At 66.7% G+C, this 54,383-nt stretch carries 56 protein-coding genes (2 of these 56 running past the window's edge); 31 read left to right on the forward strand and 25 right to left on the reverse strand.

The genetic code is table 11. The features are described 5' to 3' along the window. The 3 genes in view from H7A85_RS08375 to H7A85_RS08385 are tightly spaced (at most 5 nt apart) and all read right to left on the reverse strand, a layout consistent with a single transcriptional unit that may run on beyond the window. On the reverse strand, positions 1 to 1,484 hold the 5' portion of the coding sequence (locus H7A85_RS08375; RefSeq protein ID WP_182085458.1) for a DUF4159 domain-containing protein. The gene continues 1,363 nt to the left of window position 1, outside the view; only the first 1,484 of its 2,847 coding nucleotides appear in the window; the start codon lies at positions 1,482 to 1,484; its stop codon lies beyond the left edge, outside the window. Beyond that, positions 1,484 to 2,398, reverse strand: coding sequence for a DUF58 domain-containing protein (locus H7A85_RS08380; RefSeq protein WP_182085459.1), 915 nt, complete (start codon positions 2,396 to 2,398; stop codon positions 1,484 to 1,486). Before H7A85_RS08380 ends, H7A85_RS08375 begins: the two co-directional genes overlap by 1 nt. A gap of 5 nt (positions 2,399 to 2,403) precedes the next feature. Beyond that, entirely contained in the window at positions 2,404 to 3,414 is a 1,011-nt protein-coding gene (locus tag H7A85_RS08385) for a MoxR family ATPase (protein WP_182085460.1), read from the reverse strand. Positions 3,415 to 3,598: 184 nt separating this feature from the next. On the opposite strand from H7A85_RS08385, the gene H7A85_RS08390 reads away from it, so the two are divergent. Genes H7A85_RS08390 through H7A85_RS08400 form a run of 3 tightly spaced genes read left to right on the forward strand, consistent with a single transcriptional unit; the run spans position 3,599 to position 6,001 of the window. Then, the gene (locus H7A85_RS08390) at positions 3,599 to 4,153 is read left to right on the forward strand and encodes a DUF1285 domain-containing protein (RefSeq protein ID WP_182085461.1); all 555 of its coding nucleotides are present in this window, start codon (positions 3,599 to 3,601) and stop codon (positions 4,151 to 4,153) included. Further along, positions 4,146 to 4,769, forward strand: coding sequence for a CoA pyrophosphatase (locus tag H7A85_RS08395; RefSeq protein ID WP_182085462.1), 624 nt, complete (start codon positions 4,146 to 4,148; stop codon positions 4,767 to 4,769). Before H7A85_RS08390 ends, H7A85_RS08395 begins: the two co-directional genes overlap by 8 nt. Then, positions 4,766 to 6,001, forward strand: a complete 1,236-nt coding sequence (locus H7A85_RS08400) for a CCA tRNA nucleotidyltransferase (RefSeq protein ID WP_182085463.1) — start codon at positions 4,766 to 4,768, stop codon at positions 5,999 to 6,001. Before H7A85_RS08395 ends, H7A85_RS08400 begins: the two co-directional genes overlap by 4 nt. Positions 6,002 to 6,070: 69 nt before the next feature. Here the strand turns inward: H7A85_RS08400 and H7A85_RS08405 are convergent, their stop codons facing one another. Both H7A85_RS08405 and hemF read right to left on the reverse strand, forming a co-directional pair. Then, a complete protein-coding gene (locus tag H7A85_RS08405) occupies positions 6,071 to 6,250 on the reverse strand; it encodes a DUF1059 domain-containing protein (RefSeq protein ID WP_182085464.1) in 180 nt (59 codons plus the stop codon). A 259-nt stretch (positions 6,251 to 6,509) separates the two neighbouring features. Next, positions 6,510 to 7,418, reverse strand: a complete 909-nt coding sequence (gene hemF / locus H7A85_RS08410; RefSeq protein ID WP_182085465.1) for an oxygen-dependent coproporphyrinogen oxidase — start codon at positions 7,416 to 7,418, stop codon at positions 6,510 to 6,512. Positions 7,419 to 7,610: 192 nt separating this feature from the next. Here hemF and H7A85_RS08415 point away from each other — a divergent pair, with 192 nt between their 5' ends. Beyond that, positions 7,611 to 7,856, forward strand: coding sequence for a hypothetical protein (locus H7A85_RS08415; RefSeq protein ID WP_182085466.1), 246 nt, complete (start codon positions 7,611 to 7,613; stop codon positions 7,854 to 7,856). Here the strand turns inward: H7A85_RS08415 and H7A85_RS08420 are convergent. After that, positions 7,825 to 8,253 carry an NUDIX domain-containing protein gene (locus H7A85_RS08420; RefSeq protein ID WP_182085467.1) on the reverse strand — a complete coding sequence of 143 codons (429 nt, stop codon included), beginning with the start codon at positions 8,251 to 8,253 and terminating at the stop codon, positions 7,825 to 7,827. The genes H7A85_RS08415 and H7A85_RS08420 overlap by 32 nt on opposite strands. Then, positions 8,253 to 8,729 (reverse strand): tRNA (cytidine(34)-2'-O)-methyltransferase, encoded by a 477-nt coding sequence (locus H7A85_RS08425; RefSeq protein ID WP_182085468.1) that lies wholly within the window; start codon positions 8,727 to 8,729, stop codon positions 8,253 to 8,255. The genes H7A85_RS08420 and H7A85_RS08425 overlap by 1 nt, the downstream gene beginning before the upstream one ends. Before the next feature lie 138 nt (positions 8,730 to 8,867). On the opposite strand from H7A85_RS08425, the gene H7A85_RS08430 reads away from it, so the two are divergent. The 6 genes from H7A85_RS08430 to H7A85_RS08455 all read left to right on the forward strand — a co-directional run bounded on the left by H7A85_RS08430 (position 8,868) and on the right by H7A85_RS08455 (position 17,665). Then, on the forward strand, positions 8,868 to 10,766 hold the full coding sequence (locus tag H7A85_RS08430) for an ABC transporter ATP-binding protein (RefSeq protein ID WP_182085469.1): 1,899 nt from the start codon (positions 8,868 to 8,870) through the stop codon (positions 10,764 to 10,766). Continuing rightward, positions 10,763 to 12,640: an ABC transporter ATP-binding protein gene (locus H7A85_RS08435; protein WP_182085470.1), complete on the forward strand. Its 1,878-nt coding sequence runs from the start codon at positions 10,763 to 10,765 to the stop codon at positions 12,638 to 12,640. The genes H7A85_RS08430 and H7A85_RS08435 overlap by 4 nt, the downstream gene beginning before the upstream one ends. 213 nt (positions 12,641 to 12,853) lie before the next feature. After that, positions 12,854 to 13,414, forward strand: coding sequence for a ubiquinol-cytochrome c reductase iron-sulfur subunit (gene petA, locus H7A85_RS08440; RefSeq protein WP_244631037.1), 561 nt, complete (start codon positions 12,854 to 12,856; stop codon positions 13,412 to 13,414). Between the two features lie 13 nt (positions 13,415 to 13,427). Further along, the gene (locus tag H7A85_RS08445; RefSeq protein ID WP_182085472.1) at positions 13,428 to 14,726 is read left to right on the forward strand and encodes a cytochrome b N-terminal domain-containing protein; all 1,299 of its coding nucleotides are present in this window, start codon (positions 13,428 to 13,430) and stop codon (positions 14,724 to 14,726) included. Positions 14,727 to 14,749: 23 nt separating this feature from the next. After that, positions 14,750 to 15,721: a cytochrome c1 gene (locus H7A85_RS08450; protein ID WP_182085473.1), complete on the forward strand. Its 972-nt coding sequence runs from the start codon at positions 14,750 to 14,752 to the stop codon at positions 15,719 to 15,721. A 141-nt stretch (positions 15,722 to 15,862) separates the two neighbouring features. Continuing rightward, positions 15,863 to 17,665 carry a GGDEF domain-containing protein gene (locus H7A85_RS08455; protein ID WP_182085474.1) on the forward strand — a complete coding sequence of 601 codons (1,803 nt, stop codon included), beginning with the start codon at positions 15,863 to 15,865 and terminating at the stop codon, positions 17,663 to 17,665. A gap of 15 nt (positions 17,666 to 17,680) precedes the next feature. Here the strand turns inward: H7A85_RS08455 and ychF are convergent, their stop codons facing one another. From ychF to lgt, 8 genes are all read right to left on the reverse strand, one after another. Continuing rightward, positions 17,681 to 18,784, reverse strand: coding sequence for a redox-regulated ATPase YchF (gene ychF, locus H7A85_RS08460; protein WP_182085475.1), 1,104 nt, complete (start codon positions 18,782 to 18,784; stop codon positions 17,681 to 17,683). 75 nt (positions 18,785 to 18,859) lie between these two features. Beyond that, positions 18,860 to 19,582: an aminoacyl-tRNA hydrolase gene (gene pth / locus H7A85_RS08465; protein WP_182085476.1), complete on the reverse strand. Its 723-nt coding sequence runs from the start codon at positions 19,580 to 19,582 to the stop codon at positions 18,860 to 18,862. 86 nt (positions 19,583 to 19,668) lie between these two features. After that, positions 19,669 to 20,331 (reverse strand): 50S ribosomal protein L25/general stress protein Ctc, encoded by a 663-nt coding sequence (locus H7A85_RS08470; RefSeq protein WP_182085477.1) that lies wholly within the window; start codon positions 20,329 to 20,331, stop codon positions 19,669 to 19,671. A gap of 170 nt (positions 20,332 to 20,501) precedes the next feature. Next, complete coding sequence (locus H7A85_RS08475; protein WP_182085478.1) at positions 20,502 to 21,434, reverse strand: ribose-phosphate pyrophosphokinase; 933 nt, start codon at positions 21,432 to 21,434, stop codon at positions 20,502 to 20,504. A gap of 145 nt (positions 21,435 to 21,579) precedes the next feature. Continuing rightward, positions 21,580 to 22,731, reverse strand: a complete 1,152-nt coding sequence (locus tag H7A85_RS08480) for a Xaa-Pro peptidase family protein (protein ID WP_182085479.1) — start codon at positions 22,729 to 22,731, stop codon at positions 21,580 to 21,582. 29 nt (positions 22,732 to 22,760) lie between these two features. Then, positions 22,761 to 23,567, reverse strand: coding sequence for a peptidoglycan editing factor PgeF (gene pgeF / locus H7A85_RS08485; protein ID WP_182085480.1), 807 nt, complete (start codon positions 23,565 to 23,567; stop codon positions 22,761 to 22,763). A 32-nt stretch (positions 23,568 to 23,599) separates the two neighbouring features. Next, positions 23,600 to 24,700 (reverse strand): SAM-dependent methyltransferase, encoded by a 1,101-nt coding sequence (locus tag H7A85_RS08490; protein WP_244631038.1) that lies wholly within the window; start codon positions 24,698 to 24,700, stop codon positions 23,600 to 23,602. Further along, positions 24,697 to 25,566, reverse strand: a complete 870-nt coding sequence (lgt, locus tag H7A85_RS08495; RefSeq protein WP_182085482.1) for a prolipoprotein diacylglyceryl transferase — start codon at positions 25,564 to 25,566, stop codon at positions 24,697 to 24,699. The genes H7A85_RS08490 and lgt overlap by 4 nt, the downstream gene beginning before the upstream one ends. A gap of 151 nt (positions 25,567 to 25,717) precedes the next feature. Between lgt and H7A85_RS08500 the strand changes: the two genes are divergently transcribed. The 4 genes from H7A85_RS08500 (at position 25,718) to H7A85_RS08510 (ending at position 27,989) form a co-directional block, all read left to right on the forward strand. Continuing rightward, positions 25,718 to 25,990, forward strand: a complete 273-nt coding sequence (locus H7A85_RS08500) for an accessory factor UbiK family protein (RefSeq protein WP_182085483.1) — start codon at positions 25,718 to 25,720, stop codon at positions 25,988 to 25,990. A gap of 319 nt (positions 25,991 to 26,309) precedes the next feature. Then, positions 26,310 to 26,810 (forward strand): YbjN domain-containing protein, encoded by a 501-nt coding sequence (locus tag H7A85_RS20720; protein ID WP_210270232.1) that lies wholly within the window; start codon positions 26,310 to 26,312, stop codon positions 26,808 to 26,810. A gap of 5 nt (positions 26,811 to 26,815) precedes the next feature. Continuing rightward, positions 26,816 to 27,625: a pyrroline-5-carboxylate reductase gene (gene proC / locus H7A85_RS08505; RefSeq protein WP_210270236.1), complete on the forward strand. Its 810-nt coding sequence runs from the start codon at positions 26,816 to 26,818 to the stop codon at positions 27,623 to 27,625. A 4-nt stretch (positions 27,626 to 27,629) separates the two neighbouring features. Further along, positions 27,630 to 27,989, forward strand: a complete 360-nt coding sequence (locus H7A85_RS08510) for a tRNA-binding protein (protein WP_182085485.1) — start codon at positions 27,630 to 27,632, stop codon at positions 27,987 to 27,989. A 10-nt stretch (positions 27,990 to 27,999) separates the two neighbouring features. On the opposite strand, the gene H7A85_RS08515 is transcribed toward H7A85_RS08510, so the two are convergent. From H7A85_RS08515 to H7A85_RS08525, 3 genes are all read right to left on the reverse strand, one after another. Further along, positions 28,000 to 29,340 (reverse strand): ATP-binding protein, encoded by a 1,341-nt coding sequence (locus H7A85_RS08515; protein ID WP_182085553.1) that lies wholly within the window; start codon positions 29,338 to 29,340, stop codon positions 28,000 to 28,002. A gap of 94 nt (positions 29,341 to 29,434) precedes the next feature. Further along, positions 29,435 to 30,148, reverse strand: coding sequence for a response regulator (locus H7A85_RS08520; protein ID WP_182085486.1), 714 nt, complete (start codon positions 30,146 to 30,148; stop codon positions 29,435 to 29,437). Continuing rightward, entirely contained in the window at positions 30,145 to 30,690 is a 546-nt protein-coding gene (locus H7A85_RS08525; RefSeq protein ID WP_182085487.1) for a MarR family transcriptional regulator, read from the reverse strand. Before H7A85_RS08525 ends, H7A85_RS08520 begins: the two co-directional genes overlap by 4 nt. Positions 30,691 to 30,969: 279 nt before the next feature. Here H7A85_RS08525 and H7A85_RS08530 point away from each other — a divergent pair, with 279 nt between their 5' ends. Continuing rightward, complete coding sequence (locus H7A85_RS08530) at positions 30,970 to 31,860, forward strand: branched-chain amino acid aminotransferase (protein ID WP_182085488.1); 891 nt, start codon at positions 30,970 to 30,972, stop codon at positions 31,858 to 31,860. Between the two features lie 115 nt (positions 31,861 to 31,975). Beyond that, on the forward strand, positions 31,976 to 32,617 hold the full coding sequence (locus H7A85_RS08535; RefSeq protein ID WP_182085489.1) for an MBL fold metallo-hydrolase: 642 nt from the start codon (positions 31,976 to 31,978) through the stop codon (positions 32,615 to 32,617). A gap of 28 nt (positions 32,618 to 32,645) precedes the next feature. On the opposite strand, the gene H7A85_RS08540 is transcribed toward H7A85_RS08535, so the two are convergent. After that, the gene (locus H7A85_RS08540; protein WP_182085490.1) at positions 32,646 to 33,473 is read right to left on the reverse strand and encodes a BA14K family protein; all 828 of its coding nucleotides are present in this window, start codon (positions 33,471 to 33,473) and stop codon (positions 32,646 to 32,648) included. 189 nt (positions 33,474 to 33,662) lie between these two features. Then, a complete protein-coding gene (locus H7A85_RS08545) occupies positions 33,663 to 33,878 on the reverse strand; it encodes a cold-shock protein (RefSeq protein WP_182085491.1) in 216 nt (71 codons plus the stop codon). Between the two features lie 487 nt (positions 33,879 to 34,365). Between H7A85_RS08545 and H7A85_RS08550 the strand changes: the two genes are divergently transcribed. The 8 genes from H7A85_RS08550 (at position 34,366) to H7A85_RS08585 (ending at position 39,689) form a co-directional block, all read left to right on the forward strand. Further along, complete coding sequence (locus H7A85_RS08550) at positions 34,366 to 34,719, forward strand: hypothetical protein (protein WP_182085492.1); 354 nt, start codon at positions 34,366 to 34,368, stop codon at positions 34,717 to 34,719. A 132-nt stretch (positions 34,720 to 34,851) separates the two neighbouring features. Further along, positions 34,852 to 35,193, forward strand: a complete 342-nt coding sequence (locus H7A85_RS08555; protein WP_182085493.1) for a hypothetical protein — start codon at positions 34,852 to 34,854, stop codon at positions 35,191 to 35,193. A gap of 165 nt (positions 35,194 to 35,358) precedes the next feature. Beyond that, positions 35,359 to 35,664, forward strand: a complete 306-nt coding sequence (locus tag H7A85_RS08560; RefSeq protein ID WP_182085494.1) for a hypothetical protein — start codon at positions 35,359 to 35,361, stop codon at positions 35,662 to 35,664. A gap of 685 nt (positions 35,665 to 36,349) precedes the next feature. Then, a complete protein-coding gene (locus H7A85_RS08565; protein ID WP_182085495.1) occupies positions 36,350 to 36,487 on the forward strand; it encodes a hypothetical protein in 138 nt (45 codons plus the stop codon). Positions 36,488 to 36,836: 349 nt separating this feature from the next. Beyond that, positions 36,837 to 37,139 carry a hypothetical protein gene (locus H7A85_RS08570; protein ID WP_182085496.1) on the forward strand — a complete coding sequence of 101 codons (303 nt, stop codon included), beginning with the start codon at positions 36,837 to 36,839 and terminating at the stop codon, positions 37,137 to 37,139. A gap of 205 nt (positions 37,140 to 37,344) precedes the next feature. Beyond that, on the forward strand, positions 37,345 to 37,653 hold the full coding sequence (locus H7A85_RS08575) for a hypothetical protein (RefSeq protein WP_182085497.1): 309 nt from the start codon (positions 37,345 to 37,347) through the stop codon (positions 37,651 to 37,653). Positions 37,654 to 37,852: 199 nt separating this feature from the next. After that, positions 37,853 to 38,191 (forward strand): hypothetical protein, encoded by a 339-nt coding sequence (locus H7A85_RS08580; protein ID WP_182085498.1) that lies wholly within the window; start codon positions 37,853 to 37,855, stop codon positions 38,189 to 38,191. Between the two features lie 118 nt (positions 38,192 to 38,309). Next, positions 38,310 to 39,689 (forward strand): ATP-binding protein, encoded by a 1,380-nt coding sequence (locus H7A85_RS08585; RefSeq protein WP_182085499.1) that lies wholly within the window; start codon positions 38,310 to 38,312, stop codon positions 39,687 to 39,689. A gap of 12 nt (positions 39,690 to 39,701) precedes the next feature. Here H7A85_RS08585 and uvrB read toward each other — a convergent pair whose 3' ends face one another. Further along, entirely contained in the window at positions 39,702 to 42,680 is a 2,979-nt protein-coding gene (gene uvrB, locus H7A85_RS08590; protein WP_182085500.1) for an excinuclease ABC subunit UvrB, read from the reverse strand. 163 nt (positions 42,681 to 42,843) lie between these two features. Between uvrB and H7A85_RS20815 the strand changes: the two genes are divergently transcribed. Further along, entirely contained in the window at positions 42,844 to 43,959 is a 1,116-nt protein-coding gene (locus H7A85_RS20815; RefSeq protein WP_244631039.1) for an extensin family protein, read from the forward strand. 108 nt (positions 43,960 to 44,067) lie between these two features. Next, on the forward strand, positions 44,068 to 44,649 hold the full coding sequence (locus H7A85_RS08600; RefSeq protein ID WP_182085501.1) for a hypothetical protein: 582 nt from the start codon (positions 44,068 to 44,070) through the stop codon (positions 44,647 to 44,649). A gap of 136 nt (positions 44,650 to 44,785) precedes the next feature. Here the strand turns inward: H7A85_RS08600 and H7A85_RS08605 are convergent, their stop codons facing one another. Next, positions 44,786 to 45,142 (reverse strand): acyl-CoA thioesterase, encoded by a 357-nt coding sequence (locus H7A85_RS08605; RefSeq protein ID WP_244631053.1) that lies wholly within the window; start codon positions 45,140 to 45,142, stop codon positions 44,786 to 44,788. 433 nt (positions 45,143 to 45,575) lie between these two features. On the opposite strand from H7A85_RS08605, the gene H7A85_RS08610 reads away from it, so the two are divergent. Beyond that, positions 45,576 to 46,061 (forward strand): PRC-barrel domain-containing protein, encoded by a 486-nt coding sequence (locus H7A85_RS08610; RefSeq protein WP_182085503.1) that lies wholly within the window; start codon positions 45,576 to 45,578, stop codon positions 46,059 to 46,061. 54 nt (positions 46,062 to 46,115) lie between these two features. On the opposite strand, the gene H7A85_RS08615 is transcribed toward H7A85_RS08610, so the two are convergent. Next, complete coding sequence (locus tag H7A85_RS08615) at positions 46,116 to 46,733, reverse strand: glutathione S-transferase family protein (RefSeq protein WP_182085504.1); 618 nt, start codon at positions 46,731 to 46,733, stop codon at positions 46,116 to 46,118. 233 nt (positions 46,734 to 46,966) lie between these two features. Here H7A85_RS08615 and H7A85_RS08620 point away from each other — a divergent pair, with 233 nt between their 5' ends. Next, positions 46,967 to 48,172 carry a pyridoxal phosphate-dependent aminotransferase gene (locus H7A85_RS08620; protein WP_182085505.1) on the forward strand — a complete coding sequence of 402 codons (1,206 nt, stop codon included), beginning with the start codon at positions 46,967 to 46,969 and terminating at the stop codon, positions 48,170 to 48,172. Positions 48,173 to 48,474: 302 nt separating this feature from the next. On the opposite strand, the gene H7A85_RS08625 is transcribed toward H7A85_RS08620, so the two are convergent. Both H7A85_RS08625 and trxB read right to left on the reverse strand, forming a co-directional pair. Next, entirely contained in the window at positions 48,475 to 49,371 is an 897-nt protein-coding gene (locus H7A85_RS08625; protein ID WP_182085506.1) for a LysR family transcriptional regulator, read from the reverse strand. 40 nt (positions 49,372 to 49,411) lie between these two features. Further along, positions 49,412 to 50,383, reverse strand: a complete 972-nt coding sequence (gene trxB, locus H7A85_RS08630) for a thioredoxin-disulfide reductase (protein WP_182085507.1) — start codon at positions 50,381 to 50,383, stop codon at positions 49,412 to 49,414. 391 nt (positions 50,384 to 50,774) lie between these two features. On the opposite strand from trxB, the gene H7A85_RS08635 reads away from it, so the two are divergent. The 3 genes from H7A85_RS08635 to H7A85_RS08645 form a co-directional block, all read left to right on the forward strand. After that, positions 50,775 to 52,559 carry an ABC transporter ATP-binding protein gene (locus H7A85_RS08635; RefSeq protein ID WP_182085508.1) on the forward strand — a complete coding sequence of 595 codons (1,785 nt, stop codon included), beginning with the start codon at positions 50,775 to 50,777 and terminating at the stop codon, positions 52,557 to 52,559. Positions 52,560 to 52,707: 148 nt separating this feature from the next. Further along, positions 52,708 to 54,105 (forward strand): TrkH family potassium uptake protein, encoded by a 1,398-nt coding sequence (locus tag H7A85_RS08640; RefSeq protein WP_182085555.1) that lies wholly within the window; start codon positions 52,708 to 52,710, stop codon positions 54,103 to 54,105. Continuing rightward, positions 54,105 to 54,383 carry the 5' portion of a glycosyltransferase family 25 protein gene (locus tag H7A85_RS08645; protein ID WP_182085509.1) on the forward strand. It continues 522 nt past the right edge of the window, so only the first 279 of its 801 coding nucleotides appear in the window; its start codon is at positions 54,105 to 54,107; its stop codon lies beyond the right edge, outside the window. Before H7A85_RS08640 ends, H7A85_RS08645 begins: the two co-directional genes overlap by 1 nt.

Raw genomic sequence — 54,383 nt, forward strand, 5'->3', positions numbered from 1 at the left:
ACGATCGTGCCGCCCCCGCGCGAGGCGGCGGTGACGATCGGTGTCCCGTCGGCAAGGCTCGCCCAGGTCTGGCTCGCCAGTTCGGCCGAGGGCTCGGCGAGGATCTGGCGCGACACGGTGACGTCCGGCGGCACGGTGATGCCGGCAAAGGGGCTGTCGTCGGCCATCGGCGCCAGCGCCTGAGGCTGCGACCAGGACAGGGCCCCGCCGAGCTGCCGCTCGCCGCCGCGAAGGCGCACCGGCACCAGCGTATCCTCCGCCGTGGAGGCGGCGAGGCGCGGGCCGGCGAAGCGCACCAGCGTTCCGCCGTTGCCGAGGAACGCGTTCAGCGCCTCCGTCGCCGCTTCCGGCAGGACGCCGATATCGGCCAGAACGATCACCGACGGCCGCTGCTCCACAAGCGCGGGAATGGCCGTGCCGAGATCGGCGCTGCCGGCGCGCACGAGATCGGCGAAGGGCTCCAGCGCGCGGGTGATGTAGTAGAGCGGCGACAGGAGCGGCTGCGCGAGATCGGCTGCCTCGCCCGACACGAGGGCCACCTTGCGGCGCTGGAAGCTGTCGTCCACCAGCCGGACCGAGGCCGCGTCGTTGAGGCCCTCGCGCTCGATGCGCGCCACGTCGTTGCGAAGCTCGACGGGGATGGCGAAGCGCGCTTCCCCCGTCGCCGAGCCCGCCGCGAAGGAAAAGGGCGCGCGGGAGATTTCGCGGTCCTGAGTGTCCAGCGCGCGCAGCTGATAGGTCGTGGGCCCCGTCTCGCTCGAAGGCCGGACGCCCTGGACGACCAGCGCGTCGGTCGTGTTCTGGGCGCCAGTCAACCCGGTCAGGGTGCCGATTGCGGGGACGTAGAAAAGCGTCTGGGCCGGCTGGAGGGTGCGCAGCGTCTGCGCCGCGCCCTCGATCCCGCCGCCGTCCAGTCCGTCCGATAAGAAGGCGAGCGTCGAGCCGGCCTGCCCGCCGAGAACGGCGGCAAGGCGCCTTGCGGCCGCATCCCGGTTGGGCGGCAGGGGGCGGGGCTCGGCGGCGGCGAGGCGCTCCAGCGCTGTCGCCGCTTCCACCGGCGCCGCGTCGTTGGCGGCGTCGTCGGCGGTCAGGACGAGAGAAACGGGGCGTCCGGCTTCGCCCGCTTCCCGAATCAGATCGGCGGCGGCTTCCTGCCGTTCCTCCCAGTCGCGCGCGCTGGCCCAGCCGTTGTCGAGCATGACCACCACCGGACCCTCGCCCGACAGCGCGCTTTCGCGCGGGTTCAGGATGGGGGTCGCGAGCGCCAGGATCACGAGTGCGGCCAGGAGCAGGCGCAGGAGGGTCAGCCACCACGGGCTGCGCGCCGGCGTTTCCTCGCGCTTGAGAACGCGCTCCAGAATGCGGAGTGGGGGAAAGGTCTCGGTCTGCGGGCGCGGCGGGGTCAGGCGCAGGAGCCACCAGATCGCCGGCAGAACGGCGAGCCCGACGAGAAGGAGCGGAGCGCCGAAGGACAGGGCGCCCATCAGCTGCGCCCTCCGCCGGCCTGCGGCTGGCCGCTGAGATAGCCGTGCGCGGTAACGAGCGGCTCGGAAGCGGGCCGGTCGGTGGCGTGGAACGTATGGCTCCAGCCGAGACGCCGACAGTGCTCGCTCAAGGTCAGGCGCCGCGCCTCGAAGGCTTGGGCGTAGACCTCGCGCAGGGCCTCGGCGCGGCCGGCCGTGAGCTTCGCCCCGGTTTCGGGATCGCGGAACTCGGTGCGGCCGTGATAGGGAAAGGCGACCTCGGCCGGGTCCGCGATCTGAATCAGGTGCCCGCGCACGCCGTGGCGCGCCACGGTGTCGATACGCTGGAGGAGCTCTTCGATCGGATCGAGGAAGTCGCCGACGACAACGATCTCGCTGAAGCGCTTCACACGGCCGGTGTCGGGGAAGCCGCCGGCCGGGCGGTTGGTGCGCAAGGCGGCGGCAACGCGCTCGGCCGCGTTGCGCGCGGAGATCGGCTCCAGAACGCCGGGATAGCCGATGCGCTCGCCCGAGCGCGCCAAGAGCTCGGCGAGCGCCAGAACCAACACCAGCGAACGGCTTTCCTTGGACGCAAGGCCGGTGCGCGATTGATACAGCATGGACGGCGACGGGTCGGCCCAAAGCCAGACCGTCTGCGCCGCCTCCCATTCGCGGTCGCGCAGGTAGACGTTGTCGTCGCGCGCGGAGCGGCGCCAGTCGATGCGGCTCACCGGCTCGCCGTCGACGAAGGGGCGGAACTGCCAGAAGTTCTCGCCGGTGCCACGTCGGCGCCGGCCGTGCCAGCCGGTGGCGACGCTGGCGACGACGCGCCGCGCTTCCACCAAAAGGTCGGGCAGGAGCGCGGCGCGCTGGCGCGCTCGGTGCAGCGCCTCGCCGCCGGCAACCGGTTCCGTGGTGCGGCCGACCGTGGCCATGCGGCTCAGCCGACCGCCTTGGCGAGGCGCCCGATCACGTCGCGAACGCCGATTCCCTCGGCGCGGGCCGCGAAATTCAACGCCATGCGATGCTGGAGGATGGGCTCGGCCAGAGCCCGCACGTCGTCGATGGAGGGGGCGAGGCGCCCTTCGTAGAGGGCGCGGGCGCGAACGCAGGTCATCAGCGCCTGGGAGGCGCGCGGACCCGGGCCCCAGGCGACATGCGTATCGGCCTCCGCCGAGCCGTGTCCCGGCCGGGCGGAGCGCACCAGCGCAAGAATCGCCTCGACGACGGTTTCGGGAACCGGCATGCGGCGCACCAGGGTTTGGATCTCGCGCAAGCGGTCGGCCGTCACGACGGCGTGCGCCTTATCCTCGGCGACGCCGGTGGTCGCCAGGAGGATGCGGCGCTCGGCGTCGATCGAGGGATAGGGAACATCCACCTGGACGAGGAACCGGTCGAGCTGCGCTTCGGGGAGCGGATAGGTGCCTTCCTGCTCCAGCGGGTTCTGCGTCGCCAGGACGTGGAACGGCGCCGGCAGGTCGTGGCGCTCGCCCGCCACCGTCACGTGGTATTCCTGCATGGACTGGAGAAGGGCGGACTGGGTGCGCGGGCTTGCGCGGTTGATCTCGTCGGCCATCAGGAGCTGGGCGAAGACCGGGCCTTTGACGAAACGGAAGGACCGGCGGCCCGTGTCGTCCTGATCCATCACCTCGGTGCCGACGATGTCGGAGGGCATGAGATCGGGCGTGAACTGGACGCGCCGCGCGTCGAGGCCGAGCACCAGCCCCAGCGTTTCCACGAGCTTGGTCTTGGCGAGGCCGGGAACGCCGACGAGCAGCGCGTGGCCGCCGGCGAGGATGGCGACGAGCGTCTGTTCCACGACGCTTTCCTGGCCGAAGATGACGCGGCCGACCGATTCGCGCGCGGCCGCGATGTCGGCCAGCGCGCTTTCGGCCTGAGCCACCATCGCGCTCGAATCGAGAGCCGGCTCCTGGGGGGCGAGAATCGTCATCCTTCGGGGCCTTTCGAATGAGTCGCGTCGCATGTGGATATGCGAAAGGATGCCTCATAGAATCGAGGCGGCCCCCGTCTGGCAAGCGGTCGGGGCGCGACTATTTCGTGAGGCCCAAGGCCGGCCAAAATAAGACCGGCCGTCCGGCTCCGCCGAGGGCAGCGTTCGCAAGGATGAAACCATCATGTCCGAGATCTCTCCCGACGCCGGAGGCGGCATCTCCCTGGAAGCGCTGATCTCGCGCGCCGAGCGCGCGGGGGCGGGCGCGCCGCTGGTGGACACATGGCATCCCGCCCATTGCGGGACGATCGACATGCGCATCGAGGCGGACGGACGCTGGGTCCACGCGGGGTCGCCGATCGAGCGCGAGCCCCTCGTGCGCCTCTTTTCCAGCATCCTGCGCCGCGAGGCGGACGGGAGCTTCGTTCTCGTCACGCCGGCCGAGAAGCTTTCGATCGAGGTCGAGGACGCGCCCTTCGTCGCGGTGGAGATGAGCGCGGAAGGCGGTGTCCTGCGCTTCCGCACCAATGTCGGCGATCTCGTCACCGTCGACGACGACCACCCGCTGCGGCTGGCCAGGGGCGGGGGCGACGCGTTCATGCCCTATGTGCGCGTCCGCGGTGGGCTCGAGGCCCGGCTGACCCGCTCGCTCGCCTTCGATCTCGCCGGGCGGATCGAGGAGCGGAACGGCAAGGCGGGGATCGCGTCCGGCGCGTCCTGGTTTCCCGTCGATGCTTGAACCCGGCCTCGATGCCGCCGACCTGCGGCGGCGTTGGGAAGCGCGAGATCCTGTCATCCGCGGCCACGAGAGCGGCGACCACACGCTCAATCCCGGCTGGGAGGCGATGATGGCCGGCGTCGCGCTGCGCGAGGCGGCGGTGCTGGTGCCGATCCTCGACCGCCCGGGCGGCGCGCGTGTCCTCTTGACGACGCGCGCGGCCCATCTTCGCAAGCATTCCGGGCAGATCGCCTTTCCCGGCGGCTCGATCGATCCGGCGGACGCGTCGCCGGAAGCTGCCGCCTTGCGCGAGGCGCGGGAGGAGGTGGGGCTCGATCCGGCACTGGTCGAGATCGTCGGCAGCCTGCCGCCCTATCGCACGACGACCGGTTTTCGCATCACCCCTGTGATCGGTATCGTCCGGCCGGATTTCGTACCGCGCCCGGACCCGTCGGAGGTCGCCGACGCATTCGAGGTGCCGCTCGACTTTCTGATGAACGCGGCTAACCACGCCCTGGACAGCCGCGTCTGGCAGGGGCAGGCCCGCCATTTCTACACGATGCCCTTCGGCGAACGATATATCTGGGGCGTGACGGCGGGTATCCTGCGCGCGCTCTATGAAAGGCTCTACGCATGATCACCCGGATCGAAGCGGACTGGCTCCGCGACCCCGCCCTCCAGCTCATCCTCGAAACCCTTGGTCAGAACGGCGAGGAAGCGCGCGTGGTCGGCGGCTCGATCCGCAACGAGCTGATGGGACGCGCGATCACCGACGTCGATGTCGCGACGACGACGCTGCCGGCCGAGACGGTGGCGCGCGTCGAGGCGGCGGGCCTGAAGGCCGTGCCGACCGGGATCGAGCACGGTACGGTGACGGTGGTCGCGAACGGCCGCCCCTTCGAGGTGACGACGCTGCGCCGCGACGTCGAAACCGACGGCCGCCACGCCAAGGTCCTGTTCGGGCGCGACTGGCGCGCCGACGCCGAGCGCCGCGACTTCACGATCAACGCGCTCTACTGCGATGCGTCGGGTGAGATCCACGACCTCGTCGGCGGTCTCGCCGATATCGAAAGCGCGACGCTGCGCTTCATCGGCGATGCCGGGCAGCGGATCGAGGAAGACTATCTGCGCATCCTGCGCTTCTTCCGCTTCTTCGCCTGGTATGGGCGGGGGCGGCCCGACACGGAGGGGCTGAAGGCCTCGACGCGGCTGAAGGAGGGGTTGGACCGGTTGTCGCCCGAGCGCGTCTGGGGCGAGCTTCGCAAGCTTCTCCGCGCACCCGATCCGGCGCGTGCGCTTCTGTGGATGCGTCAGTCCGGCGTCCTGTCGCGCGTCCTGCCGGAAAGCGAGAAGTGGGGCATCGACGCGGTGCACGGGCTGGTCGATACCGAGCGGTTCTACGGCTGGCCGGCGGACCCGCTGCTGCGCCTCCAGGCCATCGTACCGCCCGATCCAGCCCGCATGCGCGAGCTCGCCAAACGCCTGCGCCTGTCCAACGCCGACCGGGACCGGCTGACAGCCTGGGCGCTGGCCGAGGTGCCGCCGGGCGAAAGCGACGGCGCCTTTCGCGCCCGGATGTATTTCGGCGACCGGACGGCGCTCGCCGATCGCTTGAGCCTCGCGCTGGCATCCGAGCGAACCAAGGCCCAGGGCGAGCCGGACCGGCTGGCCGGCGTTGCGGCGCTCGCCGAGCGGCGTGATCGGGCCGCCGGCTTCGAGGCGCCGGCCTTTCCCGTGAACGGGCATGATCTGGCGGCTTCGGGCGTGCCGGCCGGGCCGGAAACCGGCAAGGCGCTGGACCGGCTGAAGCGCCTCTGGGCGGAAAGCGGCTTCGTGCTCGACCGCGAAGCGCTTTTGGCGAAGCTCTGAAAGGGCGCAAACGAAAAGCGCGGGCTCGTGGGCCCGCGCATCAAGCGTCCTGAAGTTTTCGCGCGAGCGTCAGTGCCTGACGGCCTCATGCGTTCCGTCGCGGAACGCGTCCATCATGCGCTGCGAGATCGTTTCGACCCCGAGTTCTTTGGCCTGCGTCACGGCTCGGCGCATCACCTCGGCGGGTGAATCGGCGCGGATCACGCGCTCGCAGCCTGGAATGACGCCGTGGCAGTCGAGTTCATACATGTCAGTCCTCCCTGGTCGATGTCGGGCCAGCCATGCGGCCCTGTCGAAATCGATGCGTTACGGTCGGAATGCACGTCGGTCCGCGTCCGCGAAGGGAGCGGGGTCGCCCGCCCGCTTCGAAGGGCGAGGCTGAGCGATCTTAACAGTTCGATACGCCAAGTGAACAGGATGTTTGCGCACAGTTAACCCAAACGTGCTCGGCTCAAATCTAGCGTCTCGCCGAACGGGCAACAGGGATCGGAAGTCGGCTCACCAAAATTTAAGGCCACTTCACCACGGGCGGCATCGACGACAGGATCGAGGCGACGTTGCCTCCCGTCTTCAGTCCGAACAGCGTGCCCCGGTCGTAGAGAAGGTTGTACTCGACGTAGCGCCCGCGCCGGACGAGCTGCTCCTCGCGATCCTCTTCCGTCCAAGGGGTCGCGGCGTTCTGGCGCACGATATGGGGATAGGCGACGAGGAAGGCCTTGCCGACGTCGCGCGTGAAGGCGAAGTCAGCCTCCCAGCCGCCGGCCTCCTCCGGGGAATGAAGCCAGTCGTAGAAGATGCCGCCGACGCCGCGCGCTTCGCCGCGATGGGGCAGGAAGAAATACTCGTCGCACCAGGTCTTGTAGCGATCGTAGCTCGCGACCGCCCCGTGCCGGTCGCAGACGAACTGAAGCGAGCGATGGAAGGCGCGGGTGTCCGCATCGTCCGGTTGGCGGCGGCGCTCCAGCATCGGCGTCAGGTCTGCCCCCCCGCCGAACCATTGGCCGGTGGTCACCACCATGCGCGTATTCATGTGAACGGCGGGGACGTTGGGGTTGCGGGTGTGGGCGATCAGGCTGATGCCGGACGCCCAGAAGCTCCGGTCGGCGTCGGCGCCCGGAATCTGCGCGGCGAAGTCCTCCGACAGCTCGCCGTAGACGGTGGACGTGTGAATGCCCGCCTTCTCGAAGACGCGTCCGCGCAGCATCGACATCGTGCCGCCGCCGCCGGCTTCCCCGCGCGTCCAGGGTGTGCGCTCGAAGCGCCCGGCGGGCATGCCCTCGTCCGATCCAAACTCGTCCTCCAGGTCTTCAAAGGCCTGGCACAGGCGATCGCGCAACTGTTCGAACCAGAGCCGCGCCTCCTCCTTCTTGCCCTCGATGTTCTCCGGCAGGCCCTGCGGCAGTTCGGGACGTTGCATGTCGATCGCCTTCCTGAAAGCTGTCGGCGACGCCATGCCGCTTCTTTCATTCTCGGGCTATCAGGAGTTCGAGCGTTTCGGAAGCGTTCCATTGTGGATGAAATCGGTAGGGAACCTCGATATCCGCCGGCTGGCGACCCATATTCTGGTCAGACATAACGTGAACGAACGACCAGCCGCACGGGGTTTCGCATGGCCTCATTCCCCACACCGCCTTTGGATGGCCTCAAGCGTCAGTTGCGCGCGAGCCGGACCGCCCATCGTGACAGCTACGTGCGCGAAACCTTCACCCTGCCGCGCTTCGAGGCTCGAACGAAAGCGCGCGAATGGTTCTCCCGCTATCCCAAGGCCGCTTATTGGACGCAGGTCGAGAGCTGGCGCCTTCTGCCCGGCGACGAGGTGGAGTTCACGATGCGCCGCCTGCCGACGGCCGACTGAGCCGGCGGCGGAGCGCCCGAATGGCGCCAAGCGTCGGCGCGGTCAGGGGTGAGGGGAGGTCGTCGAGTGGGAAAAAGTCGAGGCCGTCGTGCTTGTTCGGCTCGACGATCGTCGGCTCCCCCACGAATTCGGTGATGAAATAGACCGGCGCGAACCAGTGCGTGCCCGCATCGCGGTCGATCTGGTCGACGTTGCAGAGGAGTTCGGTGGCTTCGACGCGGATGCCGGTCTCCTCGAGAATCTCCCGCTCCGCAGCGGCGGCGGCCGTTTCGAACAGATCGACCTTGCCGCCCGGCAGTCCCCAATGCCCGGGCTCCGGAGCGTTGCGACGGCGGATCAGGAGCAGCTTCCCCCCGCGAACGATCGCCGCGCCGGCGCCCAGTCTCGGCTCGTCCATTAATTGTCCTCCCCCGGTTCCGGCCAGCGCAACTGCCGCAGCGCCTCGCCCGCCACCATGGCGACGCTGACCGCAAGGTTCAGCGAGCGCGCACCCGGCTCCATCGGGATCAGCAGGCGCTCCTCCGCCATCTCGTGGACGGCATCCGGCACGCCCGCGCTTTCCCGCCCGAACAGAAGCACGTCGTCCGCCTGGAAAGCCGCGTGGCAGTAGGGGCGGGCAGCCTTGGTGGTTAGAAGCACGATGCGGCGCCTCGCCCCGCGCCGTGCCGCGTCGAAGGCCGCGAAGTCCAGATGGCGCTTGAGCCTTGCCATCGCGAGATAGTCCATGCCCGCCCGCTTCAGGTTGCGGTCCGACAGATCGAAGCCGGCGGGTTCGATGATCTCGACATCGAGCCCGAGGCAGGCGCCGAGCCGGAGGATCGTGCCGGTGTTGCCGGCGATGTCGGGCTGGTAGAGGGCAATGGACAAGGGCATGACGCGGCTTCTAGCAGGAAGCGGCGCATCCCGCGTCGTGAAACCGTCGCCGCGATCCCTATATGCAGCGGGACTGGCCGGGACCTCGGGTTCCCGGCGTGCCGGCGCGTGTCCGGTTCGTGTTACCGGAAGTGTCGGATGTTCAACTATTTCGAGCGGCTCGTCGAAGCGTTCCCCACCGGGGAGAAGGGGAGTCCGCCGCGCACCCTCGGGCGGTTCATCTGGCACTACGCCAAGCCAGTCTGGCCGCTTCTGGCGCTGTATGCGACGGCGACGGCGCTCGTGTCCGTCGCCGAAGTCTCCTTGTTCGGGTTCCTGGGGCAGATCGTCAACTGGCTGTCCTCGGCCTCGCGCGAGACGTTCCTGCAGGACGAAGGCTGGCGCCTCGCGCTGATCGCGGGCGTCGTGCTCTTGGTGCTGCCGGGACTGACCTTCTTTTCCTCGCTGATCTCCTTCCAGGCGCTGTTCGGCAATTTCCCGATGCGCTTCCGCTGGAGCGTCCACAACTGGCTCCTGAACCAGTCGCTCGGCTTCTTCCAGGACGAGTTCGCCGGGCGCATCTCGACCAAGCTGATGCAGACCGCGCTCGCCATCCGCGAAACGGTGATGAAGTCCATCGGCGTGATGCTCTACGTCACGGTCTACTTCACCGGCATCCTCGTGATGATCGGCTCGGCGGACTGGCGACTGGTGCTGCCCTTCGTCGGCTGGCTGGCGGTCTACGTCCTACTCCTTCGCCACTTCATTCCGCGGCTGATGAACGTGTCCTCGCAACAGGCGGAGGCGCGCGCGGCGATGACGGGGCGCGTGGTGGACGCCTACAGCAACATCGGCACCGTCAAGCTCTTCGCCCATACCGAGCGCGAGGCCGTGCACGCGCGCCGCTCGATGGAAGGGTTCCTGACCACCGTCCATGGGCAGGGGCGGCTGATCAACCTCTTCTTCACCTCGCTCTACAGTCTGAATTCGCTGCTCCTGTTCTCCGTCGGAGCCGTCGGCATCACCCTTTGGCTGAACGCCGCGCTGTCCGTCGGCGCGATCGCGGTGGCGATCGGTCTCGTGCTTCGGCTCAACGGCATGAGCCAGTGGATCATGTGGGAAGTGTCGGAGCTCTTTGAGAACATCGGCACGATCCGTGATGGGATTGCCACCTTCACGCTGCCCGTCGCCCTGGAAGACGCGCCCGATGCGAAGCCGCTCGTCGTTTCGAACGGCGAGGTGCGGTTCGAGGCGGTCCGCTTCGCTTATGGCGCCGCGGCCCCGCACCGGGCGGCTGGGCCGGTGGTGGACGACTTCACGCTCACCATCCGCCCCGGCGAGAAGATCGGCCTCGTCGGCCGCTCGGGCGCAGGCAAGTCGACGCTCCTGAACCTTCTTCTGCGCTTCTACGACGTGGAGGGCGGGCGCATCCTGATCGACGGGCAGGACATTTCGCGCGTCACTCAGAACTCCCTGCGCGCCCAGATCGGCGTCGTCACGCAGGACACCTCGCTGCTTCACCGCACGATCGGCGAGAACATCCTCTACGGGCGGCCGGATGCGAGCGCCGACGCGCTCGGCCGCGCGGTGGAGCGCGCGGAAGCGTCCGGCTTCATCAACGGGCTGGAAGACAGCCACGGCGGGCGCGGCATGGACGCCGAGGTCGGCGAGCGGGGCGTCAAGCTTTCGGGCGGTCAGCGCCAGCGCATCGCGATCGCCCGCGTCATGCTGAAGGACGCGCCGATCCTGCTTCTCGACGAGGCGACCTCGGCGCTGGATTCGGAGGTCGAGGCGGCAATCGCCGAGAACCTTTATCGCCTGATGGAAGGCAAGACCGTGATCGCGGTGGCGCACCGCCTGTCCACCATCGCCGCGCTCGACCGTCTCGTGGTGATCGACCGGGGCCGGATCCTGGAGGACGGCACCCATGCCGAGCTTCTGGAGCGCGGCGGCCTCTACGCCGACCTTTGGCGCCGGCAGGCCGGCGGCTTCCTGGACGCCGACGAGGAGGATCCCGCCAATCTCGGAGCCCCCGGCACGGTTCGGGCGGCGGAATGATCGACCGCCTCCTTCGGCGCTTCGAGCGTTCGGTCGATCCCTACGGCGATATCGATGACGGTGCGGAGGAGCGGCGCGTCGGCGCGCTTCCGCCCCTGCCGTCCGACGCCAATGCCTTCATCTGGCATTTCACGCGCGAGGCGAAATGGCCGTTTCTCGGCCTTCTCGTCACTGGCGGGCTGACGGGCGGCGTCGACGCCCTGCTCTATGCGGCCGTCGGCTGGGTGGTGGATGCGCTGGGCTCGTCTCCGCCGCAAACGTTCTTTCGGGAGCAGTGGCCGCTTCTCGTTTCGCTCGCCGTTCTGACGCTGGTGGTGCGCACCGCGGTGCTGTTCGCCGCTTCCGTGCTCGAACAGCAGATCGTCACGCCCTCGCTTTTCAACCGCATCCGCTGGCAGAGCTACCGGCGGCTGATGGACCAGCCCTACACGTTCTTCCAGAACGATTTCGCCGGACGCATCGCGCAGAAGGTGCAACAGGTCGGCGAGGCGACGGGCGACTTTATCGTCACCACGCTCCAGACCTTCTGGAGCTTCGTCACCTTCGCGCTCCTGGCCGTTGCGATCCTCGGCGCCATGGACCCTTGGATGGGCGCGATCCTCGCCGTTTGGGCGCTGGGCTACGTCTGGATCGTGCGCAACCTCCTGCCGCGCATCCGCCGGGCGGGGCGCGAGACGGCGGACGCGCGCTCGCTGATGTCGGGCCGCGTCGTCGACAGCTTCACCAACATCCTCGCCGTCAAGCTCTTCGACCCCGGCCGGCGGCAGGATGCCTTCGTGCTTGACGGGTTCCGCCGCTTCGTAGACGCGATGCGCCGGATGACGCGCGCCATCACCGCCGTGCGCACCGCCGTCGCGGTTCTCAACGGCTTCATGATGACGGCGATCGCCGCGCTCGTCCTTCATTCCTGGTCGTCGGGCTCGGCCAGCGGGGGCGATGTCGCCACCGCGCTCGGACTGGTTCTCCGGCTCAACCAGATGAGCGGCTGGATGATGTTCAACATCAACGGCCTCGTGCGCAACTACGGCACGGTGCAGGATGCGGTGGCGACCGTTTCCGTGCCCCCGGTGCTGACCGACCGGCCGGATGCGCCGCCGCTCGTCTCGAAGGGGGGAGGGGTGGAGTTCCGGGGCGTCGGCTTCCACTACGGCAAGGGCTCGGGCGTCATCGAGGGCTTCGACCTCGCCATCCGTCCCGGCGAGAAGGTCGGGCTCGTCGGACGCTCGGGCGCCGGCAAGACGACGCTCGTCAACCTCCTCCTGCGCCTCTACGACTTGGAGCATGGCCGCATCCTCGTGGACGGGCAGGACATCGCGGCGGTGACGCAGACCTCGCTTCGCGCGCAGATCGGCGTGGTCACGCAGGACACCTCGCTGTTTCATCGCTCCATCCGCGACAACATCGCCTATGGGCGTCCGGATGCGACTGAGGGTGAGATCGTGGCGGCGGCCCGGCGCGCCGACGCGCTCCAATTCATCGAGGGCGTGCGCGATCCGAACGGGCGCGCCGGCTTCGACGCCTATGTCGGGGAACGCGGCGTGAAGCTTTCGGGTGGGCAGCGCCAGCGCATCGCGATCGCGCGCGTTTTCCTGAAGAACGCGCCGATCCTCGTTCTCGACGAGGCGACTTCGGCACTCGATTCGGAGGTCGAGGCGGCGATCCAGGACAATCTCGCCGCGATGATGGAGGGCAAGACGGTGATCGCGATCGCCCACCGGCTGTCCACCATCGCCAGCCTCGACCGGCTGGTGGTGATCGATGCCGGGCGAATCGTCGAGGAAGGAACCCATGCCGAACTGATCCGTCGCGGGGGACTCTACGCATCGCTCTGGCGCCGGCAATCCGGCGGTTTTCTAACCGACGCGGCGGAGTGAGCGGCCTTCAGTGACTATCCAGCGACATAACCGCCGGAACCGCTGCCTTAGTCTGGACAAGTTCCAAGCAGGCGCATAGGAATTGCCCCGGAAAACGGCTTCATGGGGGAGGCGCGGCCGCTCCGGCGCTCGGGCGTGCTCTGCGAAGGCCGTATCGGAATCCGGATCGTGTGCCTCAAGCGGCGCGCGGGCCTCGAAGGAGCGTCATTTCCTGTGAGCGTCGAGCATAGTAGCGAACCCACACGCCGGGACTTTCTATATATCGCGACGGCAGCCGCCGGCGCTGTGGGCGCCGTGGCGGCCGTCTGGCCCTTCATCGACCAGATGAACCCCGATGCGGCGACGCTCGCGCTCGCGCAGGTGGACGTGGACATCAGCCAGATCGCCGCCGGCCAGTCGATCACCGCCAAGTGGCGCGGCAAGCCGATCTTCATCCGCCAGCGCACGCCGACCGAGATCGAAGAGGGCAAGGGCGTCAACCTGTCCGACCTCAAGGATCCGATCGCGCGCAACGCCAACCTTCCGTCCGACGCTCCGGCGACCGACGCCAACCGCGCGGCCAACGGCCAGGAGCAGTGGCTGGTGATGGTCGGGGTGTGCACGCATCTCGGCTGCGTGCCGCTCGGCCAGTCCGGCGACTACGACGGCTGGTACTGCCCGTGCCACGGCTCGCACTACGATACGGCCGGCCGCGTCCGGAAGGGGCCGGCACCGGAGAACATGGCGGTGCCGCTGTTCACCTTCCCCAATCCCACCACGATCCGCATCGGTTGAGGCGCGCACGAACATGAGTGGTCATTCGTCCTACGTGCCGACCAACGGCGTCATGCGCTGGCTCGACGCCCGCCTGCCGCTGCCCCGGCTCCTCTACGATTCCTTCGTGGCCTTCCCGGTTCCGCGCAACCTGAGCTACGCCTATACGTTCGGCGGCATCCTGGCGCTGTTCCTTGCCATCCAGATCCTGACCGGCGTCGTGCTCGCCATGCACTATGCCGCCAATTCCGGCATCGCCTTCCAGTCCGTCGAAAGCATCGTTCGCGACGTGAACTGGGGCTGGCTCCTGCGCTACATGCACGCCAACGGCGCCTCGTTCTTCTTCATCGCCGTCTACATTCACATCTTCCGCGGCCTGTACTACGGCTCCTACAAGGCGCCGCGCGAGATCATGTGGATTCTCGGCGTCATCATCTTCCTCCTGATGATGGCCACCGCCTTCATGGGCTACGTCCTGCCCTGGGGTCAGATGTCGTTCTGGGGCGCGACGGTGATCACCGGTTTCTTCACCGCCTTTCCCGGTATCGGCGGCCCGATCCAAACGCTGCTGCTCGGCGGCTTCGCGGTGGACAACGCGACGCTCAACCGCTTCTTCGCGCTGCACTACCTCCTGCCGTTCATGATCGCGGGCGTCGTGATCCTCCACATCTGGGCGCTGCACGTCGTCGGCCAGACCAACCCGACCGGCGTCGAGATCAAGTCCGCCAAGGACACCGTGCCGTTCACGCCGCACGCGACCATCAAGGACGGGTTCGCGATGGTCGTGTTCCTGGCCTTCTTCTCCTACTTCGTGTTCTACCTGCCGAACTATCTCGGCCACCCAGACAACTACATTCCGGCGAACCCGCTGCAGACGCCGGCCCATATCGTGCCGGAATGGTACTTCCTGCCGTTCTACGCGATGCTGCGCGCCATCACCTTCAACATCGGTCCGATCGATTCCAAGCTCGGCGGCGTCCTCGTGATGTTCGGCTCGATCATCGTCCTGTTCTTCCTGCCCTGGCTGGATACGAGCCGCGTGCGCTCGACGAGCTACCGGCCGATCTACAAGATCTTCTTCTGGATCTTCGCGGTGAACGCCGTGATCCTCGGCTGGCTCGGCTCGCGCCCGGCGGAAGGCATCTATCCGACGCTTTCCCTCATCGGCACGATCTACTACTTCGCGCACTTCCTGATCGTTCTGCCCGTTCTCGGGCTGATCGAGACGCCGAAGAAGCTGCCGAACTCGATTTCGGAAGCGGTTCTGGCCAAGCATGGTGCCGCAAGGACGGTGCCGGCGGGTGCCGCCGCGTCACCCGAAACCAAAGGCTGAACGAAGCACCGATGGATTCCGCAATGAAGAAGCTTCTTCCAGCCTTCCTGGCCGCCGGCGTCGTGTTCGCGCCGGTCGCCGGTTTCGCCCAGGAAAGCGCGGCTCCGGCCGCGACCACCGCGACCGAGGGACAGATCGAAGGTGCGGCGCCCGGCGCCGCCCCCGATGCCGCACGCGGCACGGAAGCCGCCGTTGCCGGCGAGCCGGCAGAGGCCCACGCGACGCCGCACTATCCCTTGAAGAAGCCGGCCGAGCTCTCCTGGACCTTTGCCGGCCCGTTCGGCCATTGGGATCTCGGCCAGCTCCAGCGCGGCTTGAAGATCTACAAGGAGGTCTGCTCCAACTGCCACTCGATGAACCTCGTGTCCTTTCGGAACTTCGAGGCTCTTGGCTATAGCGACGAGCAGGTCCGCGCCTTGGCCGCGCAGTACCAGATCACCGACCCCGCGCCGAACGCGCAAGGGGAGATGTTCGAGCGCGCGGGCATCCCGTCCGACCGCCTGCCCTCGCCCTATCCGAACCCGGAAGCGGCAGCCGCTGCATTGGGCGGCGCCCATCCGCCGGATCTTTCGCTGATCGCCAAGGCGCGCTCGGTGGAGCGCGGCTTCCCGACCTTCCTCTTCGACCTCGTTCCCTGGAAGCAATATGCCGAAGGCGGCCCGGATTATATCCACGGCCTTCTGACCGGCTATGGCGAGGAAGTGCCGGCCCATATCACCGTTCAGCCGGGCACCTACTACAACCCGCACTTCATCGCCGGCCCCGCGCTCGCCATGGCGCCGCCGTTGTCGGACGGCCAGGTGAGCTACGACGACGGGGCGCCCGAAACGCTCGAGCAGTATTCGCGCGACGTGTCCGCCTTCCTGATGTGGGCGGCCGAGCCGCACCTCGTGGAGCGCAAGGCCACGGGCTTCGTGGTGATGATCTTCCTGATCGGCTTCGCGATCATGCTCTATCTCGTCAAGCGGCGGGTCTGGGCCGACACGCCGCACTGAGGCGGCGCGAGGTTCGAGGCATTCGATAAAGGGGCTTTCGAGCCCCTTTTTCTTTGGGAAGGAGGACCCGCTTAGGTTGAAACGGCGTCAAACCTTTAACTCTTGTCGGCTAGCTTACGGTCGTCTCGAGGGTTGCGCCTGATGTTTCGATTCCCTTCGCTGGATCTGATCCGCGTCAGCGCGGTGGTGGCACTCGCCTGTTGCTTGATCCTCGGGTCCCTGGGGCTCGACGGCGCCCTGCGGGAGCGAACCCGGGCCGATCGATCCCTCGAGGAGCTTCACCTGTTCGATCTCGCGGCCGCCGCCGCGCTATCGATCACCGCCGAGCGACGACCGCTGGAATTCGCGCTCGATCTCGACCTGAACGAGAATGTCGGTGCGATCTCCGAACTGCGCGGCGCGCGGATCAACACGGATCTGCGGATTGAAGCCTTCCGTTCGGCGCTCGGGGCCCTGGCGGACTCGGAAGGAATGAACTTCGGCTTTCTGCAGACGGTTCTGCGCGACGAGCGCCGGCGAGCCGATGCCTTGCTGATCCTGCCGCTGGACAAGCGGTTGATCGGTGCGCAACTTTCGGCCGCGCGTGGCATGTCCACCATTTCCGATGCGTTCAAACCTTTCGTCGACAAGGTGTCGAAGCGCGTCATCCTTGCCAACGAGAACTTGGCCGGCCGGGTCAATATCGCCCGACTCCTCAGCACGCTCTACGAGTCTGCCGCGCGCTTGCCGACCGAAGTGATGCCGGCGCTCCGACGCGGCGAGATGCTGCCACCCGAAGCCGGCATGACCGCGATGCGTCTGCGCCAGCGCATTCTGGCGCTTTGGGACGTCGGTCTCTCGCAGTTGGAATACGAGATCGCGTCGAAGCCCTTGCAGAACTCCCTGGAAGAGATCAGGGCGACCTATTTCGGCCGTGGCTTTCCCTATATCAGCTATGCGATCGAGACGTTTTCACGCCGTCCCATGCGCGGCAGCGAAAACGCTCGCGCGATCGCGCAGGTCTACGGTCCCACGATCGAGCCGATCGCTCAGATGCGCGACAGATATCTGCAATGGATGATGGTCGATGCCGCGCAGGCGCAGGCCAACGCGACACGGCAGGCGCAGATCTTTCTCGGGCTGACGGCCGCCTCGCTGTTTGCGGCCGCGATCTTCGCCCTGACGGGCTATCGTCAGATCCTGAAGCCGCTCCTCGGCTTTCGCGATCAGATCCTGGCGGCCTGCGAGCGCAAACCGTTCGAGCGCGTTCCCTATCACGGGTCGGTGGCGGCGGTGCGGCACCTCTACCGGGCGTTGGAAACGCTGGAAGCGCGCGATCGCGAGCGCCTGGCTCTCGATCGCGAACGCACCGCGCTTTCGGAGAAGCTTCGGGCCTTGTCGGAAACCGACGATCTCACCCATCTGCCGAACCGGCGCGGCCTTTTCGACCAGCTGTCCCGCTTCAGCCTGTCGGACCAGGACTACGTGGCGATCCTTGTCGACATCGACCACTTCAAGGCGGTGAACGACACGCACGGGCACGGCGTGGGCGACGAGGTGCTGTTCACCTTCGCGCAGTGCCTCAAGACGCGAATGGGACCGGACGTGCTCGTGGCGCGATACGGGGGCGAGGAGTTCGCCCTCGCCGTGCGCGCCCAAAGCCCGGAGCGTCTCGTTCATTTTGCCGAAATGGTGCGCACGGAGATCGAGAACCTCCACTTCGCGACCTCGGAAGGCATCTTGCGCCTGACGGCGAGCTTCGGCGTCGCCCACGAGCGCGGCCCGGTTTCGTCCTGGCCGACCCTTCTGTCGCTCGCCGACAAGGCGCTCTACGAGGCCAAGGCGGCGGGGCGAAATCGCGTTCGCCTCACCAATGCCGCGATGCAGCTGGCCGGCAAGAGCGGACGAAGCGAAGTTGGGGCGGGGGACGCCTCGGCCCCCGCCATCCTGATGACCGCCGTCTGAGGGTCCGGAACGCTCTCAGACGTTGAACTTGAACATCATGATGTCGCCGTCCTGGACGAGGTATTCCTTGCCTTCGTCGCGAGCCTTGCCGGCTTCCTTGGCCGCGACCTCGCCGCCCAGCGACACGAAGTCGTCGTAGGCGATGGTCTGGGCGCGGATGAAGCCCTTCTCGAAATCGGTGTGGATGACGCCCGCCGCCTGTGGCGCCTTGGCACCACGCTTCACGGTCCAGGCGCGCGTTTCCTTCGGGCCGACGGTGAAATAGGTGATGAGGTCGAGAAGCGCGTAGCCTTCGCGGATCAGCCGGTCGAGGCCGGGCTCGGCGAGGCCCATGGCTTCGAGATACTCGCCGACCTCTTCGTCGGAAAGCTGGGCGATCTCCGCCTCGATCGCAGCCGAGATCACCACCGAGCGCGCGCCTTGGCGCGCCGCCATGGCGGCGACGGCCTCGGAATGCGCGTTGCCGGTCGCCGCATCCCCTTCGGCGACGTTGCACACGTAGAGCACCGGCTTCGAAGTCAGGAGGTTGAGGTTGCGCAAGGTCTGGCGCTCCTCGGCGTCGAAACCGCCGAGGAGGACGCGCGCCGGCTCGCCGTTCTGGAGCTTGGCGAGCGTCGCTTCCATGATCGGGAGTTGGGCCAGCGCTTCCTTATCCTTGCCCTGCGCCTTCTTGCGCGTTCCTGCCACGCGCCGCTCCAGGCTTTCGAGGTCGGACAGCATCAGCTCGGTCTCGACCGTCTCGGCGTCGGCCACCGGGTCGATCCGCCCTTCGACATGGGTGATGTCGTCGTCCTCGAAACAGCGCAGGACGTGGACGATCGCGTCCACCTCGCGGATGTTGGCAAGGAACTGGTTGCCGAGGCCCTCGCCCTTCGACGCGCCGCGAACGAGGCCGGCGATGTCGACGAAGGTGATGCGGGTCGGGATGATCTGTGCCGACTTGCCGATCTTGGCGATCGCCGCCATGCGCCCGTCCGGAACGCCGACATCGCCGGTGTTCGGCTCGATGGTGCAGAACGGATAGTTCGCGGCCTGCGCCGCAGCCGTCTTGGTCAAGGCGTTGAAGAGGGTCGACTTGCCGACATTGGGAAGTCCGACGATGCCGCAGCGAAAGCCCATGGGTTCTGCCTATCTTGACGAAGAGTTCTGGAAAGCGGCGAGCGGTCTGGCGCTCGCGCATGAAGGTGGGTTCGTTCAGCCGCGATCGCCGCCGCCGAGAAGCCGGCGCAGCATGCCGGCCATCGGCCCGGTCGCAGGCGGGGCGGGGGGGTCTGCCGGGCGTGCCTGACGGACGTGGCTCGTGCCCTTGGCCTTGAGGGCCGCGCCCTTGGCCCCGCTCGGCTCCTCGGTGCCGCCAGCGCTCACCGTCATGCGGTTCATGAAGCGGGCGTCCTCGCCGGCGACCAGGAGTTCGGCGTTGCGAGCGACGGCCTGAAGCGTCTCGTCCAGCCAGTCGCGATCGACCTTGGCGAAGTCGCCGAGCACATGCGGGTTGACGCGCTCCTTCGAACCCGGGTGCCCGATGCCGAGCCGCACGCGCCGGTAGTCCTTACCGATATGGGCATCGATCGAGCGCAGGCCGTTGTGCCCGCCGTGCCCGCCGCCGGTCTTGACGCGGACCTTTCCGGGGGGAAGGTCGAGCTCGTCGTGGAACACGACGATATCGGCGGGTTCGATCTTGAAGAAGGATGCGGCGGCCTGCACCGAGCGGCCGCTGTCGTTCATGAAGGTCTGGGGCTTGAGGAGGAGGACCTTGCGTCCCGCGATCTGCCCGTCGGAAATTTCGCCCTGGAACTTCTTCGTCCACGGCTTGAAGCCGGGAAGGCGGGCGATCTCGTCCACGGCCATGAAGCCGATATTGTGCCGGTTTCCGGCATATTGCGCGCCGGGATTGCCCAGACCGACGATCAGGAGCATGCGCGAGGTTCCTTGGGTCAAGACCGCGCCGGCCAGGCACGGCATCGCGGCGGAAGGGGCGATCCCCTGCCGCCGCGCGTGTCACATCAGTTGCCGGTCGTCGGCTCGTCCTCGGCCGTGGCGTCGGTCTGCTGGGTGACTTCCGTCACCGGCGTCTCGGCGTCGAGCTCGTCGGCCTCCTCGCTCATCGGCGGGACGATCGTGGCGATCACGAAGTCCTCGTCGGTGGTCAGCGAGACGCCCTGCGGAAGCTTGAGGTCGGACGAATGCAGCGCACCGCCGATGTCGAGGCCCGTCAGGTCCAGCGTGAAGGCGTCCGGGATCGACTCGGCCGAGGTGTGGATCTCGATGTCGTGGTGAACGACGTTGAGCGTGCCGTCCTTGGCCTTCAGGCCCGGCGCGGCGTCCTCGTTCTCGAAGTGGACCGGGATGCGGACCGTCACCACCGTGCGGGCGGAAACGCGGAGGTAGTCGACGTGGACCAGCGTGTCCTTGACGACGTCGAGCTGGTAATCCTTCGGCAGCACGCGGATCTCTTGGCCGCCGACCTCGATCGTGGCGACCGTGGTCAGGAAGCCGCCGGCGTGGAGCTTCAGGAAGGTTTCCTTGTAGGGGACTGCGATCGGCAGCGGTGCCTGCTTGTCGCCGTAGATGACGGCGGGCACCATGTTGTTGCGGCGAAGATGTCTGGCGGCCCCCTTGCCGACCTTCTCGCGCGCTTCGGCCTTGACCGTGTAGCTCTCGCTCATGGATGAATTCCTTGTACGTTGGGAGAGGATGCCGGCCCGGCACGAGCGCCGGAACGACGAAAAGCGGCCATGCGGCCGCTCCTCGTCCGCGCTGCCTCCAAGGGTGTCCGCGCGGACGGGAGCCCTATAGCCGCGAACGACCGAGATCGCAAGGCGAAGGGTTCGGGGCGTCAGTCGAACAGCGAGGAGACCGACTGCTCTGTGGTGGTGCGCGCAATGGCTTCGCCGAGCAAGGTGGCCGTGGTGACGACGCGGATGTTGCGCGCTTCGCGGATCGCCTTGGTCGGCTCGATCGAGTCGGTGATCACCAACTCCTCGAGGCTGGAGGCGGCGATGCGCGCGACGGCACCCCCTGAAAGGACCCCGTGCGTAATATAGGCGCGAACGCCTTTGGCGCCCGCCGCCATCAAAGCATCGGCCGCGTTGCAGAGCGTGCCGCCGGAATCGATGATGTCGTCGATCAGGATGCAGTGCCGGTCCTTCACGTCGCCGATGATGTTCATCACCTCGGACTCGCCCGGCTTCTCGCGGCGCTTGTCGACGATGGCCAGCGGGGCGTCGAGACGCTTGGCCAGCGCACGGGCGCGCACCACGCCGCCGACATCGGGGGAGACGACCATGATGTGGTCGGTCTCCAGGTGTTCCTTGATGTCGCGTGCGAGCAGCGGCACGGCGAAGAGGTTGTCGGTCGGAATGTCGAAGAAGCCCTGGATCTGCCCGGCATGGAGATCCATGGTCATCACGCGGTCGGCGCCGGCGCGGGTGATGAGATTGGCGACGAGCTTGGCCGAGATCGGGGTGCGCCCGCCGGCCTTCCGATCCTGCCGGGCATAGCCGAAATAGGGCAGGACGGCGGTGATGCGGCGCGCCGAGGCGCGGCGCAACGCATCCATGATGATCAGGAGTTCCATCAGATGGTCGTTTGCCGGATAGGACGTCGACTGGATGACGAAGCAATCCTCGCCGCGCACGTTCTCCTGGATCTCGACGAAGATTTCCTGGTCGGCGAAGCGCCGGACCGAGGCCAACCCCAGGGGCAGTTCCAGATATCGGCCGATCTGCTCGGCGAGACTGCGGTTGGAGTTGCCGACAAAAAGTTTCATCGCTTGCCGCTTCGGTCCGTCGTCGAGGATGGAAAGGGGACCGTAAGGCACCCGTCGTGATGTGCGCGGCTCATAACAAGATGGTGGAAAGATTCAAGGTTGCGACGGCGCGAATCCTGTTTCGCGCCGTCGCGGCGTTGCTGTCTCAGCCGGTGAAGGCGAGTTCGACGGGCAGGCGGGACAGGGACTCCGGCGCGCCGTCCGTGGTCAGATAGGTCTGGCCGAGGCTCATGGCGGTTCCGCTGTCGGAGTCCATGATGATCATGTGCGCGAACAGCGTCATGTTCGGCCGGATCGGCTCGGCGTTGCCGGACACGAACATCTGCGGGTCCATCCAGGACGGGGCGAAGCGCGCGCCGACCGAATATCCGCAGGCGGCGAGGCGATGGCGAACGAGGTCGTGGTCTTCCATGACGCGGGCATGGGCGTCGAACACGTCGCCGAACGTGTTTCCCGGACGCATCGCATCCTCGACGGCACGCAGCGCCTGCGAGCCTGCCGCAAACAGCTCTTCATGCCGCATCAGCGGGCGGCCGACTACAAGGGTGCGCATCAGCGGCGCGTGGTACTGCGCCTTGACGCCAGACCATTCGATCGTCAGCTGGTCCTGCGCGGAAAGCTGTCGGCGCCCCGACTTGTAGCGGCACAGGAGCGCATCCGTGCCCGAGCCCAAGATGAACGGGTTGGCCGGGTAGTCGCCGCCCTTGCGCAGGATGTCGCCCTGGAGGGCGTGGAGAAGGTCGGCTTCGTCCGCGCCCTCGCGCAGGAGCGGCCACATCGCCTCGAACGCCTCGTCGCCGAGCCGCGCGGCCTCCTGGACATAGGCGATCTCGGCCTCGCTCTTGACGAGGCGGAGCGCAGGCACGAGGTCGGACGCGTCCTGCAGGCTCGCGAAGGAGCCGAGCTTTTCCTCGACCAGCCGCCCGTTGGCCGCCGTCAGTCCGTGGGTCGCCCATTCGACGCCGACGCGTGCGCCGAGCAGGCCCATGTCGTCCATGATATCGCGAAGCTCGATCGCCGGGTTGGCGCCGCCCCGGTCGCGCCAAAGAACAATCGTCTTGATATTGGATGTCGCCTGCGCCTGGCGAAGGTCGGCCGAGCGCGCCAGAAGGCGCATCTCGCCGTCGGCCTTCACGACGAGGCACTGGAAGAAGCAGAAGCCGAACGTGTCGAACCCGGTCAGCCAATAAAGCGAATCCTGAGCGAACAGGAGGAGAGCGTCGAGCTTGCGCTCGGCCATCTCGGCGCGCAGGCGCTCACGGCGGCGTTCGAACTCGTCGGGGGTGAAGTGAAGCATCCGGGCTCCGTTCGAGAATGTTCGCCGGCTCAGCCGAGCGCGATGGCGGAAAGCTGCCGTCCGTAGTCGGGTTCAGTGCGATGCGTGGTGCGGCGGAAGGAAAAGAACCGATCCTCCTGCGCATAGGTGCAATGGCCGACGAAGCGGGCGGAAAGCCCGAGGCCGATCAGCCGGTGCACGATATAGCCGGGCAAGTCGAACTGCCGCTTGTCGGCCGTCTGGCCGTCGGCGAAGAAGCGGGCGTTGTCGGCGCTCTCAGTGAGGAACGCGTCCAGCATCTCGGTGCCGACCTCGTAGTTCGGCTGCGTGATGCAGGGGCCGAGCACGGCCTGGATCGCCTCGCGCCGGGCGCCGAGCGCTTCCATCGCTTCCACCGTCCGATCGAGGACGCCGCCCGTCGCCCCGCGCCAGCCGGCATGGGCTGCCGCGACGACGCCGGCTTCAGCATCCGCGAACAGAACCGGGCCGCAATCGGCGGTGACGACGCCGACGGCCAGGCCGGGCGTTGCGGTCACCACGGCGTCGGCCTTCGGGCGCTCGCCCCCGAACGGTTCGGTGACGGTGACGACATCGGGCGAATGGGTCTGCCAGGGGGTGGCGAGTTCGGTGCTGCCCAGCCCGAGGAAGTGAACGGCGCGCCGCCGGTTCTCGCGAACGCTTTCCGGGTCGTCATGCGAGCCGACGCCGGCGTTCAGTCCGCGATAGATCCCGGACGAAACGCCGCCGGAGCGGGTGAAAAAGGCATGCGAGAGCCCGGAATGGACTGCCAGGCCAGGGTCCTGGACGACGTCGTTCGCGGCAAGATGGGATGCTGAGCGGAGGCGGGGATCGGACATGCCGGGAATCGTGGAGAAGAGGGTGCTTCGAGTCAATCGGACGGGTCGCACGGAAAAGGCGGGAGACGCAAAGGGGCGCTGGAGGCGGCGAAGACCTTGAAGAGGACGCCCATCTGTCCGGCCGCGTTGCCGGCGAGGCGATGAACGGCGGCCGAGATCGCGGCTTGCGCCGCCGCGTCCCCCTCGCGCCCAAGCCGTCCGGCTCGCTCCACGAGGCCCATCGCTAGAAGAAACTCGCCCTGGGTCGCCAGAGCGCGGTGGAGCCTGGGCACGCCGGCGAACAGCGCGCCCACGCGCTCGAAATCGACATGGCTCGTCAGGTCCGCTTCGCCCGGCCGCTCGAGAAGAGGCGCGTATTCGTGTCGGCGCAGGGCCTGGAGTGTGTCGCCAAAGCCGGTGCGGGTATGCCCGTAGTCGATCAGGAGTGCGGCGCCGCCGTTCGCTCCGATCCTTTCGGCGAGCGCGAGGCAAAGGGCGTCACGCTCCGGCGACCACTCGAAGATGTCCCCCCGGCGCGGCGCGGGCAGGCGCGCGAGTACTGCGGGCACCTGGCGCAGCGGCGGGCCTTCGGCGAGGGCGAGGCTATCCCCCTCCGTCACGACGGTTCGCTCGCGCCAGGCACCGTCGGCGAAGCGAAGCTGGCGGATGGCGACCGCATCCAGAAGCTCGTTGGCGACGAAGATCATGGGAAGCGCCTCCAGATCTTCCACGCGCCGACACCAGCGGATGGGCAGATCGAAGCGCGCCAGTCGTTGCCGCTGGATCTCGGTCAGCCGATCGCTGGTTTCCACGAGGCGGGTGCGGACGGCGCGCCCGAATGCCGGGTCGAATTGGCGAAAGCTGCGCAGCATGTCCGCCATCAGCGTGCCGCGTCCGGGTCCGACCTCGGCGAGAACGAAGGGCGAGGGACGCCCGAGGCCGTCCCAGGCGGCAAAGCACCAGGCAGCCAGGAGTTCGCCGAACATCTGGCTGATGTCCGGCGCGGTGGTGAAGTCGCCGTCCGCGCCGAACGGATCGCGCTTCGTGTAGTAACCTCCTTGAGCATCGAAGAGCGCGAGGTTCCAGAACCGGTCGAGGCGCATCGGGCCCCGTGTCGCGATCTCCGCCCGGATGCGGGCTAGGAGGTCGCTCACGCAGGCGTCGCCGGCTCGGACGCGCGCGGTGCGTAGGCGCGAGGTCTGGCCGAGGCCATCGCCCATAGGCCGATCGCCAGCATCGGCAGCGAAAGCACCATGCCCATGGTGAGCCAGCCCGTTCCCAGGAGATAGCCGAGCTGCGCGTCGGGCAGGCGAAAGAACTCCACGAAGATGCGGGCCGCGCCGTAGAGGAGGAGGAAGGCGCCGCCGACGAGGCGTGGGCGCCCAAGGGCCCCGAAATGGTGCGTCAGGATGCGCAGGAGGAGAAACAGGACGATGCCTTCCAGCCCTGCCTCGTAGAGCTGCGAAGGGTGTCGCGGCTCGGGGCCGGCCAGCGGAAAGGCCATCGCCCAGGGCACGTCCGAGGGGGCGCCCCACAGCTCGCCGTTGATGAAGTTGGCGATACGTCCGAAGAACAGGCCGAAGGGCACGGAAGCGGCGACGACATCGATCAGGCTGAACAGCGGCACCTTATGGGTCCGGCAGAACAGAGCCATCGCCACCACGACGCCGAGAAGACCGCCGTGGAACGACATGCCCCCTTCCCAGACGCGCAAGGCGGACAGCGGGTCGGCCGCGACGCGCTCGAAGTCGTAGAAGAAGATGGAGCCGAGCCGCCCGCCCGCCACGATGCCGATCGTGATCCAGACGATGAAGTCGTCGATATCGGCCTTGGTGATCGGCGACACGCCGTTCGGCCAAAGCCGGGCGCTGCCCACGAGATGGCGCCCGTAGAGCCAGCCGCACAGAATGCCCGCGACATAGGCGAGGCCGTACCAGCGAAGCGCGATCGGACCGATCTGCAGGAACACCGGGTCGATCGCGGGATAGGCGAGAACGCCGAGGAGGGCTGAGGCTGTCATGGCGTTCTCTTTGGCAGGGCTCGCGAGGGCACGTCGGACCTTCGAATGCGCCGGGGCGGGCGCCCGGGTCAAGCGGAAGGGCGCTCCATTGCCAAGGGGAAGCCGAGAGCCTACCTCCAGCGAAGCCTTTCCCCCCGCGATGGAGCGCACGATGACCGAACGAGGCCCGAACCGCATGCTGGACGAGTTCGCCCGCGTGATGACCGATGCCGCCGGGGCCGCCCAAGGCGTGCGCCGCGAGATGGAGACCGTGTTCCGGGCGCAGGGCGAGCGCCTGATCAACGGGCTCGACCTCGTGCAGCGCGAGGAGTTCGAAGCCGTGCGCGAGATGGCGACGCGCGCCCGCGTCGAGAACGAAGCGCTTAAGAAGCGCATTTCCGACCTCGAAGCCCGTCTCGGAACGGCCGGCTCCAACGGCCTCTGACGGCTTATCCACAGGCCATGCACAGGTTTCTCGAGGCCTGTCGTCGCCGTGTCGGATTCGGAAAGTCGTGAGCGCTGAATCGCTTAAGCATCGGGCGGGCGCCGGCGCGACACCGCGCCGCCCGCTCAAATCTTAAAAAGCCGTTTCCGCCCCTGGAAACCCGACTCCGCGTCGATACACTGATTCATAAGGGTGATTCGCCACGGCGGCGGTCTTCCGGGATGCGGAACAGGGGTCTTACGAGGAATTCGACCCCCGGCGGTGGAGCGTATGCGGCGCTTCCTCGACCCTGCATCCGATGCGGCTTGAGGAACGACAGATGCAACTCGGGGAATTGGAATTTCGGCGGCAGTCCCATCCGGTGGACGTGATCGAACTCGTCGCCTCCGACCACGACTGGTCGTTCGAGCGGCCCTGCGACGACGAGATCGCGGTGTCCGTGCGCGGCGACTGGACGGATTATTCGGTGTCCTTTTCCTGGATGGAGGCGTCCGAGGCGCTGCATCTGGGATGCGCCTTCACGCTGAAGGTTCCGGTCCGGCGGCAGGTCGAGGTGCTGCGCCTCCTGTCGCGGATCAACGAACAGCTCGTTCTTGGCCATTTCGACCTGTGGGCGGACGAAGGCGCGGTGATGTTCCGCCATGCGCTTCTTCTGTCGGGCGGCGTCCAGCCGACCAACCAGCAGGCCGAGCGGCTTCTCTCCGTCGCGCTGGAAGCCTGCGAGCGATACTATCAGGCTTTCCAGTTCGTCGTCTGGGCGGAAAAGAGCGTCGACGAAGCCATGGCCTATGCCGTGTTCGACACGGTCGGCAGCGCGTGAGCCGGATGGCGCCGGTCGGCCGGCTGCTTCTGGTCGGCGGCGGCAACATGGGCGGCGCGATGCTGGGCGGCTGGATCGAGCAGGGGCTCGATCCGCGCTCGGTGACGATCCTCGATCCGAACCCGTCGCCCGCCCTTGCCCCGCTTCTGGAGCAGGGCATCGGGCACGTGACGACGGCACCGGGCGAGGCGCAGGACGTGGTGATCCTTGCGGTGAAGCCGCAGATCATGGACGCGGCCCTGCCGCCGCTCCTGCCGGCCTTGAAGCCGGAAACGCTGGTGATCTCGGTCGCCGCCGGGCGAACCGTCGCCTTCGTCGAAGAGCGTCTCGGCGAGCGCGCTGTGGTGCGCGCCATGCCCAACACGCCGGCGCTGATCGGGCGCGGCATCACCGGTGCCTTTGCCAACGCGCGCGTCAGCGCCGGGCTGCGGCAGACGGCGGGCGATCTTCTGGGCGCCAGCGGGCCGGTGGAGTGGGTGGCGTCGGAGGACGATATCGACCGCGTCACCGCCGTGTCGGGCAGCGGCCCCGCCTATGTCTTCCTTCTGGCCGAGGCCTTGGCACAGGCCGGGGTCGAGGCGGGGCTAGAGCCCGAACTCGCCATGCGCCTTGCGCGCCACACGGTGGCCGGAGCCGGTGAGCTGATGATCCGCTCCGCGGACGAGCCGGCGCAGCTGCGGCGCAACGTGACCTCGCCCAGGGGCACCACGGAAGCCGCTCTCAGCGTATTGATGGCCGATGGCAGCCTCGCTGATCTGATGACACGCGCCGTGGAGGCCGCCCGCGCCCGTGCGGTCGAACTTTCCAAGGCTTGAGCCGATGACGAGCGATACCGCACCGGCCGACACGATCGGTTTCGACGACTTCCTGAAGGTGGATATCCGCGTCGGGACGATCGTCTCCGCCGAGCCCTTTCCCGAAGCGCGCAAGCCTGCGTTTCGTCTCGTCATCGATTTCGGACCCGAGATCGGACGCAAGAAGTCGTCGGCACAGATCACCGTTCGCCATTCGCTCGACGAGCTCGTGGGGCGGCAGGTGATGGCCGTGGTCAACTTCCCGGCGCGCCAGATCGGCCCGATGCGCTCCGAGGTGCTGACGCTGGGCTTTCCCGACGATGAGGGGAACGTGGTCCTCGCCGCTCTCAGCCAGCCCGTGCCGAACGGCGGCCGCCTCTTCTAGGGCTTTCGGTTCAGGCCGGCACGCGAACCATCGCCTTCAGTCCGCCCAGGGCGGATTCCGACAGGAGGATGTCGCCCCCATGGCTGCGCGCGATGTCGCGCGCGATGGCGAGGCCGAGGCCTGTGCCGCCGGCGTCGATGTTGCGCGCCTCGTCGAGCCGGAAGAAGGGCTTGAACACCTCCTCGCGCTGGTTCGCCTCGATGCCCGGCCCGTCGTCCTCGACCGAGACGCTGAGCCAGCGATCGTCGTGGCGCGCGAGAAGCCGCACCGCCTGCCCGTGGCGCATGGCGTTGGCGACAAGATTGTTGAGGCAGCGCGTGAACGCGTCCGGCCGAACGGTGACGAGCGGATCGCCGGCGATCTCGGTTTCGATCGTGCAGTTCTTCAACGCCGCTTCGCTCTCGAACCGTAGGAACAGGCGCTCCAGGTCGAGCTCGCCGACCTCCTCGCCGCCTTCCCCCTTGGCGAAGGCGAGGTAGCCTTCCAGCATGCGGCCCATCTCGTCGACGTCGTGTTCGAGTTCGCGCCGATCCTCGCCGTCTTCCAGAAGCACCAACTGCAGCCGGAAGCGCGTCAGAACAGTGCGAAGATCGTGGCTGACGCCGTTGAGCATCTGCGTGCGCTGCTCGATCTGACGCTCGATCCGGTCGCGCATCTGGATGAAGGCGAGCGACGCGCGCCGTACCTCGGAAGCGCCGCGAACGCGAAAGTCCGTCGGCATCGGCTGCCCGCGCCCGAACCCTTCCGCGGCCTGGGCGAGCTTCTGGATCGGACGGATCTGGTTGCGCAGGAACAGGATGGCGATCAGGATCAGCACCAGCGAGGTGCCCACCATCCAGACTAGGAAGATATGGCTGTTGGAGGCGTAGGCCGAGTTGCGCGGCGCGAAGATGCGCAGCATGTGGTCGGGCAACTGGATGCGAATTTCAACGATGCGCGATTCGCCCACCGTATCGATCCAGAATGGCCGGTTGATGCGCTGGGTGATCTCTTCCGACAGGATGCCGTCGAGAATGTTGAAGAAGGGCTTGGGCGCGGGGGCGGGAAGCGGTTCGCTCGGCAGGACGAGAACGTTCAGCCCCAGCCGGTCGCGTGCGATGCGGGTGACGTCCGAGAAGGTCGGATCGGCCGGATAGGTCTCGATCATGTCGATCACGGCCGCGATGTCCTGGACCACGGCGGCCGACAGTCGCTGCGTCACAGTCTGCCAGTGTCGCTCCATGAAGACGAAGGCGACCACGGACTGAAGCAGCACCATCGGCGCGATGATGATGATCAGCGAGCGGGCGTAAAGGCCTTTGGGCGTGCGCCGCGAGATGGCGCGCCGGATTCGCCGAAAGCCGGATCGGATCAGGGTCGGGAGCGGCGAACGGTCGGCCGGCTCGTCGCCGGCCAGCGGCGGCCCCAGCACGAGCTTTCCGCCCGGCGCGCGCGCTTCGTGGGTCTCAGTCGACATTCAGCCGGTAGCCGATGCCGCGAACCGTCTGGAGCCAGAGCGGGTTGGCGGGATCGCTCTCGATCTTGCGGCGAAGGCGGTTGATCTGGACGTCCACCGTCCGCTCGCCGACCTCGGCCTCGTTGGTGAGAAGGTCCTGGCGCGGGATCGTGTCGCCGGCCTTCTGGGCGAACTGGGCCATGATCTCCTGTTCGCGCTCGGTCAGACGGATGATCTCGACGCCCCGCTTCAGCTCCTTGCGCGACAGGGAAAAGGAGAACGGGCCGAAGCGCACGTGCTCGACCTTCTGGAGCGGCGCCGCGTTGCCGCGCTTCAAGATATTGTTGATGCGAAGGAGAAGCTCGCGCGGGTCGAAGGGCTTGGCGAGATAGTCGTCGGCGCCCGCCTCCAGCCCGAGGATCCGGTCGTCGGTTTCCGATCGCGCCGTCAGCATGAGGATCGGGATGTCGCGATGGGGCGAGATCGAGCGCACGAGGTCGAGCCCGCTTTCGCCCGGCATCATCACGTCGACGATCAGGAGATCGAACTCGAGCCCCTGGAGGATGCGGCGCGCCTCGGCCGCGTCGGCGGCCACCGACACGCGAAAGCGCCGCTCGCTGAGGAAACGCGACAGCAGGCTGCGGATGCGCCGGTCGTCGTCGATCACCAGGAGATGGGGCGCGTCGTCGAGCGATTCGATCGCCGGGGTCTCGTCCAGACTCATGTTCGCGGTGTTTCCTTTCCGATGCCCTTGCGGGAGAACCAGTCCCGCGTCGCCTTGCGGTCGGTGCCCATCTCGAGGAGAAAGTCGTTCACCAGGCGCGGATCGTCGAGGGCCGCGGCACGAAAGGCCGCATCGATCCGCCGCCCCTGCGCCTGGGACAGTTCAAGCGTGAGAGCGCGCCCTTTTCGTGTGGGATAGAGACGACGTTGCCGCCGGTCGTCGCTGCCCGGAACCTGGGCGATGAAGCCGTCGTCCATCAACTGTCTGAGAACGCGCGACAGGGACTGCTTGGTGATCTGCAGAAGTTCCAGGATCTCCGCGATCGTCATGCCCGGGTCACGGTTGACGAAGTGGAGGATGCGGTGGTGCGCCCGGCCGAACCCGTATCGCTCCAGGATGGAATCTGCGTCTCCGGTGAATTCGCGATAGGCGAAGAAGAACAGCTCGATCAGCCGGAAATCCAGCTCGCCCCGCGTCGGCAAAGGCTCCTCCACGATATCGGTGGAGTCCGGGGAGAGGGAGGCGTTCAAAAGCGAATCCATCGAATTAGGTCAGTAGTGTTGACGTATCTCGGTTCTATTGTTACACCCTTGCACACGGTCGGGAACAGGTGTCGAGGCGCCGTCCCGGTTTTGGAACCGCCGATTTTGAAGGCCCTTTCGAAGCTCCGCCGTAATTTCAGCCTATGATCGGCTCACCCAAGAGATGAGTATGGATCATGCCGCCGCAACCCGGGGCGGCTGGGAGGGTCAGGCGTATCGCCGGGTTCGATACGCACCGATGTCAGGAAAGGGCGCCCCTTCGGGCGCGATCACCAAGCGATGAGCAGCGTTCCCTTCGACCAAATGGACGGCCAGATCTGGTACAACGGCGAATTCGTGGCGTGGAAGGATGCCAAGGTTCACGTGCTGACGCACGGCCTGCATTATGCCAGCGCCGTATTCGAAGGTGAGCGCGCCTATGGCGGCGAGATCTTCAAGCTGCGCGAGCACACCGACCGCCTGATCGCGTCGGGCCGCGTCCTCGGTTTCGAAGTTCCCTACAGCGCGGACGAGATCGACGCCGCTTGCAACGAGCTTCTCCGTCGCCAGGGCTTTTCCGACGCCTATGTGCGGCCGATCGCGTGGCGCGGGTCGGAATCGATGGGCGTTTCGGCGCAGAAGAACCGGATCAACCTTGCCATCGCCATCTGGCAATGGCCGAGCTATTTCGATCCCGAGCAGCGCATGAAAGGCATTCGCCTGGATATGGCCGAGTATCGCCGGCCGGACCCGCGCACCGCCCCGTCCAAAGCCAAGGCGGCCGGTCTCTACATGATCTGCACGATCTCCAAGCACGCCGCGGAAGCCAAGGGCTACGCCGACGCCCTGATGCTCGATTGGCGCGGCCAAGTGGCGGAAGCCACCGGGGCCAACGTCTTCTTCGTCAAGGACGGCGTGATCCATACGCCCGATCCAGACTGCTTTCTCGACGGCATCACCCGCCGCACCGTGATCGAGCTCGCCAAGCGGCGCGGCTACGAGGTGCAGGTGCGCGCGATCCAGCCGGAGGAGATGGAAGGCTTCACCGAGTGCTTCCTCTGCGGCACCGCTGCCGAGGTGACGCCGGTCGCCGAGATCGGCCCTTATCGCTTCACGCCCGGCGACATCACGCGCCGGCTGGTGGAGGACTATGCCGCCGAAGTGCAGCCGAAGCGGATGGCGGCCGAGTAGCTTCCGTCCTCCGACTTCGAAATCTCCAAGGCCCGCTCCCGCAGCGGGCCTTTTTCGTTGGCTTGAGGCCGGTCGGACGCTACCTCCCTGCCGACCCCAACGATGGTTCCTTTCCATGACCCTTTCCGCCGAGATCGTTCCCGTCACCCCGTTCCAACAGAACTGCTGTCTTCTCTTCGACGACGGGGAGGGGCGTCCGGCGGTGGTGGTGGATCCCGGCGGCGACGTCGATCGCATTCTCGATACCGTTCGCGCCCGGAACCTGAACGTCGAAGCGATCTGGCTGACCCATGGCCATATCGACCATGCCGGCGGCGCGATGGATCTGAAGGATGCGCTCGGCGTCGAGATCGTCGGCCCGCACCGCGCCGATGCCATGCTGCTCGATCGGCTCGAGGATCAGGCGCGCATGTTCGGCCTGCCGGGCGCGGTGCGCAACTGCGTGCCCGACCGCTGGCTCGAGGACGGCGACACGCTTTCCCTCGGATCGCATGTCTTCCAGGTCATTCATGCACCGGGGCACGCGCCGGGGCATGTCGTGTTCTTCCAGCCCGAAGCCAAGTTCCTGCATGCCGGCGACGTTCTCTTCGCCGGCTCGATCGGTCGCACCGACCTGCCGGGCGGCGACGGAGCGCAATTGATCGCTACCATTCGCGACAAGATCCTGCCGCTCGGCGACGATGTGGGCTTCATCTGCGGCCATGGCCCCGGCAGCCGGCTCGGGGTCGAGCGGCGGACCAACCCGTTTCTGGTGTAGGGATCGGAGCCTCGGCCGGCGGACGCTCTCAGCGCTCGCCGGTGCAGAAGCGCCGCTTGCCCGCCTCGTCGAGATAGGTGCCGAGCGAAGCGTCAAAGGTCGGATAGCGCGCGACGCAGTCGCGCAGCCAATCGGGCGTCCAGGGTTCGAGGAACGAGAGCGCTTCCGGCCGGGGGGCGGGGACGACGGGCGAGGGCTCTTCCGCGACGGGGCCGGGTGCCTCGATCCGAGGTTCGGGCGCTCTCGCATCCGGGTCCGGCGCGAGGGCGGGGCGCTCGTCGGGATCGGGATAGACCGTGACGGCGCGCTCCTGCGCGCTCAAGGCAGCATAGGGCGTCTCGCTTAGTTCTGCTTGAGGACCCCGGTCGGACCCGGCCAAGCCGCGATAGTCCGGTGCGATGCGGATGATTCTGGCGGGACCGAGTTCCACGACATCCAGACCATCGGGACCGTAAGGGCGCCTGTCGAGGCGCGCCGACGCGATGTCGACGATCTTCGGGCCCGCCGGCACCGACGCACGAGCGCCTGGGAGCTCGGCCGCGCCCCCGCCTATGACGACGACGGAGGGCGAAACGGAAGCACCGGACGTGCCGTAATAGGAGTCGGCCTCGATCGCGCCCCCGAACGTCGAGACCTCGGTGACCGACCGGCTTGTGCCTCGGTAGCTTTGCCTTTCATGCCTGTTCGCGATGCGGTCGTGCCGCCGCGGCAAGCTCCTGGACCAATTGTTCGCTCGCACGTCGCTGACGGCGGGGCTGCCGTGGCCGAAACGATCCAGCCGGAACGCGGCATCCTCGTTGGCTAGGGCAGGCGAGGCAGCCAGCAAAGTGGCGAGCGCGAAAAGATGCGACTTCATGGGCGGCTCGCACTGTTCATCATTTGGTAACGATGTTGTGCAATGCGCCGCCCAAGTCAAACCGGCGAGGGCGAAGTCTTAAGACTTGGTAAACGCATCGAGGGCCCGGCGAACGATCCGCCGGGCCCTCGATCTGAAAGGTTGGTACGTTCGAGATGCTATTCCCGGACGCTTCCGACGTCGGGAAGTTTAGTCGGCCGCTTCGAGATTGACCGCCTTCGGGCCCTTGCCGCGCTTGTCGGGCTCGGTCTCGTAGGAGACCTTCTGGTTCTCGACGAGGCCGGACAGGCCGGACGCCTGAACCGCCGAGATATGGACGAAGATGTCCGCGCCGCCGTTGTCGGGCTTGATGAAGCCAAAGCCCTTCTCGGTATTGAAGAACTTGACCGTGCCGGTCTGTGCCATTGCAGGAACCCTTTTCCTTTAGGCTGTCGATGGACCCCTTTCGGGGATGGCAGGCAAGTCTTGATGCGAGGAAAGGGAACCGATACATCGCAGCCCGCTCGCGCAGACTACCCGGGAGATGCGCCCCCGATACGCAATTCGTCCATTACCCGAGTTCGCGAATTTGCCCGAACTAGAAAAGTGTGCAAGCACTCGCTTGACTTTGCAAGCGAAAGTTTCACCCGAACGATCCTCTCGGCTTTCGCATCTGCATTTGCCTCGTCTTGAGGCAGGTGAAGTGAAGATCGTGCGTTAGACTGACGATCCCTCAAGCGCCCGGATTTTGCCGCATCACGGCCGCTGCGCAGTCGAATTTTGCGATGCGACGCTTACGCGCAATCCCGTTCCCTTTTCCGGTCCCGTCGCGCAAAAAAGATCGGAACCATCGCTTTCCCAAAGGCTTCCCCTCCTGAACCCCCACGGGGAAATGGAAACAGGGAGACTGATAATGAAGCGCATTTTGATCGCTGCCGCCGCCTTGGGTTTTGCCGCCGCACCGGCTCTCGCGCAGTCGACCGACGGCGGTTCGACCGCTGGCGGCGCGACGGTGATGCCGGAAACCAACGCGACCGGCACGATGCAGTCGGGCGATAACATGGGTTCGGCCGCCACCACGGGCGACACGGCCGCCGCGCCGGCGACCGGCGCGATGGGCACCGACAACATGTCGACCAGCTCGACGACGCCGGAAGCGCCGATGGGCGCCGGCACGCCGACGCAGGGCATGGACTCGAACGCGGGTGCGGCTGCGAGCGGCACGACGCCTTCGGGCGGTATCGTTCCGGGGCAGACGCCGGAGTGAAAAGGCTTCGAGCCATTCAGGCTTGAGACCCAGCGCCGTCCCGCTCTTGCGGGGCGGCGTTTTCGTTAGGGGGATCGGAACGCACCCCGGCGTAGGGCATTACCTCCGTAACTCTTTTCGGGAATGACGATCATGATCCGGCTCACCGCTTCCGCCCTCCTTCTTGCTGCCGGCCTTGCGGGCGCGGCGAGCGCCCAGACGGTTTCCAACGACGACTTCAGCCGTCGCCCGGCGGCGGCGCGCGAGGCGAACGGGTTGCCGGGCGTGGGCCTGGATGCGGGGACGGCGGGGCGCGAGGGCGGCACGCGCGGCCCCGGCGGGTTGCAGAACGGGGTCGGTGCCTATGGCGTGATGACGCCGGACGCCTCGGGCGCGGCTGGCAACACGCTGAGCCGGGTGCCGGGCGCGGTGCCGGAAGGATCGGGCACGGGCTTCGGCATTCCGCTCGGCGGGCCGGCCGGTACGAACGGCTGAGCTCCCAAAAGGATGCATGCGAAGGCCCGCTCCGGCGGGCCTTTTTTGTTGCCAAGCCCTTGGAACGCGAGGATTATCGCGCCGTTTCCCCGGCAACGAAATCGAAGGCGCCGCGTGGGCCGAAGGGCCGGCGACAGGCCGCCGAGTGGCAAGGGTTCGACGATCATGAAGGAATGTTTGTTCGCGAGCGCCGGGCTGGCGCTGGTTCTCCTCGCCTTCCCGGCGCTCGCTGATTCGCGCGAGACGGGGGTGATCCTGTCGCCGCGCGAGCGGGCGCAGGTGGTGCGCCAGGTGGAGCTGCCCGATGGGCGCGTGGTGCTGCAGACGGAGAATTACGGTTTCCCGGCCTTCTACGGCGTCGGCGACGTGCGCGGCAAGGCATCGTCGATCCCGCTCGTGAACGGGCAGACGCCCTCGGTTCTCGGCTCGACGCCGTCGGGCGGTCTGGTTCCGGGGCAGACGCCGGAATAGGACCGGCCTCCCAACGCTGGACGCACGAAATCGGCCTGTGCCGCGTATCGCGGCCGGGCTTTTTGCTGGAGGAAAGTCTCAGGTGTCGCCCTTTTGATGGTGGGCGACGGGACGCCGGAGGCGAACCTCCGTGGGGTGTGTGTATGTGTGGTCCGCCTCCGGCGTCCCGCGCGGTGTTGGTCGGTTCCGGACCGGGGTGCGAAGCCGGCCCTGGCCGTTTGTCGAGGGTTACGCAGGGCATCTCGGCCTGTTGGGCGCTGCGGTTGTCACTCGCATCGCGTTCGAGACTGTCTCCGACGCCGTAGTTGTCCAAGAGCCGCTTCGTTTTGAGCAGCCAACCCTCATGTGCTCTTCAGGAACCGTCCGGGCCAGCGCATCCTCCGGCAGGATGCGTGTCGCGGACACCGCTCGCCAGCCCCTCCGAACGATCCCGGTGATCATTCGCGCCCATCCAGAACGGGCCGGCGATGACGGACAAGATAGAAGAGGCGGCAAGGGGCGGGGATAAGAGGGGGACGGATTTCGGTTCGGGCCCCGTGATGGCGCGCTGTTCAGCGCAGGTGCGACGAGGGCACGACGAGCGGGGTCGGGCGCGGCTCCGCGCCGCCCACGTGAAACCGCTTCGCATTTCGGGGGCGATGGCTTTAGGAAGCTCGGCATCGATCCCGATGGAAGGCATTCCCCGTTGTTTGCGACCCGTACCGTCCTCGCCGTTCTCGCCCTCGCCCTGCTGGCCGGATGCGCCGAGATCAACAAACCGATCACGCCGAACGATTCATGGCGCGAAAAGGCGACGCGCTCCACCAACGGGATGCCGTACTGACCCGGCGCAAACGGGCGACCGGGAGCCGGTCGCTCGCCAGGCGGGGGATGGCGTTCGCGGCCCCGCTCGGTGGCTCAAGGGATCCCCTGTCGGCTTGGTGGCTCCTCTGCCCCGACCCGCTGGCGATCGTCCCCTGTCGGTCCAGCACGGTGCAGGTTGGCGAAAAGCCATTCCGCTTGAACGAAAAGGATGCGTTCTAACGCCGTGTCGGGGGTGGGCCGGCGTCAGGTCCCCCCGCGAACCGCACCGGGCGGGGCGTCAACCATACGCCCGGCTGAATATCCGGTTCAGGAACCATTCAGGTGCCGGGGTGCTTTATCGCTTCATGCTTGGCCTTAGGAGTTTTGGCATGAAGAAGTCCCTGATCCTCGCCGTTGCCGGTACGCTTCTGGCGACCGCCCTCCCGGCGGCGGCGCAGTCCGTGCGCATCGACCGTGACGGCGGCGTCCACGTCGTGCGCGACCACGGCCGCCACCTGTCCCCGCGCGAGGTGCGCCGCATCGAGCGGCAGAAGCGCGAATGGCGCCGCGACCATGCCCGCCGCTACGAGCGCCACCTGAGCCCTCGCGAAGTCCGCCGCATCGAGCGCGAGCGCCGCATGGAGCGCGCGCATCGCCGGATGGAGCGCGAGCGCTACGGCTACTACCGCTGAACACCAGCGATGCTTCCGGCGCCACCGCGCCGTAGCGGGGAACGACAAGGGGGCGCGGGGACGAATGGTCCCGGCGCCCTTTTCGCATGAGAGGCCACGGTTCCGCCGCAGACCATAAGCGAAGATGAAGATCAGGTTCAGGAAACGTTCAGGCGCGGAAGCGTTTCATGAGGGACACGGCAACACATGGGAGCTTGTGACCCTGATGAAGAAGACCCTGATCCTCGCCCTTTCCGGTCTGTTTCTCGCCACTTCGATGCCGGCGATGGCGCAGACCTATCGCTCGGATGTCCGGCAGTATCGCCAGAACGAGCGGATCGATCGCGGCCATCACACCGGGCGCATCAGCCCGCGCGAAGCGGCGCGTCTCGACCGGCAGCAGCGGCGGATCGAACGCGTCGAGCGCCGGGCGCGCCATTACAACAACGGCCGCATCGACCCGCGCTCGGCCGAACAGATCCGGCGCATGCAGAACAAGGCGAACCGCGACATCCGCCGCGCCAACCGCTGGTAGGCGATCCCCTTCGCGCGGCCGAACCGGAGGGCGCGCGATGGCTGATGGCGCAAGGGGCGCCGACTTGCCGCCCTCGCGCCGCTTGCGCCTCCGTGCCGCCCCGGCCGCCGGTGCCCCGACCCTTCGCCGCCCCGCGCCCGGAACTTGCCCACGCGGGGCGTCTTCCCCTCCCAACGGTTTCGCATCGGAGTTTGAGACGATGAAAACGACGATCCTTCTCGGCCTGTCCGCGCTTCTCGCCCTCGGTTCGCTGCCGGCGGGGGCGCAGCCCTTCGCAAGGCTTGGCAATGCCGCGCCCGAGGGCGGCGCGGTGATCCGCGTCCAGTCCATTCAGGAGCAACTGAACCGACGCATCGAACTTCAGGTGCGCGAGAACGAACGGCGCGGCCTCACCAACTCACGCGCGATCCAGCGCGAACAGCGCCGCGACCGAGCGGATCGGCGCTGGGAGCGGCGTGAGCGGGAGCAGAGGCGTTGGGATCGGGAGGAGCGGCGGCGGGATCGTTGGGAGGATCGGCGTAGTTTGGGATCGTATTAGCGCTATCGAGTTAGCTTCTTCACTATCGGGCGTCTAACAGCCTTCGCATCATATCTTCCTATGCTGTAGTTTCTAGCGTAGGTTGCTAGCGACGAATGATTCGCAATGGCTGTAAAACATGTGGAATGTCGCAACACTTGATGGGAATCAAGTTTCCAAGATTTTGTCTATAAATGAAAATCAGTTCAATGATTTAAAAGATAAATCAAACGTTGCTAAATGTACTAAGACACTGAGTGCATTTGCTAATTCCGACGGCGGTGAACTTTTCGTCGGAATTCGAGATAGCCGCGAGTCTGACAGATTAAGCTATCTATTTCAAGACGAAGAAGAGGCTAACGGGATAATTCAGCAAGTATTCACTCTGTTTGCGGAGGGAGTCGAGTATGTGGATATTCAGTTTTTGGACATGGATGGTGCAGGTCTTTGCTTGCACATTGGCGTCCAGAAAACACCTTTCGTCGTCAAGAGTTCGGATGGAAAGATATTTAAGCGTATAAACGCCTCAGATCGTGAGCTCAAAACGCCTGCTGAGATAAGCAAGCTTGAATTGGAGAAGGGCATTCGATCGTATGAGGATGCCTCAGTAGATGCAACTGTCGACGAGATCCAAGGATCTGTGACCACCGCAACGTTCCTTGAAAACGTAGTCCCACATTCGAGTTTAGTCGATTTCTTAAAAAGAGAGAGGTTGATTACGGGGGATCGCCTTCGGCTTTGCTCATTGATACTGTTCGATGACAATCCACAGTCATTGGTTCCGCACTCTGCTGTCAAGGTATATAGATATAGAACGTTAGAAGGCGAGGGGAATCGAGAAGATCTGGAAGGTCAACCTCATACTATTGAGGGTCCTATATACGACCTTATATATGAAGCCGTTCGCTATACGAAGGAAAAAGTGGAGGAAATACCACTGTTGGGGGATAGCGGGTTTGTGAACGTTAAATATCCTCCTGAGGCTGTGCATGAAGTTATTTGCAACGCGGTATTACATCGAGATTACAGCATTAATGATTATGTCCATATAAGGATATTTGACAACCGTATTGAGGTCGAAAGCCCTGGTCGTCTTGCAGGCGCCGTTACAATCAAAAATATATTAAAGCAACGATATGCAAGGAATAAAAAAACAGTCAGGCTAGTTGCGAAGTTTCCTTCTCCTCCCAACAAGGATGTTGGGGAGGGGTTGAATACCGCATTTAAGTCAATGCAACAGTTGAATTTAGGCAGGCCAGACATTGAAGAGACTGAGTCTAGTGTAATAGTCAGGCTTCGGCATGAACCATTGGCGTCTAAGGAAAGTCTAATTAGATCTTATCTTCTAAATCAAGGAAAGATAAATAACAAGACCGCTAGAAGAGTATGTAACGTACAATCTGATAGTATTATTCGCAAGCTATTTAGGACGATGATATCCGCGGGCGAGTTGGAGAAAGTGCCGGGCACTAGAGGGACGGGCACACAATACCGTATTCCCACGGAGCCTAAGATATAAACGTTAGTAAATTCACCGACCCGGCCGCCCCGTCTTAGCCTTCCGCCGCCCACGCTTCTTCACATCGGCCGGATCCTCATAGCTCCCGATGCCGATCTTCTCGCGCCGGACCGGCTTGATGTCGTCGCCGGGTTTCGGGGGGAGGGGGCCGTCGTGGCGGGGCTTTTCGGTGCGGCCGACGGTCATCTCGTCCAGGGTGTTCTTGCGGAACAGGGGACGGTTGGGCGTCGCGGTGTCGGTGCCGGGGCCCATGTCGTCTAGGCTGGGCTTGGCGAAGTAGGAGGCGCCGTCGCCGCGATCGGAGCGCAGGCCCTGGGTCTCGCCGATGGCGGCGTGGCCGCGCTGCGAGACCGGCTTGATGCGCGCGGCGAGGGGTTCGCCGTTGGGGCCGAAGCGCGGGTTCTGGTGGTTGCCGCCCTTTCGGGATTTGCCGCCGCGTCCCTTCGAGCCGCCGCCGCCGTCCGAGAACATGTCGACGTCGAGATCCCGCGCCATCGGGTCGTCGGCGACGGCAAGCTCGGTCGCCTGGAGGCGCTTGATCTCGTCGCGCAGGCGCGCGGCCGTCTCGAAGTCGAGATCGGCGGCGGCATGGCGCATTTCCTTTTCCAGATGCTCCAGATGGCTCTTGAGGTTGTTGCCGACCATGGCGCCCTCGGCGACGAGCCCGCCGGTCGGCACGCGCACGTGGTCCTTCTCGTAGTAGCTGTCGAGAATGTCGGCGATCTTGGCCTTGACGGATTCCGGCGTGATGCCGTGTTCGAGGTTGTAGGCCTCCTGCTTGTCGCGGCGCCGGTTGGTTTCGGCGATGGCGCGCTCCATCGAGCCGGTCACGTTATCGGCGTAGAGGATGACCTTGCCGTCGACGTTTCGCGCGGCGCGCCCGATCGTCTGAATCAGCGAGGTTTCGGAACGCAGGAAGCCTTCCTTGTCGGCATCCAGAATGGCGACCAAGCCGCACTCCGGAATATCCAGGCCCTCTCGGAGGAGGTTGATGCCGACCAGCACGTCGAAGGCGCCGAGGCGCAGGTCGCGGATGATCTCGATGCGCTCCAGCGTGTCGATGTCCGAGTGCATGTAGCGCACGCGGATGCCCTGCTCGTGGAGATATTCGGTGAGGTCCTCGGCCATGCGCTTGGTCAGCACCGTGCACAGGACGCGGTAGCCCTTGGCGGCGACCTCGCGGATCTCGCCGAGGAGGTCGTCGACCTGGCTCTTGGCGGGGCGGATGTCGATCGGGGGATCGGTGAGGCCGGTCGGGCGGATCACCTGCTCGGCGAAGACGCCGCCCGATTCCTCCAGCTCCCACTTGCCGGGCGTCGCCGAGACCGCGACGGTCGGCGGGCGCATCGCGTTCCACTCCTCGAAGCGGAGCGGGCGGTTGTCCATGCAGGAGGGCAGGCGGAAGCCGTATTCGGCCAGCGTCGCCTTGCGGCGGAAGTCGCCCCGGTACATCGCGCCGATCTGCGGAATGGTGACGTGGCTCTCGTCGATGAAGACGAGGGCGTTGTCGGGCAGGTATTCGAAGAGCGTCGGCGGCGGGTGGCCGGGCTGGCGGCCGGTGAGATAGCGCGAATAGTTCTCGATGCCGTTGCACGAGCCCGTCGCCTCTATCATCTCGATGTCGAAGGTGACGCGCTGTTCGAGGCGCTGGGCTTCGAGGAGGCGGCCGGCCTTGTTGAGCTCGACGAGGCGCTGGCGCAGTTCCTCCTTGATCTGCCTGACCGCCTGCTGGAGGGTCGGGCGCGGGGTCACGTAGTGCGAATTGGCGTAGATCTTCACCGACTTGAGGTCGTCGGTCTTGGAGCCCGTCAGCGGGTCGAACTCGTGGATCGCCTCGATCTCGTCGCCGAAGAGCGAGATGCGCCAGGCGCGGTCCTCGAGGTGGGCGGGGAAGATTTCGATCGTGTCGCCCCGGACGCGGAAGGAGCCGCGGGTGAAGTCCATGTCGCGGCGCTTGTATTGCTGAGCGACGAGGTCGGCGAGAAGCTGGCGCTGGTCGAGCCGGTCGCCGACCGACATCTGGAACGTCATCGCGGTGTAGGTTTCGACCGAGCCGATACCGTAGATGCAGGAGACGGAGGCGACGATGATGACGTCGTCGCGCTCCAGAAGCGCGCGCGTCGCGGCGTGGCGCATGCGGTCGATCTGCTCGTTGATCGAAGATTCTTTCTCGATGAACGTGTCGGAGCGCGGGACGTAGGCTTCCGGCTGGTAGTAGTCGTAGTAGGAAACGAAATACTCCACCGCGTTGTCGGGAAAGAAGTTCTTGAACTCGCCGTAGAGCTGGGCGGCCAGCGTCTTGTTGGGCGCGAGGATCAGGGCGGGGCGCTGGGTGCGCTCGATGACGTTGGCGACCGTGAAGGTCTTGCCCGAACCGGTGACGCCGAGCAGCGTCTGCATCATGTCGCCATCGGACACGCCCGAGACGAGGTCCGCGATCGCGGTCGGCTGGTCGCCGCGCGGGGTGTAGTCGGAGGCGATACGGAACGCGTGGCCGCCTTCGGACTTCGACGGGCGCGCCGGGCGGTGGGGGATCCACAGCTCGCCGTCCTTGAACAAGGGATTGCCGCTGGCGATCAGGTCCTGCAGCGCCTGGACGGTGGCGGTGACGCCGCCCTCGGGCAGGGCGCCGGCGTCCTCGAGGCTGACGTCCATGCCCGATACGGGGTTGAGGCCGGCGCGCGCACGCTCGGCGGGGGAGGTGGCGACGCCCATGGAGGTGCCGCGCGAGGTCTTGCCGGGTTTCGACTTGGGCGCGTCCGCCGGAGCGGCGGGCTTCTTCGCCTTCTTCGCGGGGGCGGCGGCCTTGCGCTCGGCCTCCTCCTCCAGACCTTGAGCGATCTGGTCGGCCCAGCCGGACAGGGGGCCGGTCAGCGGCAGGCCCTCGAACTCGGCCTGCGGCGCCTCGCTGAGCCCCGGATGCAGACGCTCGGAGGCGTCGGAATAATCGAGGATAGGGGAGCGCTTGGGGGACTTCTTGGGATCGGCCATGGGGCGGAATATGGGCCGGCTTCCGGGCGGAATAAAGGGGGAACGAAGGGCAGCTCGGCGCGATGAATCGAACTTTCCGATTCGCGTTCATCATTCGCTTACCAAGTCGCGCCCATACTCCCATTCATCCGCTCGAGTTTCGCGGAGATGGAAGGCCAGCCGGATGGTGTTGCGTAAAACCGGATGGCGCATCGTCACGCTCGCCGTCGCCGTGTATGCGGCGGCGAGCGCCGAACGCCCGGGCCGCGCGATGGACTTCAAGCCCACGCCGCCCGCCGACATTCCCAACGTATCCCCGCTTCCCGTCGCGCGCGACCCGCAGACAGGCGCGCGCCTCGTCTGGGGCGGACCCGTGCCGCCGGCGGCCGTGGGCCGCGAGCCGGCCTATGCGCCAAGCGCGGTGCCCGAGCCCGTCTATTCTCCGCCCGAACCGCCGGCCGAGCGTGGCCCCGGCGACTACGGGCGAACCTATCCCGTTCAGGAAGCCACGCTTCCGCCCCCGTCCGCGCCCGACATCGTCGACGACGGCGGAGCGCTGCCGGACAACGAGTTCGACCCTTGGGAAGGGCTGACGGAGCCGGAGGTCGACGTGCCCGAGCCTCCCGCGCGCCGTGCGCCCGGGAACCGCGAGGCCGTGCCGAGCTGGGCCTCGCTCGGCGGCGACCGGCAGCCGGCGCCCGTCGCCCGCCCGCCGCGCGGCGCGCTGGAGCGCGAAACGCCCGGCGGCTACCGCCCGATGGCCCAATCCGAGGCGATGTGCCGGCGCGAGTTGAGGAAGCTCGGCGTGCGCTTCACCGACCTGTCCACCGTGTCCTCCGGGCGCTTCTGCGGCATCGACAACCCGGTTCGTGTGACGGAAGCGGTGAAGGGCATCGCCATGTCGCCGCCCGCGACGCTGAACTGCGCGACGGCGCTGCGCGTCGCCCGCTGGCTGCAGGGCGACGTGAAGCCGGCCGCGCGCTGGAAGCTGTGGAAGAGCCCGACGGCGCTGATCAACCTGTCCTCCTATCGCTGCTCGCGCATCGCGGGATCGCGCACGATCTCCGAGCATGCCGGCGGCAACGCGCTGGATGTCGGCGGCTTCCGCTTCGCGGACGGCTCGGTGGTGAAGGTGGAGCCGAAGGGCGCCTTCTCATGGCGCGAGAAGCCGTTCCAGAACGAGATCCGGCGTGCCAGCTGCCGCCATTTCGGCACGGTGCTGGGGCCGGGTTACAACCGCGCCCATGCCGACCACCTTCATCTCGATACGAAGGCGAGGCTGCGCCCGGTGTGCAAGTGAGCGCTTCAGCCAAAGATGCGGGCGCGGGGTGGGCAACGGATCGGCGGCATCCACATTGATGCCCATTGCGGAATCCATCCGCATGCCGAGCGACAGGACGACAAATCCATGTTGAGACCCTTGACCCTTGCGGCCGTGCTTCTGGCCGCCGCGGCGCCGATGGCGCACGCCCAGGACTCCTACGACGACAATGGCGGCGATCGCTACGAGCGCCAGGCCGAAACCGACGGAGCGAACGACGACCGTCCGCCGCCGCCGGAGCGCGACGTGCGGCGCGGCGACCGCTGGGCGCAGGAACGCTACGACGACAGGGGACCGCGCGACGAAGCGCGCGCTGACGAGCGCAAGCCGGACCGCGACCGCGAAGCGCGCCGCGACGACGACCGAGGCCCGCGTCCCGGCGGCTGGCGCCGGGGTGGCCCGGGGCTGCATCGCGGACCGCCGCCCCCGCCGCCGCCGCGCGCCGGCTTCGAGATCCGTCTCGGCCCGGGGCAGAGCATCCGCGTGGACTGCGGCGACGAAGACATCGCGCAATGCGTGGATGCGGCGAAGCCGATCATCGACGCGGCCCGCGATCTCGCGCGCGGCGAACCGGGCCGTCAGGTTCCCCCGCCGCCGGCCGATCTCGTGAAGCCGGCCGACGCGCCGCCGCCGCCAGCCGGGGATGCGCCGCCGCCGCCGGCGAACTGAGCAGGTGGGCGCCCTTCTCTTCCGGGAGGGCGCCCACATAGGTCCGGTTGGCACCGGTTCGCCGGCCCTCCTTAAATCTTCGGGCCGTTCTCATTCCTCGCAGGCGATGGCCGAACAGGCTCCGTTTCGAGCGACCTCATACCTGCTCGGTGCGATCGGGCTCGGGCAGCACCGGCTTTGGCCGACCCTCCCCATCCAGCGCCACCATCACGAAGGTTCCTTCCGTTACCAGTTCGCGCTCGCGGCTGAGATAACGCGCGGCCCAGGCCTCCACGTGGATGGTGATCGAGGTCCGGCCGACCTTTTCGATTTGCGCATGGACGATCAGCGTGTCGCCGATCTTGACGGGTTTGCGGAACACCAGAGTATGCACCGCCGCGGTGACGACGCGCCCGCCGGCGCGCTCGGCGCCGCGCACACCGGCGGCCAAATCCATCTGCGACATGACCCATCCGCCGAAGATGTCGCCGGCCGCGTTGCTGTCGGCCGGCATGGCCTGAACGCGGATCACGAGGTCGCCGCTCGGCTGGTTATCCGTCAGATCGCTCACAGTGAAGCTCCAAGTCTTTCCGTATCGGTCGTTCGTCGGGTGCGCTCGGCGGTCCGCCCGACCATCGACCCCGCCAACCGGCGCGCAAAGAGCATGGCGGAGGGTGTGCTGCCAACCCCGACGCATCGCAGCGACGCGCCGTTCCGGAGGTCGGCTTCCTCAAGCGGATCAAGAGCCCCTTAGCTTGATCGACCGGCCTCAAGCCAGGAAGGGGAACGGGCGTGGCCTATGTCGGCTGACCCGTTCCGCCAGGGCGTTGCGCTCAGTTCTTCGTGACGGACTTACGGGGGAACCGAGGGGAGCCTGCGTCATTCTGTCAGCATGGAACGGCGGCGCCGAACCGGTGCCCCGTCTTCGACATGAAAGAGATTGCCACATGAAGTCACTCGTTCTCGCCGCAGGTTTCGCAACGCTGATGGGCGGCGCCGCTTTTGCGCAGACCACCGCTCCCGCCGACACGGGCACGAGCGCAGCGCCCGCCGCTGCGACCGCGACGACGACCCCCGCGACCGCCGCGGCCGGCGGCCCGTTCTACACGGTGCAGGCGCCGGCGGCCGGCCAGATGCCGATGAGCCATCTTGCCAGCGATCTCGACGATCGTGACGTCTACGGCGCTAACAACGAAGACATCGGGGAGATCGAGGACTTCGTGATCAACACCGACGGCACGATCGCCGCCGTGGTGATCGAAGTCGGCGGCTTCCTCGGCATCGGCGAGAAGGACGTTCTCGTGAACTTCAGCGAGCTGCAGTTTGCGATGGACGGCAACAAGATGCGGATCAACGCGCCGAACCTGACGCGCGAGGCGCTGACCTCGGCGCCCGACACGGATCTCGACGCGCTGTTCCCCGATCACGACTGATCGCGAAGCGCCCATGCGAGGCCCGCACCGGAAACGGTGCGGGCCTTTTTCGTTTCAGGCCGCCGGCACCCAATCGCGCGGACGGAACCCCGGCAGCGCCTCGATGCGCGCGAGCCAGGTACGCACGGCCGGACGGGCCGTGAGGTCGAACCCGCCTTCCGTCGCCGTGGCGGTGTAGGGATAGAGGGCGATGTCGGCGACCGTCGGCTGGTCGCCGCCGAAGAACGGACGGGCGGCAAGGTGCGCTTCCATCACGTCGAGGGCGCGGTCGCCGTTGGCCAGGAGCAGCGCCATGCGCTCGGGCGTCGCGAAGGGCGCGCGCTCGGGATAGACCGTGAGGGAACGGCGCACCGCGACCGTGACCTCGTGCGCGTTCTGCTCGAAGAACATCCAGCGCAGGGTGGACGCGCGCTCGAACGGATCGGCGGGAACGAAAGGCGTGGCTTCTCCGAGATAGACGAGGATGGCGTTCGATTCCGCCAGGACGCGCTCGTCCTCAAGCTCCAAAAGCGGGAGCTGGCCGGCCGGGTTGCGCGCGAGAAAGGCGGGTGTGCGCGTCGAGCCGTCGCGGGATGAAACCTCGTTGTGGCGGAAGGGGCGGCCGAGGAGGGCCAACAGAAGGCGCGGCTTGTAGCAGTTGCCGCTGTCGAGCATGCCGTGGATCGTGATCATCGATAAGGGTCTCCCTGGGTTCGCTCGGCAAGAGGTGACGTGAGCCGCGGTTCGGCGCCAATTCCAAATCGGAAACCCTTCCATCAAATGTCTTGATGAAACGGGGCGCCAATTCGTCTTGCGCTGCAACCGACCCGAGACTAGGGTCCGCCGATTTTTGCCGGCGGCGGGTTCGGCAGGGGTCGATCGCTCGATGTGATACCCGCCGTTGTCCCAAGCCCGGAGCCCGTCTCATGGCCTTTCTTGCCGCTTCCCTGGACCGTGTGAAGCCGTCCGCCACGATCGCCGTGTCGCAAAAGGCGCGCGAGCTGAAAGCGCAGGGGATGGACGTCATTGGCCTTGGCGCCGGCGAGCCGGACTTCGACACGCCCGACAACATCAAGCAGGCGGCGGTGGACGCCATCGCGCGCGGCGAAACCAAGTACACCCCGATCTCCGGCATCCCGCAGCTGCGCGACGCAATCTCGAAGAAGTTCAAGCGCGAGAACGGTCTGGACTACAAGCCGGAGCAGACGATCGTCTCGACGGGGGGCAAGCACGTCCTGTTCAACGCGTTCATGGCGACGCTGAACCCCGGCGACGAGGTGATCATCCCCGCGCCCTACTGGGTGAGCTACCCCGAGATGGTCTCGCTGTGCGGCGGCACGCCGGTGGTGGTGGAAACGCGGCAGGAGGACAATTTCAAGCTGACGGCGGAGGCGCTGGAGCGCGCGATCACGCCGCGCACCAAGTGGTTCCTGTTCAACTCGCCCTCCAACCCGAGCGGCGCGGCCTACAGCCATGCCGAACTGAAAAGCCTGACCGACGTGCTCTTGGCGCACGAGCATGTCTGGGTGATGACCGACGACATGTACGAGCATCTCGTCTACGGCGACTTCACCTTCGTGACGCCGGTCCAGGTCGAGCCGGCCCTTTATGATCGCACGATCACGATCAACGGCGTTTCGAAGGCCTATGCAATGACCGGCTGGCGCATCGGCTATGCCGGCGGGCCCCTGAAGCTGATCAAGGCGATGGACATGATCCAGGGCCAGCAGACGTCCGGCGCCTGCTCGATCGCCCAGTGGGCGGCGGTGGAGGCCCTGAACGGCACCCAGGACTTCATCCCGAAGAACCGCGCCGTGTTCGAGAAGCGCCGCGACCTCGTCGTCTCCATGCTGAACCAGGCGAGCGGCATCGAGTGCCCGTCGCCGGAAGGCGCGTTCTACGTCTACCCCTCCGTGAAGGGGACGATCGGCGCGAAGACGCAAAAGGGCCAGGTGATCGCGACGGACGAGGATTTCGTCACTGCGCTTCTGGAGCAGGAAGGGGTGGCGGTCGTTCACGGATCGGCCTTCGGCCTCGGCCCCAACTTCCGCCTGAGCTACGCCACCTCGGACGAACTTCTGGAAGAGGCCTGCAACCGCATCCAGCGCTTCTGCGGTAGCCTGCAGCGCTGAGCGCTGGACACGGACGAAGACCGGGCGGCGGAGCGATCCGCTGCCTTTTTTCATGTGCGAGGTCGGGGAATAGGCAAGAAAAAAGCCGGGCTCACGAAGAACCCGGCCGAAAAATAAGGGGCTTTCGAAAAAGCAAACCCTTGGGAGGAAACGGCCGGGAGCGATGCAGCTTGGGAGGAGGTAAGCCCACCGCGACCCGACTGCGTTTAGTTATAAGCGATCGACGGCCCACGACCATCCCGCTTTCGGCATGTCTGCCATGCGCAAGGCGCATGCAACTTCGAAGGGTGCTTAGGGGGCGGTCAGTAGGACCAGGTGCGCGCCTTGCCGATCAGGAAGTCGCGGAAGACCTTGAGCTTGGCCGCATCGCGCAACTGCTCGGGATAGCAGAGATAGGTGTCGAAGGATGCGAGATCGAGGTCGGGCAGGACCTGGACCAGCTTGGTGTCCTTGTCGATCATGTAGTCCGGCAGCAGGGCGAGGCCGATGCCGCGCTCGATGGCGGACTTCATCGCCATCAGGTTGTTGATCTGCAGGATCGGCGCCCGGCTCTGGCCTTCCGGCAGGCCGGCTGTTTCCAGCGCGTTGAGGTTGCGCAGGTAGTTCGGCGCCGGCTCGCCGAAGGTGATGATGCGGTGGCGCTCGAGATCGTCGGTGCTCTCCGGGGTGCCGTAGCGCGCGAGATAGGCGGGCGCGGCATAGACGTGGAGATGCACGGTGAAGAGGCGGCGCTGGATGAGATCCGGCTGCTGCGGCTGGCGCAGGCGGATCGCCGCGTCCGCCTTGCGCATGGTGAGGTCGATCTCCTCGTTGTCGAACACGAGCTGGAGTTCGAGCTCGGGGTAGAGCTCCAGGAACTCCTGCGCGCGCTGCGTCAGCCAGCCGGAGCCGAGGCCGACCGTGGTGGTGACGCGCAGCTTGCCGGACGGCTTCTCTCGCGTCTCGGTGAGCTGCATGCGCACGTTTTCGAGGCGCTTCAGGACGTCCGTCGCGGTCTGGTAGAGGAGTTCGCCCGGCTCCGACAGGACGAGGCCGCGCGCATGGCGGTGGAAGAGGGGGGCGCCGATCTCGTGTTCCAGCGCCGCCACCTGCCGCGAGATCGCGGACTGGGACAGATTCAGGACGTTGGCGGCATGGGTGAAGGACCCGGCTTCGGCGGCTGCGTGAAAGATCCGCAGCTTGTCCCAGTCGAGCGCCATGACGTTTGTGCCTCCCCCGAAGCGATCCCGATGCGGATGATTATTCGGCAGCCTGCCGCTGCACGTCGGCAGCCTGCGCCGTCAGCCAGCGCTCGGCCTCGAGCGCGGCCATGCAGCCGAGACCGGCCGCCGTCACCGCCTGGCGATACACGTCGTCCGCCACGTCGCCGGCGGCGAAGACGCCCTCGACCGACGTGCGCGTCGAGCCGGGCTCGACCCACAGGTAGTCGCCGTCCTTCTTGCGCAGCTGGTCGCCGAAGACGTCCGTGGCCGGCGCGTGGCCGATGGCGATGAAGACGCCGTGTGCCTCCACATCCGACAGCGTGCCGGTGGTACGGTCGCGCAGACGAACGCCGGTGACCGACTTCATCGGCGCGGTCTGGCCGAGAACTTCGGCGACCTCCGAGTTCCAGACGACGGAAACGTTGTCCTTGGCGAAGAGGCGGTTCTGCAGGATCCGCTCGGCGCGGAAACCCTCGCGGCGGTGGACCACGGTGACGGACTTGGCGATGTTGGACAGATACAGCGCTTCCTCGACCGCGGTGTTGCCGCCGCCGACCACCACCACGTCCTTGCCGCGATAGAAGAAGCCGTCGCAGGTGGCGCAGGCGGACACGCCGAAGCCCTGGAAGGCGGCTTCCGATTCAAGACCCAGCCAACGCGCCTGCGCGCCCGTGGCGATGATCACCGCGTCCGCCGTGTAGACCGTGCCGCTGTCGCCGGTAAAGCGAAAGGGACGGCGCGACAGGTCGGCCTCGACGATCAGATCGGCGGCCATCTCGGCGCCGACGTTCAGCGCCTGCTGCTTCATCTCTTCCATCAGGAAGGGACCGCCGATCGGATCGCGGTAGCCCGGATAGTTCTCGACGTCCGACGTAATCGTCAGCTGGCCGCCTTCCTGGAGGCCGGCGACGAGGAGGGGCTTCATCATGGCACGCGCGGCATAGATCGCGGCGGTGTAGCCGGCCGGGCCGGAGCCGATGACGAGGATTTCCGCGTGGCGCTGGGTCATGACGAACCTTGAACTCCGATACCGAACCGCACATGGGCTTGGGGTCCATCTGCTTCAATAGAGGAGAGCGGGGGAGCCGACAACACGATCTGTTGCCGGCCTGCAACGGTTCCCCATCGATCGGCGGAAGGGGTGGACGCGATTCGGGCGGCTGGATATGGTCGCCGTCCTTTCAGCGATGCGTTTCAGAAGGAGGCCGCATGATCGATCCCGCGATGTCGCTCCTTCCCGCCGGATTGTGGCCTCTTCCGCCTTCGGCTTGAGCCGACCGGCCGCCTGATCCGCCTCGCCGAGCCGTTTCGGCTCTCTACCATCCCGTTCCGACGTGCCGCCGCGAGCTTGTCAGAGCTTTCGCGCGGGTGAGGACGGCGTTCGTCGCCGTATCGATTCCATGACCCAAGACATTCGCGTGGATCGCCTCGGCGCGATCCGCAGGACCCTACGTTTCACCTTCGCCAACTGGCGCGCGGAGCGGCCCCTGGCGTTTTCCGTCGGCGCCCTGATCACCACGGCGACGCTCGCCGATATCCTGATCCCGTTCTATGCCGGGCGGCTGGTGGATGCGCTGGGCACGCGAGCCCAAGGTCTCGGCCCCGCACTGGAGGCGCTGTTCGCCATGGCGGCGCTCGGGCTCGTCTTCGTGGCCTCGCGTCACTTCGCTTGGGCGAGCATCGTGCCGATGACGCTGCGCATCATGCGCCGCGTCGGCGAAAGCGCGTTCGGCCGCGTCCAGCACTTCTCCGCCAACTGGCACGCCAACAGCTTTTCCGGCTCGGTGGTGCGCCAGATCACGCGGGGCATGTGGTCGCTCGATCTCCTACACGACATCCTGCTTCTGGCGCTTTTGCCCTCGCTGGTGGTGCTGGTCGGCACCGTGGCGTTGCTCGGCTGGCAATGGCCTGCGATGGGGCTCGCCATGGCGCTCGGCGCCGCGCTGCATGTGGCGATGACGGTGACGCTGTCGGTGCGCTGGGTGGCGCCGACGGCTCAAGCCTCCAACCGGATGGACACGCGCGTCGGCGGCGTGATCGCCGATGCGCTGGCCTGCAACGGCGTCGTCAAGGCGTTCGGGGCGGAGGCGCGCGAAGAGGCTCGGCTGAGCACCGCGCTGGCCGACTGGCAGGTCGCCACGCGGCGCACCTGGATGCGCGGCACCTGGGTCGGCACGATCCAGACCGCGATCCTTTGGACGATCCGCATCGGCATCGCCGGCATGGCCGTCTGGCTCTGGCATCGGGGCCAAGCCTCGGCCGGCGACGTCACCTATATCCTCACCACCTATTTCGTGGTGCACGGGTATCTGCGCGACATCGGCATGCATGTCAGCAATCTCCAGCGCTCGGTCAACGAGCTCGAGGAACTCGTCGATCTCTACGACGAGGTGCCCGAAATCCGCGACCGGCCGGGCGCTCCTGCAATCGCGGCTGGGCCGGGCGGGATCCGCTTCGAGAACGTGCGCTTCCACTACGGGGCGCATGCCGCGCCGCTCTACGAGAACTTGTCCGTCGCCATTCCGGCCGGGCAGCGCGTCGGGCTGGTCGGCCCGTCGGGCTCGGGCAAGACGACCTTCGTCAAGCTCCTGCAGCGTCTGCACGAGGTGAACTACGGGCGTATTCTGGTGGACGGGCAGGATATCGGCGAGGTGACGCAAGCCTCGCTGCGTCGCCGGATCGCGATCGTTCCGCAGGAGTCGATCCTGTTCCACCGCTCGCTTGCCGACAACATCGCCTATGGCCGGCCGGACGCGACGCGGGCGGAGATCGAGGCGGCCGCAAGGCTTGCCCATGCCGACGCCTTCATCGAGCGGCTGGGGGAGGGCTACGACACGCTGGTCGGCGAACGCGGGGTGAAACTGTCCGGCGGTGAGCGGCAGCGCGTCGCGCTGGCGCGCGCGTTCCTCGCGGACGCGCCGATCCTCGTCCTCGACGAGGCGACCTCGGCGCTGGATTCCCAATCCGAGCGCCTGATCCAGGACGCGACGGAACGGCTGATGGGCGGGCGCACCGCGCTCGTCATCGCCCACCGCCTGTCCACGGTGCGCGCGCTCGACCGGATCCTCGTCTTCGACCGGGGTCGGATCGTCGAGGACGGGGCGCCGGGCGAGCTGATGCTGCGCTCGGGCGGGCTCTACCGGGCGCTGGTCGAGCAGCAGTCGGCGGGCATGATCGGCGGGTAGCCGAAAACGGAATGCGGGCGGACTTGTCTCCCCCGCATTCCCGACCTTAGAAGCATCACACAAGCCGGCCAGGGTGCGGCGCTCGAACGGGCCGGGGGCCGCCATCGTCAGAACCATCAGCCATGTCGCCGCGATCTTCGGCCTCGTCCTGTCGGGCGCCATGCTCCTGCCGGCGCTGGTGGACCTGTCGGACGGCAACCGCGACTGGATCGTGTTCGTGGGAACCGGGACCACGGTCGCGGCGATCTGCTCCCTCGTCGCGGTGGCCACGAGGGGGGCGGGCGTGCGCCCGACGCCGCGCTTCGGCTTCCTGTTGGTCACGACGATCTGGCTCGTGTCCGTCTTCGTCGGCACGCTGCCTTTGTATTTCGCCGAAACCGAGCTGAGCTTCGCGGCCGCCGTGTTCGAGTCCATGTCGGGCCTGACGACCACGGGCGCGACCGTGATCTCGGGGCTCGACGCCCTGCCGCGCGGCCTTCTCCTCTGGCGGTCGCTTCTCAACTTCCTCGGCGGCATCGGCATCGTCGGCATGGCGATCCTGATCCTGCCCTCGCTGCGCGTCGGGGGCCTCGCCCTGTTCAAGCTCGAAAGCTCGGACCGGTCCGGCAAGCTCCTGCCGCGCGTCAGCCAGCTGGCGGCAGGCATCGTCGCGATCTATGGCGCGATGACGCTCCTTTGCGCGCTTCTCTACTTCGCGCTCGGCATGAGCCTCTTCGACGCGGTCAACCACGCGATGTCGACGCTCGCCACGGGCGGTTTCTCGACCCACGACGAAAGCATCGGCTTCTTCGAAAGCGATGCGATCCTCATGGTCGCGACCGTGTTCATGATCGCGGGATCGCTGCCCTTCGTTCTGTTCATCCGCTTCTTCCTACCCCGGCGCTTCCAGCGCTGGCGCGATCCGCAGGTGACGCTGTTCCTCGTCCTATGCCTCGTCCTGTCGTTGGTCTTGGCGGCGACGCGCGTCGTGATCAACGAGGTGCCGATCGGCGAGGCGCTGATCTCGGCGACGTTCAACCTCGTTTCCGTCATCACCACGACCGGCTTCGTGTCGGAGGATTTCACGCTCTGGTCGAACGCGGCGATCGGTATCTTCTTCCTCGCCATGTTCATCGGCGGCTGCGCGGGATCGACGGCCGGCGGCATCAAGGTCAACCGCATCATCATCCTCTACGAGCTGGTACGGGCGAGCTTCGGGCAGGTGATCCGGCCCCATTCGGTGCAGCGGCTGAAGTACGGGCGCGACGACATCTCGATCGAGACGATCCAGAGCGTCACGATCTTCATCTTCCTGTTCTTCCTGTCGCTTCTCGTCGGCACCACGGTCCTGTCCATGTGCGGGCTGGAGCTTCTGACCGCCTTCTCGGCCTCGCTGACGGCGGTCGGCAATGTGGGGCCCGGATTCGGGCCGGCGGTCGGGCCGGCCGGCAACTTCTCCTCCGTCTCCGATCCCGCGCTCTGGATCCTGTCCTTCCTGATGCTGATCGGGCGCCTGGAGATCGTCACCGTTCTCGTGATCCTGTCGCCCGGCTTCTGGAGGGACTGATGCGCGCCGTCTTCATCAACCTCGACCGCGCCACGGAGCGCCGCGCCTTCATGGAGCGTCAGGGCGAGCGGCTCGGCCTCGCGCTGGAGCGCGTGCGCGCGGTGGAGACCGGGGACATCATGCCCGAGGACGAGGTGCGGCTGAACGGGCGCTGGGAGCGACCTTTAAGCGGGGCAGAGCTCGGCTGCTTCCTGTCGCACTATCGGCTGTGGCGCGAAATTGCGGCTGGCTCCGGCTCGGCGCTGGTTCTGGAGGACGATGCGGTTCTCTCGAAGCGG

Origin of the sequence: Aureimonas sp. ME7 (assembly GCF_903970965.1) — a bacterium.
In the GTDB taxonomy this organism is placed as follows: Bacteria; Pseudomonadota; Alphaproteobacteria; order Rhizobiales; family Rhizobiaceae; genus Aureimonas.

Excerpts from the sequence above, each read along its gene's own strand:
- H7A85_RS08580 (WP_182085498.1), top strand. The coding sequence starts at position 37,853 with ATGAAAACGACGATCCTTCTCGGCCTGTCCGCGCTTCTCGCCCTCGGT.
- H7A85_RS08405 (WP_182085464.1), bottom strand. The coding sequence starts at position 6,250 with ATGTATGAACTCGACTGCCACGGCGTCATTCCAGGCTGCGAGCGCGTG.
- H7A85_RS08585 (WP_182085499.1), top strand. The coding sequence starts at position 38,310 with ATGTGGAATGTCGCAACACTTGATGGGAATCAAGTTTCCAAGATTTTG.
- H7A85_RS08550 (WP_182085492.1), top strand. The coding sequence starts at position 34,366 with ATGAAGCGCATTTTGATCGCTGCCGCCGCCTTGGGTTTTGCCGCCGCA.
- H7A85_RS08600 (WP_182085501.1), top strand. The coding sequence starts at position 44,068 with ATGTTGAGACCCTTGACCCTTGCGGCCGTGCTTCTGGCCGCCGCGGCG.
- H7A85_RS08500 (WP_182085483.1), top strand. The coding sequence starts at position 25,718 with ATGACCGAACGAGGCCCGAACCGCATGCTGGACGAGTTCGCCCGCGTG.
- H7A85_RS08470 (WP_182085477.1), bottom strand. The coding sequence starts at position 20,331 with ATGAGCGAGAGCTACACGGTCAAGGCCGAAGCGCGCGAGAAGGTCGGC.
- H7A85_RS08610 (WP_182085503.1), top strand. The coding sequence starts at position 45,576 with ATGAAGTCACTCGTTCTCGCCGCAGGTTTCGCAACGCTGATGGGCGGC.
- H7A85_RS08525 (WP_182085487.1), bottom strand. The coding sequence starts at position 30,690 with ATGGATTCGCTTTTGAACGCCTCCCTCTCCCCGGACTCCACCGATATC.
- H7A85_RS08385 (WP_182085460.1), bottom strand. The coding sequence starts at position 3,414 with ATGACGATTCTCGCCCCCCAGGAGCCGGCTCTCGATTCGAGCGCGATG.
- H7A85_RS08420 (WP_182085467.1), bottom strand. The coding sequence starts at position 8,253 with ATGGACGAGCCGAGACTGGGCGCCGGCGCGGCGATCGTTCGCGGGGGG.
- H7A85_RS08530 (WP_182085488.1), top strand. The coding sequence starts at position 30,970 with ATGAGCAGCGTTCCCTTCGACCAAATGGACGGCCAGATCTGGTACAAC.
- H7A85_RS08380 (WP_182085459.1), bottom strand. The coding sequence starts at position 2,398 with ATGGCCACGGTCGGCCGCACCACGGAACCGGTTGCCGGCGGCGAGGCG.
- H7A85_RS08435 (WP_182085470.1), top strand. The coding sequence starts at position 10,763 with ATGATCGACCGCCTCCTTCGGCGCTTCGAGCGTTCGGTCGATCCCTAC.
- ychF (WP_182085475.1), bottom strand. The coding sequence starts at position 18,784 with ATGGGCTTTCGCTGCGGCATCGTCGGACTTCCCAATGTCGGCAAGTCG.
- hemF (WP_182085465.1), bottom strand. The coding sequence starts at position 7,418 with ATGCAACGTCCCGAACTGCCGCAGGGCCTGCCGGAGAACATCGAGGGC.
- H7A85_RS08445 (WP_182085472.1), top strand. The coding sequence starts at position 13,428 with ATGAGTGGTCATTCGTCCTACGTGCCGACCAACGGCGTCATGCGCTGG.
- lgt (WP_182085482.1), bottom strand. The coding sequence starts at position 25,566 with ATGACAGCCTCAGCCCTCCTCGGCGTTCTCGCCTATCCCGCGATCGAC.
- H7A85_RS20815 (WP_244631039.1), top strand. The coding sequence starts at position 42,844 with ATGGTGTTGCGTAAAACCGGATGGCGCATCGTCACGCTCGCCGTCGCC.
- H7A85_RS08430 (WP_182085469.1), top strand. The coding sequence starts at position 8,868 with ATGTTCAACTATTTCGAGCGGCTCGTCGAAGCGTTCCCCACCGGGGAG.
- H7A85_RS08575 (WP_182085497.1), top strand. The coding sequence starts at position 37,345 with ATGAAGAAGACCCTGATCCTCGCCCTTTCCGGTCTGTTTCTCGCCACT.
- H7A85_RS08540 (WP_182085490.1), bottom strand. The coding sequence starts at position 33,473 with ATGAAGTCGCATCTTTTCGCGCTCGCCACTTTGCTGGCTGCCTCGCCT.
- H7A85_RS08415 (WP_182085466.1), top strand. The coding sequence starts at position 7,611 with ATGGCCTCATTCCCCACACCGCCTTTGGATGGCCTCAAGCGTCAGTTG.
- H7A85_RS08570 (WP_182085496.1), top strand. The coding sequence starts at position 36,837 with ATGAAGAAGTCCCTGATCCTCGCCGTTGCCGGTACGCTTCTGGCGACC.
- H7A85_RS08605 (WP_244631053.1), bottom strand. The coding sequence starts at position 45,142 with ATGCCGGCCGACAGCAACGCGGCCGGCGACATCTTCGGCGGATGGGTC.
- H7A85_RS08395 (WP_182085462.1), top strand. The coding sequence starts at position 4,146 with ATGCTTGAACCCGGCCTCGATGCCGCCGACCTGCGGCGGCGTTGGGAA.
- H7A85_RS08520 (WP_182085486.1), bottom strand. The coding sequence starts at position 30,148 with ATGAGTCTGGACGAGACCCCGGCGATCGAATCGCTCGACGACGCGCCC.
- pgeF (WP_182085480.1), bottom strand. The coding sequence starts at position 23,567 with ATGTCCGATCCCCGCCTCCGCTCAGCATCCCATCTTGCCGCGAACGAC.
- H7A85_RS08455 (WP_182085474.1), top strand. The coding sequence starts at position 15,863 with ATGTTTCGATTCCCTTCGCTGGATCTGATCCGCGTCAGCGCGGTGGTG.
- H7A85_RS20720 (WP_210270232.1), top strand. The coding sequence starts at position 26,310 with ATGCAACTCGGGGAATTGGAATTTCGGCGGCAGTCCCATCCGGTGGAC.
- pth (WP_182085476.1), bottom strand. The coding sequence starts at position 19,582 with ATGCTCCTGATCGTCGGTCTGGGCAATCCCGGCGCGCAATATGCCGGA.
- H7A85_RS08480 (WP_182085479.1), bottom strand. The coding sequence starts at position 22,731 with ATGCTTCACTTCACCCCCGACGAGTTCGAACGCCGCCGTGAGCGCCTG.
- H7A85_RS08625 (WP_182085506.1), bottom strand. The coding sequence starts at position 49,371 with ATGGCGCTCGACTGGGACAAGCTGCGGATCTTTCACGCAGCCGCCGAA.
- H7A85_RS08545 (WP_182085491.1), bottom strand. The coding sequence starts at position 33,878 with ATGGCACAGACCGGCACGGTCAAGTTCTTCAATACCGAGAAGGGCTTT.
- trxB (WP_182085507.1), bottom strand. The coding sequence starts at position 50,383 with ATGACCCAGCGCCACGCGGAAATCCTCGTCATCGGCTCCGGCCCGGCC.
- proC (WP_210270236.1), top strand. The coding sequence starts at position 26,816 with ATGGCGCCGGTCGGCCGGCTGCTTCTGGTCGGCGGCGGCAACATGGGC.
- uvrB (WP_182085500.1), bottom strand. The coding sequence starts at position 42,680 with ATGGCCGATCCCAAGAAGTCCCCCAAGCGCTCCCCTATCCTCGATTAT.
- H7A85_RS08390 (WP_182085461.1), top strand. The coding sequence starts at position 3,599 with ATGTCCGAGATCTCTCCCGACGCCGGAGGCGGCATCTCCCTGGAAGCG.
- H7A85_RS08510 (WP_182085485.1), top strand. The coding sequence starts at position 27,630 with ATGACGAGCGATACCGCACCGGCCGACACGATCGGTTTCGACGACTTC.
- H7A85_RS08475 (WP_182085478.1), bottom strand. The coding sequence starts at position 21,434 with ATGAAACTTTTTGTCGGCAACTCCAACCGCAGTCTCGCCGAGCAGATC.
- H7A85_RS08555 (WP_182085493.1), top strand. The coding sequence starts at position 34,852 with ATGATCCGGCTCACCGCTTCCGCCCTCCTTCTTGCTGCCGGCCTTGCG.
- H7A85_RS08560 (WP_182085494.1), top strand. The coding sequence starts at position 35,359 with ATGAAGGAATGTTTGTTCGCGAGCGCCGGGCTGGCGCTGGTTCTCCTC.
- H7A85_RS08400 (WP_182085463.1), top strand. The coding sequence starts at position 4,766 with ATGATCACCCGGATCGAAGCGGACTGGCTCCGCGACCCCGCCCTCCAG.
- H7A85_RS08620 (WP_182085505.1), top strand. The coding sequence starts at position 46,967 with ATGGCCTTTCTTGCCGCTTCCCTGGACCGTGTGAAGCCGTCCGCCACG.
- H7A85_RS08635 (WP_182085508.1), top strand. The coding sequence starts at position 50,775 with ATGACCCAAGACATTCGCGTGGATCGCCTCGGCGCGATCCGCAGGACC.
- H7A85_RS08615 (WP_182085504.1), bottom strand. The coding sequence starts at position 46,733 with ATGATCACGATCCACGGCATGCTCGACAGCGGCAACTGCTACAAGCCG.
- H7A85_RS08535 (WP_182085489.1), top strand. The coding sequence starts at position 31,976 with ATGACCCTTTCCGCCGAGATCGTTCCCGTCACCCCGTTCCAACAGAAC.
- H7A85_RS08450 (WP_182085473.1), top strand. The coding sequence starts at position 14,750 with ATGAAGAAGCTTCTTCCAGCCTTCCTGGCCGCCGGCGTCGTGTTCGCG.
- H7A85_RS08425 (WP_182085468.1), bottom strand. The coding sequence starts at position 8,729 with ATGCCCTTGTCCATTGCCCTCTACCAGCCCGACATCGCCGGCAACACC.